The sequence below is a fragment of the Micromonospora sp. LZ34 genome (genome assembly GCF_052981855.1).
In genome coordinates, this window is record NZ_JBRIQN010000009.1 from 1 (window position 1) to 57,671 (window position 57,671).

A 57,671-nucleotide genomic window follows, 5' to 3' on the forward strand; every position below is an offset into this window, starting at 1 on the left:
CTTACGCGGCAGGCACTTCGCCGTCTCTACCGAGCCTTCTCAACCCTCAAGATCACGGACACCGTGAAAGACCGAGGCTAGGGCCCATGATGGTCCAGTGATGCACGAGTTGAGCCGGCTGGGCGAGCGGCCCTTCGAGGACCTATGCCGGGCACTGGCGGTCCATGTCCTCGGAGTCGGTATTCAGGCGTTCGGTGACGGTCCCGATGGAGGGCGCGAGGCGACCTTCGAGGGGCCACTCTCCTACGTCGGGGCTGACGGTCCGTGGGACGGCTACGGGGTGCTGCAGGCGAAATATCGCCGTGTCGGGCTCGGCAGCAAGGACGCCGATTGGCTCTGCCAGCAGATCACACGTGAGCTCAATGCCTGGCTCGATCCCAGCCGCCAACGGGTGAGTGCGGGTCGGCACCCGGAGTATCTGATCATCGCCACGAACGTGCGACTGTCCAGTTCGCCTTCCACTGGTGGCATCGACCGGGTACGTGTGCTGCTGCGCGGCTACGCCGATCGGCTCGGCCTCAAGGACGTCGCCCTGTGGGAGGCCAACACGCTGTCGATGTACCTCGACGCCTATCCCGGGGTACGGCAGAGCTTCTCCCACCTCATCTCGCCAGCAGACGTGCTTGCCAGAACCTTCACCACGTTGGGCCGCATCGATGACGCACTCCGCCCGCTCACCATTCAGGTCGGCCAGGGAACGCCGGGCAACGAGCGGGCGTTCCGAGCGGCCTACCAGGCAGCCGACGGCCAGCGAGTTCTCGGAGAGCCCACCAGTGAGGTCTACGACGACGGTCCTGGCTGGGTGCAACATTTCCGCGGCAGCTCCGGTCAGCCCGAGGCGGTAATCTGCGCTCGGGCCGGGCACGACCCAGTCGCCATGGACGCCGCCATCTGGGATGCGCTGCGGGCGGCCAGTCCGGGACAGCTCACCGACGTCGGCTACCCTGTTCGGTCCGCGTCGCCGGCGTTCATCGACGGCACTACTCGCAGGGTCACCCTTGACGGGGGCCTGTGGGGGCCGGGCGAACTCGTGCGCCGCGACGACGGTTCGTGGCGGTGGCAACCACAGCTACGCTTCAGCTTCGAGACGCGCGAGCAGGACCGGTGGACCTCCACCGCCAACCGCATGGACCTGCGGCTACGGTGCGCTGCACGACTGCTCTGGCAGCACACCGAACGGGCCATCGGCACGGCGGGCCGTAAGCGACTGCATGGCGCCCTGACCGCCGGTCCGCTACCCGAGCTCGCGGCAGCCTTGGCCCGGCGCATGGGCCTGTCCACCGAAATTGGAAGCTGGGAACGCACCCCGTCCGACGAGGGCTACAACGACCAGCGCTTCGCCAGCTACCGCCTCCGCCTCGCCGGCGAGTCCGAACGCACAGCCCTGGCCCTGTGGGCACGGTTCCAGCTGCCCGACGGCCTGCAGCCCACCATCGTCGCCCTCGTTGATCTACGGATCGACGTCACCGCCTTCCCGTCATCAGGCAGGACACCAAGCGACGCGGTCCCCCGCCTGAGTCTCAACGATCTACACCGCTTCTTCACGGCAGCCTGGACCACAGCACATCATGACCTTCCGCTCGCCGTGACCGCGAAGCCGCAGGACCAGGCTCCGGCCGGACCAGCCATCACCGAACTGCACCTACAAGCCGAGCACGCCAACACGCCGACTCACGGCCACATCCGCGACCTGCAGGAACTGATCGACCTGACCACGCTCGGCGAACCCACCCGAGACTCGCTTCCCCGCATGTCGATCGCCGTCACCTCTGCGCCAGTGCCGCCGATGCAGGTCGACGACCTCGTCAGCGACGCGCTGCGGCACATGGCCGCAGGCTTCGGCTTCCTGGAACCCGAGGATGACGCCTGAACCCTTGAAGACCTCCACGACCGCCGAAGGCTGCCCTGGGCAAAAATAGCTGGCAGGCTATGCGTATGCCGGCACGCGATGTGATCATGTGGGCGCTTGATGAGGTCATAACCGACGAGGATCAGCGGCGTGCCTCGACCCGGGTAACGGACGTGTTCTACCGGCACAGCCGGCCGAAACCCGGTGCCCTCATGCTGGGCATCGGCTTCGCCGGTGACGACACCGACGAGGCCGGCGCTGTGGTACTCATCGGCCTCGCCCGTCGCTCACAGCAGGTAGCGACTGGCAAGGACCGCACCTCGATCACGCCGGTGTTCCGCCTTCCCGAACCAGTGCCGGTCAAGCGCCTGCAGGCGGCGCTACCGCCAGACGTGAAGCGACGCCTCGACCTGCGGAGCCGGCTGCCCCATCCCCTCGATCCGGCACGGCTGCCTCCGCAAGCCGGTGCCGCCGTGGTCGCCGCGCTGCACCACCTCTCACCCGCAGCCGGGCAGTGGATCACGGCGCTGCATGAGGCCGACGAGCCGCTGACCGGGCCGCACGCTGCTCGGTTGCGTGAAGAGCGTGACGCCGTCTCACTGGCGATCGACATCTCCGGCGTGCCGGCGCCCGACGACCTGCTGTACACCCCGGGCGACGGGCTCAACCCCGGCGAGGCGTTCGGCGCCACGTTCAACCCGCTGTACCTCACGGGCAACCCGTTGTCGGTGGCCGACAACGAGGACTACCTGCTCGCCGAGGACCTGCGCCGCTTCGACCCCCACGGTCAACTACAGATGCGAAGCTCCAGCATCGCCCGATTCACCGACGACCAGTTCGCGCTGACCATCACCAACGTCAACCGCAAACCCCTGGAGAAAGCCCTGGGCGTCGACCTCATCTACTACGACGAGCTCGCACACATCTTCACACTCTGCAGTACAAACGCATGCCCCTGCGCGCCACCGGCCGAGACACAGGCACGGAGCGGTGGGCGTACACCGGCCAGGCGGAGCTCGAGGAACAACTGCAGCGGATGGACATCGGCTTGAACGAGCCGGTCAACTCCCGGGACTGGCGCATGGTGCCCAGCCCGTTCTGGTTCAAGTTCGTCCGCGACCGGGACTTCACCCCCGGCGACCCATTCGTACTCAAGGGCATGTACGTACCCGCCGACTACCTTCAACGCGCCATCGCGGATGGGAGCCTACGTACCGGTTCTCGCACCGGGTTTGAGGTCACCTACGGCAACACCCGATACCTTCCCCGAGATGTCTTCGTCGCACTAGTCCGCCGCGGGTTCGCTGGCACCACCAGGGCAGGAAGCGAGGCCGTACTGGAGGTCGCCGCCCAGCGATCCCAGACGCGGGAAGTCGTTCTGGCCATGAAGACGCGGCGCGGCGAAGACGAGCGCCCGAACCGCGCCTACCACGCCACGGAAGCACTCTTCTGATCCGGCACGGTGCTTCCCCGAAATCGGCTATGCGCCTGCTCAACCAGGTCCATAACCACCTACGCGCAGTGAAGGCTCCCCAATAGACGTCGGACCTGACCTGGCTCACAATGGAGAATCTTGATTGCTGTCAGGCGCATTGACCTGCGGGTTCTCGGCGCCGAACGAGGAAATCTACGCACTAAATCGATTGGCTGGCGCCGGTTATGGAAAAGCGGGAGCGAGGACGAGCTTCGGCGGCGCAAACGAACGTAGCTGAGGCGCAACAGGGCTGGGTAGGCAGGTGGATGATCGTAGCGCACCGACGTGGATCGTTGCGAGTGTGGCGGTGACGGCTATGTCGGCGCTCCGATCAGCTGGGGCACCGGCGTGCCGCTCTGCTCGTCCTGATGTGGGTCCGTGGTGACGGCTTCGATCAACGGTAGCCACCGCGACGGGTCGCGTCGGAGAGGTTCGCCGCGCCAGTTGGGTACGTCGGCGGCGACGGTGACGAGGAGGTCCTCCCGTGCCCTGGACGCCATGACATGAAGGACTGCGAGTTCGTCGCGGATCTGGTTCGGGTCGTTGGATTTGATGGCGGCGTAGTGGGGCATGAACGCCTCCTCCAGTCCCACGATGATGACCTTCATGAACTGCTGGCCCTTGCCTGAGTGGCCGCTGAGCAGGTGCAGTCCGGCGCCGGTGGGCAGGTCCGGGTCGCCGGCGACGCGGATGGCGGCAAGTGAGTCGGTCAGCGGGGTCTCGTCGGTGCGTTCGTGTAGGGCCACGCAGGCGGAGGTGATGTCGTCGCGTAGGTCCAGGTCGTCGGGGTCGACGGCTTCGTGGCAGCGGCGCTGCAGCTCGTCGATGCGGGATTGGTCGGTATCTGCGGCGGCGATGGCGGCCGGGGCGTGGGTGCGCAGTAGCTCGACAACGCGGGCGGAGTACATCGGGTCGTCCCAGATCTCGGCCGCGATCCCGGCGGTGCGGACAGCCTGGTCGACGTAGGCGCGGCGTGTGCCGGCGCGGGCCATCACTCCGATGCTTGCCGTCGGGTCCTCGGCCAGCCAGGTCTGGACCTGGTTGATCACCGCGTTGGCCTCGGCGTACACGTCGGGTGACCGAAGGATCGCGACCCGCCCGCGGCCCTGCCACTTGTCGGGCTCGGCGCACTCCAGCGGCTGCCCGCCGAGTTCCGTCGCGAGAGAGCTGACGGCGCGCAGGACGGCGGGTGATGAGCGGTGCGAGCAGTCCAGCCGTACAACGGTTGGGTTACGGGCGCGGATCTGGGCGAACACCCAGTCGGGGTCGGCCCCGGCGAATCGGAAGATGCCCTGCGCTTGGTCGCCGCCGAAGACTATCTTGCCGCGGCCGAGTTCATGGACCATGAGGTACTGCAAGGGGTTCAGGTCCTGTGCTTCGTCGACGAGCACTGCGGTGTACCGGGCCCGGTACAGGTCGAGAATGGCTGGCAGCGCCAGCAGCCGGACGCCATAGCGCAGTACGTCGTCAAAGTCGAGTCGGCCCTCGGCGTCCAGGCGCTCCTGGTAGGCCATCGCCGCCGGCAGCCCGCAGGCGCCCAACCGGGCATGGACCTCCTCGTCGGTGATGAGGGCGCGCTTGGCGGCCACCAACGCGGCCGTGAGCACGTCCACCTTGACGCCATGCACGCGGGCGGTGGTGCGGCACAGCTCTTTCAGCCATCCGTCTTGCGGGGCGAGGAGCAGCGGGTTCCCGCCGATGGTGGTGCCGTGGTTGCGGAACAGCCGGTGGGCGAACGAGTGGAACGTGACCACGTCGACGTGGCGGCGCGCAGCCACCGGACCGAGGTGCGTGCGGATCCGGCTGTCCAGGTTCGTCCGCGCCCGTTTGGCGAACGTCAGCACAAGGATCTGATGGGGTTGGCGCACCTCGCCGGTGCGGACCATCTCGGCGGCGTGCTGGGCCAGGCGTTCGGTTTTGCCGCAGCCCGGCGCGGCGAGCAGTAGCACCTCGCCCACCGGCAGGCGAACCTCGTCCGCGTCGTCGGATTCCCGAGGGCGGGGTGTCGCGGTCATAGTGCCCGTAGCCTTTTCATCAGGTCGACGATCACTGGGATGGCCGCTGCATCCGCGGCGGTGATCTGGGTGGCGAGCGCGGCGGCGACCTTGATCTTTCCCTGGCGGCACCACTTGGCCAGCGACTGCTCGGTAATGTCCTTCTCGTCGGAAACCCGGCACGCGCCCACGATTGCCCGCCGGTCATACATCCCCGACGCCTCCAGCGCGTCGAGGACGCGCGGAGCACCCAGGCCGCGGACGTACTCGTCCTCCAGGTCGGTCCGGCTGATCAGGACGTTGTGCTTATCAAGGTCGGCGACGGCGCAGCCGAGCACGCCAGCGACGATCGCGGCCTCGGCTTCGTCGACGAGGGTGAGCATGGCGATGTTGAACCCGGCCGGACCGAACAGCCTGAGCGGGGGACCGAAGTTGGTGGCGCCGTTGACGACGACCACGCTGATGCCCGCCTGATCCAGGTCCAGGGCGGAAGCACGAGCGAGGGCGTGCAGGAGGACTCGATCGGAGATGCCCTCCACCGCCACAAGCGCGCGGGCGGTCAGCGGTTCCAGCGTGGTGTCCAGCCACGAGTGCTGGCGGAACTTCCAGTCCTCGTCAAGGTTGAGGGGCACTTGGCGGATCGTGCCGTCCGGGGCGAAGGCGACGATCTCAGACGGCCGGAACGCGGCGAGCACTTGTGGAGACTGGGTGGCCAGGATCGCCTGCGGCACCTCGGCCAGGACCGCGCCGATACGGGCCTGAGCACGCGGGTGCAGGTGAACTTCGGGCTCGTCGACCGCCACGATCCGCGCGGCGCGACGGTGGACCTGGTGCAGCGCGATCGTGGTCAGTGCGCGGAGGCCGTCGGACTGCTGGTGCAGCCGGACGGGGCCACGATCGGTGCGGATGTGGATGTCCACATCGCCGAGCAGCGCTTCGCCGTCGACGTCGCGCAACTGCACGGACATGTCGTCGCGGTCGACCTGGCGGGGGTACACGGCCGACAGTGCGGTCGCGATGCTCTCCCGCAAGGTGACCAGTGCGCTGGCTTTGTCCAGGACCGTCTGGTACTGCCCCAGCGCGGTCCGCAGGTCGGCCGCTTCGCTGCCGAGATCCACCTCGGCGAGCAGCGCCCGGGCGGTGCCGGTACGCCCGCCACCGAGTTCGCGGTTGGCGGACCGGTCGGCGGGCAAGTAGCTCCAGCCGATCGCGGAAAGCTGGTTGGGGCGGACCGGCCGGGCCACGGCCACCTTGACGAACTCCCGCTGGACCGTCTTCAGCTCGGGATCGATCTGGTCGAGGGTGACGGTGAGCCGGATTGTCAGCTGCATCTGCGGCCCCGCCGGGGTCGTCAGCACCTCGACGTCGTCGGCGAACCATCCCTTGTCCTCGTTGTCGAGACCGGTCAGTGTCGCCTCGACGACCAGCGGCGCAGCCTGGTCCCGAAGCATGTCCGGCCCGAACCAAGCGTGCAGCTGGCTCGTTGAAGCCTTCAGCAGCGCGTTCAGGGCTCGTATGACGGTGGTCTTGCCTACGGCGTTCGTACCCACGAGCACGAGATGACGCCGGACCTCGAAGTCGAGGTCCGGAACTCGGGCATGGTTGACGATGCGCACCCGCGAGAGTCTCACGGGATCCCCCCTGTGTGTCGAAGCCGGCGCCAGCATCGGTGGCCCGATCGCTACTGAGCCGCACCCATCGATCGCAGCCGTCATCCCTGCCGTCAGGCCACGGGCGAGGTCACCGGCCTGCAGAAGCCTGCGGCAGCCGGCGCCTCAGCTATCACACCGGACCGTACCAAGGGTATCGAGGTCTGCCCGGACGGCACGCCGGCCATCGCCGAGTTCGTGATCGACGTGGTCGTGCCGCCGTTCCGATGTTGTACGGGCTCCACCCGGGGCACGGACCTGCGCACGCGACCGGGATCGACGCCAGCGTGGACCCGTTCCTCGATCAAGGGGCTCCCGCCCGAGACGCGCTGATGATCTGACTCAGGTGGCTGCTGGCCAAGGTGCACGGCGGCGCGGCAATCGCCGGGCCTGGCTCCACCGACGAGCCGGTACAGGCCAACCCCAACCGGGGGCGGTGATAGAGCCGGTCGGAACTGCGCCGTCGATGACCAGCGGATGGTTGCGGAGCACATGCTCACGCGGTGCGCGCTCCGCTGCCGTGGCCAGCGGACTGTAGTATCAGTGCATGCGCACTCAAAGTGCGCACCAATGCGGAAAATCTGTGTCCGAGGGGGGACTTGAACCCCCACGCCCTATACGGGCACTAGCACCTCAAGCTAGCGCGTCTGCCATTCCGCCACCCGGACTTGCATCGTCCAGCCTACCGCGCCGGCCGGGGTGAGCCCGTCACCCGTTCGGCCGCCCGGCGGGCCGCACGGGGAGTTACTGTACACGGCCGGGGTGGATCATGCACATCGGCTTACGCCCCTCCGGCCGGAGCCCTCCGCGCCCAGCTCAGCCGGCCTCCGCGGGCACCGGAAAGGGGTGGGCCCACGCGCCCGGGTAGCGTCCGGCCGCCGTCTACCGGCAGCATGGCCACGTGTCCCATCCCGCTTCCCTGGCCGTCGTCCAGCAGAGGGCCCTCGCGTTGCGCGCCGCGGGCGATCTCACCGCCGCCCGCCGGATGCTCACCGACGCCATCGGGTCCGCCCGGCCGGCGTACGGCGAAGACCACCCGGACGTGCTCAACACGGCGCACCTGCTGGCTCGGCTGCACCGGGAGGCGGACGACCCGGGTGCCGCCCGCCGGGTGCTCGAGGAGGCGTTCGCCGCGGGCGAGCGCCGCTGGTCGCACGCCGAGCCGCTGATGCTGGCGCTGTCGTTCGAGCTGGCCGGGGTAGCGGACGAACTGGGCAATCGGCACGAAGCCCGCCGTAACTACCTCCGCGTCGCCACCGCCGGGCCCGCCGTGCTCGGTGCCGACCACCCGGCCGTACGCACCGCCCGGCAGTACCTCGGCGACGCCGCTCCCGCCCCTCAGCCCCCCGCCCCCGCCGCCGGCCAGACCGGCCCGGGCGGCCGGCCCGGCCCGGCGGCGCTCACCGAGCCGACCGTGTCGCTGACCACCATTCCCGCCACCGACCAGCCGTACGGCGGCTCGACGGCCGCCGCACGCCCGCCGCAGGCGCCCGCCGCGCACCCGGCGTCCGCCCCGGTGCCGCCGGTGCCCCCTCCGCCTCCGGTTGCGCCCCGAGCCACGGTCACGCCGCCTCCGCCGCCGACGCGCTCCGCCCCGGTCGTCCCGCTCCCGCCGCTCGCCGCCACGCCCCCGGCACCGCCCGCCGCCGGCCCGGCTATCCCGACTCCGCCGCGCCCGGCCCCGCCCGCGCCGCCGGCGCACCACCAGGCCGGCGCGCAGTCGGCACCGGCCCACGCCACACCCCCGCCGCCCCCGCCCCACCTGTCCCGCCCGGCGCCGCCGGCTCCGCCGGGCCCATCGCAGGCCCCGCCGGTGCCTCCGACCGGCCAGACCGGCGGTACGGCGGCACCGGTTCCGCCGAACCCACCTGTACCGCCTCCACCGCCGTTGCCGGATACCCTCGCTGCGTCGTCGCCGGTCCCGCCGGCACGCGCCAGCGCCGCGATGCCGGTCCCCCCTCCGCCGCCGACCGCGCCGGCACCGCGGACGCCTCCCCCGCCGGCGCGCACCGCCGCGGCTCACGCACCGACCGCACCGGCGGCTCCGCCCGTCCCGCCGCCGCCGCGCATCCCCGCGCCCCCGGCTCCACCCGTCTCGGCGGCCAGCGCGGGCACCACCGCGCCGATGACGGTCGGCGGGGCCGGACCACAGCAGCTTCCGCGGCCGCCCGCCCCTCCGCAGCGTTCCGACGGCCCGGCCGTGCCGGCCCCGCGGCAGTCGCCGTGGGCCCCGGCGCAACCGCCCACCGACGCCGCCAGGCAAGTTCCGGCCCGACCGCTCGCCGCCCCGCAGGTCCCGGCTCAGCAGTTCACCGGTCCGGCCCGGCCGGTCCCGGCACCGCCGCCGGCGGACCAGGCTCGCCAGGTCTGGGCACCGCCCGCCGCGCCGCGGTCCACCGGTCCGGCAACGCCGGTCCCGGCACCACCCGCGACGCCGCACTCCGCCCCTGCGGCACCGCCGGTTTCGGCGCCGCCTGCCACGCCGCAGTCCAGCGAACCCGTCCGGCCGGTCTCGGTGCCGCCCGCGGCCGCCGGCCCGCCGGCCCCGGCCGGTTCGCCGGTGGTCACCGCTCGGCCCGAGCCGGTAGGGCCGCCACGGCAGCGGACAGCCGAGGAGCCTGCTCCGTCCGCCCCGGCACGGCAACTGCCGGAACCGCCCCCGATCCCCGCACCGGGGTGGGACAAGCCGACCGTGCAGGTCCAGCAGATCGGACCGCTGCTGGCCGAGGAGGTGGCCCGGGTCGGCACGCCACCCGTGGCGACCCGGCCGCAGACGCCGAGTGTTCCGCCCACACGGCCGGTCAGCCCACCGCCGTCGGCCGCGCCGGTGAGCGCGGCCTCGGCGGCCCCGGTCAGTGCGCCGCCCGCCCACCCGGTCAGTGCGCCGCCCGCTCATCCGGTCAGTGCGCCGCCGACCGCGCCGGTCGGCTCGCCAGCGATGAGCACTCCCCCGGCACCGCCGGTCAGCGCACCCCCGGCACCCCCGCACCCGGTCAGCGGACCACCGATCAGCGCGCCGCCGACCGCGCCGGCCATCCCGCCACCGGTCCACCCGCACCCGGTCAGCGGCCCGCCGATCAGCGCGCCCCCCGGGCCGGGACAGCCGGTCCTCCCGCCGCAGGCGCACCCGGTCGTCCCGCCGCCGGCACACCCGGTCAGCGGGCCACCGAACCCGGCGTACCCGGCCAACCCGCCGGCCCCAGCGCAGCCGGTCAGCACGCCGCCGGCGCCCCGGTACCCGGTCAGTGGCGTGCCGCTGGTGCCGCCACCGGTCAGCGGAGCGCCGTCCCCGGCGTACCCGGTCCCACCGCAGCCGGTCAGCGCACCGCCCGGGCCTCCGCACCCGGTGAGCGGGCCGCCCGTGGCGCCGCCGCCGGTCAGCGCGCCGCCGGTGCCACCGTGGGGGATGACCGCGCCGCCGTGGGGCAGCATGGCGCCGCCGCAGCCGCTGGCCGCTCCGGTCGCGGACCCGGAGCCCGAGCCGGACGAGTCGACGGACGACGACGAGGACGGGGACGAACCGGCCTACGTGGACCTCGACCTGGACCAGCCGCGGCTCGAACCGGCCCCGGAACCGGCACCCTCGCCCGACTCCGCCGGCACGGCCGCGCCGCCGGTGTCGGCGTACCCGCACCAGCAGGCGTACCCGCCGACCCAGCTGCCGGCGTACTCCCTAGAGGAGCCGGAGTCGGGCGGCCGCAGCCGGACGGCGGTGATCGTCGCGGTGGTCGCCGCGGTGCTGGCGGTGGCGGCGGTCGCCGGGGTGGGCGCGCTGGTGCTCGGCCGGGACGCCGCGCCACCGGCCGGTCCGGCCTCGCCGGCGCCGACCGCGGCAACCGCGACCGGCCCGCCGCCGACCGACCTGAAGCTGCGCGACGATTCGGCCACCATCACCCTGACCTGGACGGACCCGTCCAGGGGCGCGGCGCCGTTCATGGTGGCCGGCGGCCGGGTCGGGCAGTCGCTGGGCGTGATGGCCAGGGTGGACCCGGGGCAGACCAGCTACACGGTCAACGGGTTGAACTCCCGGGTGGACTACTGCTTCACCGTGCTGGCGGTCTACTCCACCGATTCGTTCGCCACCTCTGGGCAGGTCTGCACGGACCGGGAGGGCGGCGCCGCGCCGCGCTGACCGTCCACACGGCCCGCGAGCACGCTGGGTGTCCACAGCGGGACGGTGCGGGTTCCCCCGTCCTCGACCGGGCCATATGATGGCACCCGGCTCAGGGGGAGGGGTCGCCGACAGGCGCGCCACCTGCCAGGACGACAGGGGAGGCACCGGGCTGTGGCCACCATCGACGCCGCCGTGCCCGCCGGGACCGACGCGGCCCGCCCCCGCTCGCGTTTCCGGGGCGGGCTGGTCACGATCGCGACGGTGGCCGCGCTGCTCGCCGCCATGGGGTTGACCGTGCTCGGCCTGGGCACCGCCGACAATGCGGTGGCCAGCTACGACGCGAGTTCCTGGCTGTGGAGCGCCGCGCGCGGCGAGATGGCCCGGGTCAACGGGGTCACCGCCCGGGTGGACACCCGGGTGGAGGTCCCCGGCACCCGACGGCACCCGATGCAGGTCGCCCAGACCGACCGGCTGCTGATCCTGCGCGACCTGAACACCGGCCAGGTCAGCTCGCTGGACCTGGCCACCCTGCAGATCACCGCGACCACCCGCACCACCCCCGGCCTGGGCGTCAACGTCGCGTTGCACGAGGACGCGGCGTTCGTCGTCGACGCGGTGCAGGGCGTGGTCCGCCAGCTCGACCCGCGTTCACTGGCCCCGGTCGGCGAGCCGGTGCGCTACCCGCCGGGCATCACCGGCGGGTCGTTCGACGGCGAGGGCCGGCTCTGGATCGCGGTGCCGAGCGAGGGCACCGTCTCGGCGATCACCGCCGCGACGCTGCCGTCCGCGCCGGCCTCGGCCGCACCGGCCGGCGCCGGGCTGAGCCCGAAGCAGGTGGAGACGTACGACGTCGCGGAGGCAAGCCACGAGCTGGTCGTCTCCACCCTGGACGACGGCGTGGCGGTGCTCGACCGGACGGCGGGGATGCTGGTGCGGGTGCAGCGCGGTGAGGTCCGGAAGGTCCCGCTGACGATGACCGCCCCCGGCGCGCTGCCGGCGCGCACCAGCGGGCCGGTCGTGCCAGTGACCGTGGCCGACGAGCGGAAGGTGCACGCGGTCAGCGCCGGTGGCGAGGTGAAGGCGTTCACCGTGCCCGGCACCGGCGACCGGCTCAGCCCCGCGGTGGCCTGGGCCGGCCGGTTCTACTGCGCCGACGAGGCGACCGGCACGGTCTACGCGTTCGACGCCGGCGGCCAGCTGGTCGACACCATCCAGGGGAAGGCGACCGGCCCGCTGGAGCTGGAGGTCCGCGAGAACCACCTGTTCATCAACGCCCCCGACTCGGCGACCGCCCGGGTGGTGAACGACAAGCACCAGGTCCGCGAGGTCGACAAGTACGCCAACGACGTGCTCGGCGGCGACCCGCCGCCGGCTCCCCCGCCGCCGCCCCCGCCGAAGAAGCCCAAGGTGGGCAAGCCGAGCGCGCCGCGCAGCGTCACCGCCGCCGCCGGCAACGCGCAGGCCCGGGTGAGCTGGCGGCCGGCCGCGGCCAACGGCGCGCAGATCATCCGGTACGTGGTGGAGGGCGCCGGCCAGCGGCACGAGGTGGGCGCCAACCAGCGGGCCGTGGAGATCAAGGGCCTGACCAACGGCGAGACGTACCGGTTCTCGGTGCACGCGGTGAACGCCAAGGGCGCCGGTCCGGCGCGGACCAGCAACCCGGTCATCCCGACCGCGGCGGTGCCGGATCCACCGGCCGGTGTCACCGCGCAGGAGCGGCCGGACGGCACGGTGCTGGTGCGCTGGCCGGCGGCGAACGGGCAGGGCAACACCATCGCGAAGTACGTGGTGACCGCCACCTCGGCGGGCGCCAACGCCCCGGCCGGCGAGTCGCGCAGGACCGAGCTGGTGGTGCCGGCCGGTGAGCTGGAGTACGGCACGCAGTACGCGTTCACCGTGGTGGCGGTCAACGACAAGGGCGCCGGTTCGGCGGCGTCGCCGGTGAGCAACACGGTGGTGCCGTTCGCGGCGCCGGGACAGCCGGTCGGGCTGCGGGCCACCACGGTCGCCGACCGGCCGGGCACGGTCGCGGTGCAGTGGTCGCCGGCCGAGGCGAACGGCCGGCCGGTGACGAAGTACCTGGTCGACGTCGGCGGGCGCGCAAGCGAGGTGACCGACACCCGGACGACGGTGAGCGGCCTCGGCAACGGGCAGAACGTCACGGTCAAGGTGAAGGCGGTCAACGAGGCCGGCCCCGGCCCGGAGGCGACCGCCACCGCGCGGACGGTGGCCGAGCCGCGGGTCACCGTGACCGGCTCGTCGGCGACCGCCACCGCGGCGACGGTGACGTTCACCGTCGACGCCGGCGGCGGCCAGGCGTCCTGCTCGCTGAGCGCGCCCGGCGAGCCGGCGAAGACCGGCGCCTGCTCCAGCATCACGATGAGCGGCCTGACCCCGGGCACGAAGTACACCTTCACGGTGACCGCGAGCAACGCCGCCGGCAAGGGCACCGCCACCCGCGCGCAGACCACCGACGCCCTGTACGGGATCGCCACCTGCAACAACGGTCCGGACGGCGAGCAGCGGACGTACTGCGACAAGGACGTCAGCGGCCGCAACGGCAACGAGATCTTCTCGGTCACCCGGCAGGACAACGACCGCCAGGTCGGTTGGGCGAAGCCCGGGACCCGGCTGAAGGCGTACTGCAAGAAGTCCGGCGCGCACGTCGACTCGTGGATCTACAACAACCAGAAGGCGAGCACCTGGTGGGTGCAGGTGGAGTACAGCGGGAAGAACTACATCCCCTGGGCCTGGCTCAACCTGGAGGGCGGCGACGCCATCAACGTCCTGCCCACCTGCTGACCCACCCAGGCAAGGAGCCCACCGACCGTGAACACCCACGAGCCGCTCACCCAGCCGGAGGTGCAGGGCTTCGCCGCTCTCGCCGCGCGGCTGGCCGAGAACGTCAACTCGGTCGTGCTGGGCAAGCCGCAGGTGGTCCGGCTGGCGCTGACCGCGCTCTTCGCCCAGGGGCACGTGCTGCTGGAGGACGTGCCCGGCGTCGGCAAGACCACCCTGGCCCGGGCCATCGCCGCGACCGTCAAGGGGCAGTGGCGGCGGATCCAGTTCACCCCGGACCTGCTCCCCTCGGACGTGTCCGGGGTGACCATCTTCAACCAGGCCACCCGGGGCTTCGAGTTCCACCCGGGCCCGGTGTTCGCCAACATCGTCATCGCCGACGAGATCAACCGGGCCTCGCCGAAGACCCAGTCCGCGCTGCTGGAGGTGATGGAGGAGCGCACCGTCACCGTCGACGGCGTCCGGCACCCGGTGCCGCAGCCGTTCCTGGTGGTGGCGACCCAGAACCCGGTCGAGATGGACGGCACCTACCGGCTGCCGGAGGCCCAGCTGGACCGCTTCCTGGTGAAGCTCTCCGTCGGCTATCCCGATGAGGCGGTGGAGGTCGAGGTGCTGCGCGGGGCCACGGTCCGCTCCCCCGAGGCGCTCACCGCGATCACCGACACGGCGACCGTCGGGGAGATGGTCCGGATGGCCCGCCGGGTGCACATCGCCGAGCCGCTCTACGCGTACGCGGTCCGGCTGGCCGCCGCCACCCGTACCCACCCGCAGGTGCGGGTCGGGGTCAGTCCCCGGGGAGTGATCGCGCTGACCCGGGCCGCCTGCGCGTACGCGCTGATCGACGGGCGGGGCTGGATCATGCCGGAGGACCTGAAGGCGCTGGCCGAGCCGGTCTTCGCGCACCGGCTGCTGCTCAGCCCGGACGCGCAGGTGCGCGGGGTGACCGCAGCCGAGGTGCTGCGCCAGGCTGTCGCCTCGGTGCCGGTGCCGCTGCCGTCCGGCCAGCCGGCCCCGGTGCAGGGCTGACCGGCAGGTCGGCGTGGGGATCACCGCCCGCGGGGTCGGGCTGCTCGTCGCCGCCGTCGTGCTGCTCGGGGCGGGCTTCCGCTTCGCGTACCCGGAGTTGACGCTGCTGGGCGCGGCGGCCGCCGGCGCGGTCGGCTACGCCGTGCTGACCGCGGCCTGGCGGCCCCGCCTTCAGGTGGATCGCAGCGCCGACCCGGACCGGGTGGCCCGGGGCGAGCCGGCGAGCATGACGGTGACCGTCCGCAACACCGGCCGGCTGCGGGCGGCGAGCCTGGTGGCCGAGGACCGGTGCGGGGACCGCGCGGTGCCGGTGCCGCTGCTGCGGCTGCGACCCGGCCGGGACACCACAGTCCGCTACGACGTGCCCACCCGGCGCCGGGGCGTGGTGCCGGTCGGGCCGCTGCGGGTGACCCGGCGCGACCCGCTCGGGCTGGTGTTGGTGGCCCGCCCGTACGGCGGGACCGTCCCGGTCTGGGTGCACCCGCGGATCCACCCGCTGAGCGCGGTGCCGACCGGGGCCGGGCGCAGCCTGGACGGCCGGGTGGACGCGGTTCCGCATGGTTCGATCACCTTCGACTCGCTGCGGGAGTACGTGGTCGGCGACGAGCTGCGCCGGGTGCACTGGCGCACCAGCGCCCGGGTGGGCGAGCTGATGGTCCGGGAGAACGTGGACACCAGCCTGCCCCGGCTCGTGGTGCTGCTGGACAACCGGGCCACCGCCCATCCCGACCGGGCGGACGGCGTGGCCGAGAGCTTCGAGTCCGGCTGCGAGGCGGCGGCGTCGATCGTGACCGCCGCGTTCCGGGAGGACCTGCCGGTGGTGCTGCTGTTCGTCGCCCCGGAGTCGCCCGCCCCCGGCGGCGGATTCGCCGGCGGCGGGCCGCTGGACCGGCTCGCCGCGGCGCAGCTGACCACCGCCGACGACGCGCTGCGCGCCGCCACGAACCGGCTGCGGCAGGACCGGCTCGGCGACACGCTGGTCTTCCTCACCGGCCCCGGCGGCCGGGACGACCTGGGGCACGTCGGCGCGCTGCGCGGCGCGTACCCCTCGGTGGTGGTGGGGGTCTTCGGGGCGGCGGAGCCGACGCCGGCGGGCGCGGCCGGCCTGGTGGTCGTGGACGCGGCCGACGGGGCCGCGTTCGCCGCCGAGTGGGACGGGGTGCGCCGGTGGTGACCGTGACCGGCCCGCCCGCGGCCGATGCGACCACCGGCGGGCCGCCGCAGCCCCCGGGCCCGGACGGGCGCCTGGCGGCGCGCGTCAGCCCGCTGCTGCGGGCGGTGCCGGTGCCGCTGGCCCTGGTCACGATGATCGGGCTGGCCGGCGCGGTGCTCGGCCGGGTCTACGCCGGAGGGCTGCTGACCGGGCTGGTGCTCGGCACCGCCGTCGGGTCGGTGCTGGTCAGCGTCGCGGCCCGCCGGCTGCCGTCGTGGCTGGTCGCGCCGCTCTCGGTGCTGGCGATGGCCGGGTGGACGGCCTGGTCCCTGCGGCTGACCGCGCCGCGGGCCGAGCTGCCCGGCGGGTTCGTCGAGGTGGCGGTGGACGCCGCCCGCAACGGCATCCCCCGGCTGCTGACCGCGATGATCCCGGTCGAGCCGACCCCGGACACCGTGCTGGTGCCGCTGGTCGCCGCCTGGCTGGCCGGGCTCGCCGGCGCGGAGGTGGCGCTGCGGGCCGGTCGGGTGCTGCTCGGTTACCTGCCGCCCCTGCTGCTCTACGCGGGCGCGCTCTACGTGGTCGGCCCGAACGCCGACCCGGCGATCCGGCCGACACTGGCGCTGGTGGCCGCCGCGGTGCTCGGCCTCGCCGTGTCCGCGCACGGCACCCCGGCCGGCGCGGACCCGGCGGCCGGGATCGCGCCGGCGGTCCGCACCGCCGTCCGGGCCCGGCTGGCCGCCGCGTCCGCCGCCGGGGTGGCGGTCGTGGTCGGGCTCGCCGCGCTGGTCGGCCCGCTGGTCGCCGCCCGGGTCGAGGACCGGCCGGTGGACCCGCGCCGCTACGTGGAACCGCCGCAGGTGGAGACGCTGGACGAGAATCCGCTGATCCGCATCTCCGGCTGGGCGCTGAACCCGGAGCAGAAGCTGCTCGACGTGCGCACCGACCGGCCGGGTGCGCCGGAAGCCGCGCCGACCGGGGATCCGGCGGGCAGCGCACCCGGCACGCCGGCGGGAGAGAGCCCCGTGCGGATCCGGCTGGCCGTGCTCAGCGACTACGACGGGGTCACCTGGCGGGTCGGCGCGACCTACCGCAACGCGGGCCGGATCCTGCCGGCGGCGGCGCCGGCCCCGGACAGCACCGTCGAGACGGTACGGCAGGAGATCACCGTCGCCGACCTGACCGGGCGGCTGCTGCCCGCCGTCGCCACCCCGCGCGAGGTCACCGGGGCGCGGGTGGCGTACGACCCGGCGACCGGGACGCTGATCCGGCCGGAGGGGCTCAGCCCGGGGCTGCGCTACACGGTGACCTCGCAGCGGGAGGAGCCCGACCTGAACCTGCTCGCCACCGCGAACGTGCCGGCCGGCGATCAGGTGGCCCGGGTGCTGCGGGTCGCCGACGGGGTGCCCGAGCCGGTGCGCCGCCTCGCCACCCAGCTGGCCGAGGAGAACGGCGCGCCGTACGCGCGGGCCGCCGCCGTGGAACAGTTCCTCGCCGAGCACTACCGGCTGGTGGCGGACGCGCCCAGCGGGCACGCGTACCCGAATGTGAACTTCTTCCTCTTCGGACCGCGCAACGGTGGCGGGCAGCGCGGCACGTCCGAGCAGTTCGCCGCGGCGTTCGCGGTACTGGGCCGGCTGACCGGGCTGCCCACCCGGGTGGTCGTCGGCTTCGAGTCCACCGGCGACGGCCCGGTGCACGCCGCCGACGCGTACGCCTGGCCGGAGGTGCTCTTCGAGGGGCTGGGCTGGGTGCCCTTCGACCCGCTGCCCCGCCCCGACCAGGAACCCCGGCCGGTCGAGGAGGACTTCCGCCCGACGCCGGACGACCCGCCACCGTCGGAGGCGCCGGAGCCGACCCTGGAGCCGACCGCTGAGCCGGCGCCGGAGGCCGCGCCGGGCCCACCGGTGCCCGGCGGTGGCGTACCGACGCCGGTGCTGGTCGGCGGCGGGGCCGGCGGTGCCGTGCTGCTGGTCGTGGCGCTGCTGCTCACCCTGCTGTTGATGCGGCGGGCGCTGACCCGGGCCCGGCTTGAGCGGGGCGACCCCGGCCAGCGCATCGCCGGCGCCTGGCGGGAGCTGACCGACGCGCTGCGGCTGGCCGGGCATCCGGTCGGTGGTGACCTGGCCGCCACCGAGGTGGCCGCCCGCGCCCGCCGCGCCCTCGCCGACGCGGCCGGCCGACGGGCGGGTGTCCCGGCGGGCGCTGTCGCGGACACCGCCGAGGGCGGGAGCGGCGGCGGACCGGCCGGGACGGTGGGCACCCAGGTGGAGCCGCGGGTTGGGCAGGTGGACGAGTTGGCCGACCTGCTCAACCAGGTCGCCTTCGCCCCCGGTACCGCCACCCCCGAGCAGGCCGACCGGGCGGCCGCGGTGGTCGGCGACTACGTCGGCGCGCTCCGGGCGGCGCGTCCCTGGTGGCGCCGGCTCCTCTGGTCCGTCCACCCCGGTCCGCTGCGCCGCCGGTCGGAATGACGTGGTGACCGCCGTTCGTGGCCGGGCCCGGGCGTCCGGCGGCAGGGCACTACCCTCGCCGGCATGAGCGCACGCGTCGGTCCGGTCCGGGCGCCCCTGTGGCGTGACCGCAACTTCGGCACGTACTGGATCGCGCAGTCGCTCTCCGCCGCCGGCGACGCGTTCGCCTACCTGGCGGTGCCGCTGCTGGTGCTGCACGCGACCGGGTCGGTCGCCCAGATGGGCCTGCTCACGGCGGTGGCCGGGGCCGCCTCCGTCGGCGCGGGGGTCTTCGGCGGTGTGCTGGTCGACCGGTACGACCGGCGCACCCTGATGATCGCCGCCGACCTGGCCCGGTTGGTGCTCTACAGCCTCATCCCGCTCGCCTGGCTCGCCGGCCCGCAGGTCTGGCTGCTTTTCGTCGTGCTGCCGATCTGCGAAGCGGCCGGGATGGTGTTCCAGGTCGCCGCGGTGACCGCGGTGCGCAACCTCGTCGACCGCGACCGGATCACCGAGGCCAACGGGCGTCTGCAGGCGACGTACGCGCTGGCGGCCGTGGCCGGGCCGCTGCTCGCTGGCGTGGTGTCCGCCCGGTTCGGCCCCACCGCGGCCATCGCGATCAACGCGGCCAGCTTCGCGCTGTCGGCCGCCGGCCTCTGGCTGGTCCGGCTCCGGCGGCCCGTGGAGGATTCCGCCGAGCCGGTGGTCCGGGAGAAGCCCCTGGCCGAGTTCCTGGCCGGCGCACGGTTCCTCTGGCGTCAGCCCGTGCTCCGCTCGCTGACCGTGCTGCTGTCCATCTTCATCTTCCTGACGTACGGCTTCACCGACGTGCTCGTTTACCACGTCAAGCACGACCTCGGCGGCTCCGACCGCACGGTGGGCACGGTGCTCGGGCTGGCGGCGCTGGGCACGATCGCCGGGGCGCTGCTGGCGGCGCCGCTGCGCCGCCGGCGTGGCTTCGGTGTCACCTGGGTCGGCGCGCTCTCGACCTGCGGCCTGGCCATCGCGGGCATCGGGGTCGTCGGGAACGTCGCGGCCGTCACCGTGCTCACCGCGGTGTACCTGTGCGGCGTCAGTGTGGGCGGGATCTGCTCGATGTCGCTGCGTCAGGAGATCACGCCGGACCACCTGCTGGGCCGGGTCACGTCGGCGTTCTGGAGCACGCACTACTCCCTCGGGCCGGCCGGCGCCGCGGTGCTGACCTGGGCCGCCGGCCGGTACAGCGTCACCGCGGTCGCCCTGGTCGCGGGCGCGGGGTGCCTTCTGGTCGCGATCAGCGGGCTGTTCACGCCGATCCGCCGGGCCGGCTCGGAGCCGGCCGTCCACCGGTCGAACCTCGCGCCGGCCGTGTCCAGCGAGGCAGCCTGACACCCGGCACTCGCGTCTACGCCCACCGACGCCATCTCCAGGACCAGGGATTTCCCACGCCGGTGGAGCGGGTCCCGGCAGACTGGCAGCAGCAGATCCACCGCTGGAATCGCAGATCACGATCCCCGGCGAGTCAGTGCGAACAGGTTCTGATGGAGGCCATGCGGATGCAGGAGGACGAAGCGGGTACGCACGATTCCGGGCCGCCGCGGGACGAGTACGATTTCGTCATCGTCGGATCAGGCGCGGGCGGCGGTCCACTTGCGGCGAACCTGGCGCTGGCCGGGCACTCCGTGCTGGTGCTCGAAGCAGGGGACGACCACGCCTGCCCGTACTACTCGATCCCGCTCATGCATCTGTATGCCGGCGAGGACGCCAACATGCGTTGGGATTTTTTCGTGCGGCACTGGGACGAGCGGGCGATACAGGTCAAGGACTCCAAGTTCGTCGCTGAGCGGGACGGAGTTCTCTACCCGCGTGGCAGCACCCTCGGCGGGAGCACCGCGGTCAGTGCCACGATAACGATCTACCCGCATCCCAGCGCCTGGGACCGGTTGGCCGACCTGACCGGCGACCCCTCGTGGGGTTCGGCTCCGATGCGCAAGCTCTTCCACCGCCTGGAATCCTGGCAGGGCGTCGACGCGCTGCCTCTGCCCGGTGACGACGAAGCAGCGCGCGACCGCAAGGCCGCGCACGGCGCGGAGGGATGGCTCGCCACCACCAGAGCCCACCCGCAGATCGGCGGTCGGGAACCAATGTTCCTGGACATCATCAATGCGATGGAACAGGCCAGCAGGCACCGCTTCGGCATCCCGCAGGAGATCCCGCTGCCGCGTGATCCCAACGCACTCGACACACCGGCTGACTACCAGGGCATGGCGTTCATTCCCGTGTCAGTGCGCGACGGTCACCGTAACGGCAGCCGGGAACGGTTGCAGGATGTGCGGCGCCGGGCGTCGAACAAGCTCGACATACGACTCAACACACTCGCCACCAAGGTCGTGTTCAACGGGGATCGCGCAGTCGGGGTGGAATACCTCGAGGGCGCACGGCTGTACGCCGCAGCACCGGTCATTTCGAACGCCGACGACCCTGGGCGACATGACGGCGAGGTCCCTGCTGATCCGCAGCCATCGGTGGTGTATGCCCGGAAGGAAGTCATCCTCGCAGGCGGTGCGTACAACACCCCGCAGCTTTTGAAACTGTCTGGCATTGGGCCCCGGGCGGAGCTGGAACAGCACGGCATCGCGGTGCGGGTCGATGCGCCCGGGGTCGGCGCGAACCTGCACGATCGCTACGAGGTAACGGTGACCTGGGAGCTGGACCGGAACTACCCGATCTTTGACGGCTCGGAGATGGACGTGCCCAGCGACCTCACGGGGGCCGGCGACGCGCTGTTCTCGGAGTGGCGAGACAAGGCGAACGGGCCGTACGCCACCAACGGCACACTCGCCGCGATCATCGCGAAGTCCAGTGTCGCCAAGCAGGAATCGGACCTCATCGTCTTCTCAATACCGATCGACTTCCACGGGTACTACCCCGGATACTCACGCAAGGGCATGGAGTTCCACAACCGGCTCTCGATGCTGGTTCTCAAGGCGCACACCAACAACCGGGCCGGCACCGTGAGCCTGCGATCAAGCGACCCGCGCGAGGTGCCGGACATCCGCTTCCGCTACTTCGAGGAAGGCACCGCCGGACACGAGGAGGACCTCGAGGGTGTCGTGGAAGGCATCGAGATCGCCCGAGAGGTGGTCGACCACCTGCAGTTGGCCGGGGTGGCCCGCGAGATGGTGCCCGGAATTGCGGTCACCGACCGGGCCGCGCTGAAGGATTTCGTGCGTCAGCAGGCCTGGGGACACCACGCCTGCGGCACAGCGAAGATCGGGCGGCCTGACGACCCGAACGCGGTGCTCGACGGCGACTTCAGGGTACGCGGGGTGCAGGGCCTGCGGGTCGTCGACGCCTCGGTCTTCCCAGACATCCCAGGGTTCTTCATCGCATCGGCGGTCTACATGATCAGCGAGAAGGCCAGCGACGTCATCGCCGCAGAGCATCAGGACGACGACAACAGCAGTCCGGCTATGACCCAGGCCTCGGCAAAGTCGTCAGGTGCTGCCGAGTAGGGCCAAGCCCTGGGCACCACTGCCCTCGGACGGATCACGAGCGCTCGGCGGCGCGGGTCGGCTGACTTCCACCGACCGCGGCCGGCCAGGCAGCGTGACTCGCGGTGCCGCCGCCAGCCGGCGTCGATCCCTTCGACTCGAACGTCGACGGACCGGCCCGACTTGGCTCATTTAGTGCGTGCCGTGGATGGCGTCGGCGGCGGTGTTTGTGTGCTGATGTTACGCATTAGCCCGGCGGAGGCGTTCGGCTGCCTGCGCCCGCAGCGCATCGGCGCCCGCCGGGGTGCCACCGCACAGTGCCATCTCCCGGGCGTTGTACGCAGCCATCCACAAGCTGGCCGCCCATGCGATCTCCAGCTCCACGGCCGTGAAAAGGCGCCGTCGAATGTCTTGATAAGCCACCAGGAACGCCTCGGAGCTTTCGATCGGCGCCAGCGTGGGCGGCCCGGAACTGGCGAACGACCCGCTCGCCGCTCCCACAAGCGCTGCCTCCGGCTGCCACGCCAGGCTGTCCCAGTCGTGCACCGCCCGCACCTGCCAGCCCTGCCACCGCAGGTTCTGCGCCTCGAAGTCGGCGTGGCCGAGCACGCACGGCAAGCCGGCGGCCAGCAGCCGCTCCCGGGCCCGCTCAGCCGTCTCGACAATGTGCTCGGACACGACACTCTGGTCCCGGCTGTCGAGAAAGTCGATCGCCGGCCACACCCCAGAATCGGTGTGGTCCCAGCGCACCCAGGGCGGATTCGGCAGCGGCGGCGCGACGGGCACGCCGGCAAGTTCGGCCATCAGCCGGGCGAACACCTCCGCGCAGCGCATAGCAATGTCCGGGCAGTCCCCGTGCAACACCTCGCCGCCGGGCCGGAGTTCCTCGGCGTGCACGACCAGTGCACCGACACCGACCACCGGCGTGAGCGGCCGGGCACACGGAAACCCGCGCTCGGCCAGCCGGGCCTGCGCCGCGACACACGACGAGGCCCGGCCGTCGTCGGCGCGCGCCTTGACCACGACGTCCCTGCCACCGGCCAACCGCAGACCGAACACCATCGAGACCTGTCGCGACTGGAACAGCACGCCGGCGGGTTCGCCGCCCAGATGGTCAAGACACCAGGCCGGCAACCAGTCCGGCAGCTCGTCGAACGGCACACTCAGGACTGTGCCATAGTCACCGAACGCACCGGAGGCGAGATCGTCTGCTGGACGATCACCGGACCTCCGTGACGATCCGCCCTGCCCACACATCGCCCGATGCAGTGCCGCAGTCCTCACCGACCCGCACCTGTAGCAGCTTCAGTAACTCAACGACCTGGATTAGTGCGCAGTTTCTGCTCTCGCGAACCGGAAACATGCAGGTCACAGCCTCAAGCCGGCGCAGAGCCCCGAAATGGTGAGCCAAGTCGGGTCAGCGGTGCTGTCGGCAGCGTGACTCGCGGTGCCGCCGCCAGCGGCGTCGATCCCTTCGACTCGAACGTCGACGGACCCGGGAACGGCCGGGGCGGGACCTCCCTGCCCCGGCCGTAACCCCCAGGTCGGTTCACCCGTCCCGTCAGCGCAGCCTGTACGCCGTGGGAAGGGTTTGCCTGACCGTGTTGCCTCCGCTGTCGGTCGCGCTGATCCGCAGCCCGACACCGGCAGCGGCCTGATCCCGGTTCGGATGCTTGATCTCCGCGGTGAAGGTGTTCTTCGCCGCGGCACGGGTGATCGCCGGCTGCCAGGTCTTACCGCTGTCGAAGCTGGCCTCGACCTGCAACGAGGTCACCGAGGGCGGGGTGGTGAGCCGCTCCTGGTAGTAGCCGACGACCGTGATCCGGTGGGCGACCCCGGCCCGGGCCGTGTTGTCCAGGGCCAGGCCGAGGTCGTACTTCAGGAAGATCAGCGGCTCGGGCCGGCAGGCGGCCGTGTTGTTGCCGACCACGTCGCCCATGCACGGCTGCAACTCCGAGGCGTCCCCTTCGGTGGGTTTGTCGGAGGTGTACTCCCACACCGTCGTGACTCCGTTGGTCTCCGCCTCGAACGTGTACCGGGCCGATTCCGCCGGCAGATCGTAGGCGACGATGTCCCCGCCGACGGAGCAGCCGAGGGCGAACACCGCTGCGGTGACCAGCGCGGCGATCGTACCCTTCCGGTGCCGCGACGACGGCACGCTCGTGTTCATCGCGTTAGTCTCCTTAGCTGTCTCGACCGTCATCGCCGACCCCCGACGAGATCCGCCGTGGCGCCGGAGTTGCCGCCGATCCCCCAGGTGAGCCGTTCGAAGCGACGTTCGACCTCGTCGCCGGACTCGGTGAGCAACCGGAAGGTGCAGGCGGGCGGCTCGCAGGCGTCGCTTCCGAAGAAGTACTCCGCGATACCCGTGTTGTTGACGAGCCCGATCATCGCCTGGCGGCCGCCGCCGCTGCCGGTCAGGTAGAGGGTCGGGTAGAAGGTGTCACCCTGCCGGCAGCCCGAGCACAGATACCCGGTCTGGACCGTGAAGCCGGACTTCGTCCGCACCTGCGGCACGGCCCCCGGCACGGTCGGTCCGGTGTTCCAGTGAAGTGTGTTCCGGCCGGTCAGAGCGACGTCCTGCATCTCGCCGCGGCTCTGGCCGAGCACCGAGGCTCCGGCGTAGTCGGCCCAGACCGTGAAGAACCGGTTGATGGCGTCGCCCTGCCGCTTGACGAAGGTGGTCAGGGTCCGCTGCGTGGCCGTGCGCGGCATGTCCAGGGACAACGCGTCCGCACCGGACCGGGGCTGCTGCTGCCAGGTGATGCTGCTGATCTCTCCCGGACGGTCGGCGTGGAGGTGGTGGTCGACCCGGTCGAAGTCCCTGGTCCTGGTCCGGTACGGCAGGTTCGACGGGATCTGACCGGCGGCGCCGAACGAGGCGTTGTAGACCGTCGGTGCGGCGCTGCCACCCAGGAGGATCCTGACGTGCCGTGAGTCGGCCTGGAGCCGCTTGATGAGCCGGTCCGCCGCGTCGTACGACACGCTCACGATCGGCAGCGCGGCGTACGGTTGGACCGCGGGGCAGCTCTGCGCCCCGTCGGTGCACGTGGTGGTTTGCGTCGGGAAGGTGCCCAGCGAGGTGAGGCCCCTCGCCGCGACGAGCACGCCGACGGCACCCGCGGCGGCGGCGGCTGCCACCCGTTCGTCCCGCAACCGCACGAAGTCGCAGGTGTTCGTGCAGATGTCGGTCGGCGTCAACAGCACCAGCTTGCCCCGGGCGTCGACCCTGGCGAGGTCGGCGGCGGACCCGGTGCCCGCGTGGACCACCGGCACGAGCCCGCGGGTCGCCAGCCGAGGAACCGGGACGACGATGTCACGGTTGAGGCTCGTCTCGTTCTCCTGCCAGGTCTGCTGGCCGGCAGGCATCGAGACGTCCGGGGTGTGGTAGCGGCTGGACAGGCTGAAGGTGGAACCGCCACCGATGACGTTCATGGTGACCACCGGAGTCGCCAGCACGCTGTAGGTGTTGTGGCTGAGGGTGCCGGTGCGCACCTTGCCGGTCGGCAGCGCCCACCAGTTCGGCTCGTCGGCGCCGTACTGGGCCGTCAGCTCCCCCGTCACCCCCCACGCGCCGGTCGCGGAGAGCCGCTCGAAGTTGGTCAACGCGTCGTAGGTCTCGGTGGCCGCCGGAGCCTGCACCTTCAGCGGCTTGAGCCTGCGCAGGTCCAACGTGACCGTGGTGGCCTTGGTGAGGTTCACCTCCGCCACCATCGGTACGGCGACGTGCCACTCGCCGGCGGCGTCCTGCCACTCGACGACGACCGCGGCCGCGAAGGTGCCGCCGAAGAGCGGCGCGGTCATCGTGTCCGCACCGTCCATGGCGACCGGGCCGTCGTGCAGAAGCACCTTGTCGTCGACCGGCAGGAAAATGGCGTCGCCGTACCGGACGGTGGTGGCGTCCTTCGGGTGGACGACGTTCACCGTCAGGCCGAAGCGCTGGGGCTCGAGGAAGGCGTTGACCCGTGAGGCCGCCCGCAGCGCGCCCGTCGAGTCGCGGGCGTTCACCAGGCCGGTGTAGCGGCCGAAGGCCCCGTCGGTGCCGAGCACCGTGCCGTCGACCGTCACCGATACCTCGGTCGACCCGTTGGCGGGCACGGTCACCTCGTCGGTGCTGAGGGTGAACAGGCCGGCCGGGGCGGGCTTGTCGCCGGAGGCGATCGACGTCGTGAGGTGCAACGTGATCGCCTCGTCGGTGTGGTTGGTGTAGGTGACCGTCTTCGTCAGCGGCGAGTGCGGGTACGCCAGCCGGCCGAAGCTCAGGCTCCCGCCCGCGATGATCGTCGGGTCGACCGCGGTGGCGACGTTCACCCGGCCCACGCCCTGGGCGTAGAGGTCGTGCCCGAGATCGGTGGCGGTGCCCATCAGCAGCGCCTTGATCTCCTGGCCGGTCAGGTCCGGGTGCTGCTGGGCGATGATGGTCGCGGCGCCGGCCACGTGCGGCGTGGCCATCGAGGTGCCGCTGGCGCTGGTGTAGTGCTCGTCCACCGCCGTACCCATCGACGTGCCGGCCGCCCGGGCCGCGACGATGTCGACACCCGGAGCCGCGATGTCCGGCTTGGCGGCGCCATCCCCGACCCGCGGCCCGCGGCTGGAGAAGTCGGCCATCTCGTCGTCCTTGTCGACCGCCGCCACCGTCAGCGCCTCGTCGGCGGCGCCGGGAGCGCCGACCGTCCCGCTCTGCGGACCGCTGTTGCCGGCGGCGACCACGAACAGCGTCCCGGTGGCGCGGCTGAGCTCGTTGAGCGACTGGCTCATCGGATCGGTCCCGTCGGTGGCACTCCCACCGATGCTCATGTTCACGACCTTGGCCCCGGAGTGGGCGGCCCACTCCATGCCGGCGATGATCGCGTCGAGCTCGCAGGATCCGCCGTCGTTGCAGATCTTCCCGACCCGCAGTTGGGCGCCGGGCGCGACGCCCTTACGCAACCCGTTGGACGCGGCTCCGGTGCCGAGGATCGTGGCTGCCACGTGGGTGCCGTGCCCGTGCCCGTCCCGCGGGCCGTTGGCGTTGCCACTGAAGTCGACCTGCTCGACCACCTTTCCGGCCACGTCCGGGTGGTCGGGGTCGATTCCGGTGTCCAGGACCGCCACGGACACGCCGTTGCCGTCGTACCCGCGGTCCCAGGCGACGGGCGCGCCGATCTGCGGTACGGAGGAGTCCAGGCTGATCCGGGCCAGCTCGTTGAGCCACACCTTCCTGACCCCGGCCAGGGACCCGGCGGACCGGGCGGCGGCCGCGTCGGAGGCTGTCTTGCCCCGCACGTCCTGCCACCACTGGCCGTCGCCGGCGATGGTCAGCGAGCGTCCGCTGATGCTCGGTAGTGTCTTGCCGACGGTCGTTCCGGCGGCCTTCGGCGCCTTGTCCGCCATGGCCTTCTCGGCGTAGGTGACGAGCACCGGCACCTCGCCGACCGTGCCGGACGCGGCGAGCATCGCCAGCTTGGTCAGGTCGAACAGCCCCCAGTCGAGCAGTCCGTTGCCGAGCAGCGACAGGGCGTCGTTCGGTACGACGTGTACCTGGCCCATGCGGGTGATGGTGTGGAACACGACGGCGGATCCGTCGGGCCGCGCCGCGCTCTCGGTGTCGCGGACGACCGGCTTACCGTCGGCGTTGACACCGACGTGCACCTTGTCGCCGGTGATCAGCGTCAGCGGGAGGGTTGCGCCGGACGCGGCGACGGCCCGCAGCAGGTCGTCGTTGGCGTGGACGGTCACGTTCCGTTTCTGTGGGACATCGGGTAGCGGCGCCTGTCGGGTCGGCTCGGTCGCGTGTGCCGCCGTGGTCGACACGACCATCGCGAAGATGGTCAAGCCTGCGGTCATCGCGCCCAAGCGTCGCCCGAGACGCTTCGTTGCCGGGCTTCGCCTCATCTCTCGGTCTCCTGCCATATTTACGACTACGGATATGCCGGGGTACGGCGTGTGGGGCGCCGGTCGTCCGAACGCCCTGTGCCTGCGAAGGCTTTTGGCCTTCGCACGCCGGAATGGATTTGGGCGGCGCGGGGGCGGACCCGCCGCTCGCCAGCGGCGATCACGGTCTGACCATGGGCCTCCTCGCTAGAGCGGTTCGTACTCGCCGGCAACGTCGGCACCGCCGGTAGCGGTCGGGGCGTCTGCCGAGGTGGCTGGGGGTCCTGCCGGTGCCGGTTCGTCCTTCGCACCGTGCGCCGGCGCGGTCGGGTCACCTGCCGGCTCGGACGTCGGCGGTTCTGCGGGCAGCATGGTGACAAGTGTGAATTCGTGCCCGGTCCCGGCTCGATTGGTCAGATGCGGGATTTAAACCGGTCGCTCGCTCACGCGCTATTTATTCGCGCCCGGAGATGGCGGTTGAATTTATTCGTCGGCCGCCGGCGGTCGCCCCTGCTCGCCGGCGAGGCCCAACTCCACGACTCTGATCGCGAGCGCGGTCCGCGACGTCACGCGCAGCTTGCGCATGGCCGACTTCAGCTGGCTGGCCACGGTCTGCGTCGACACCACCAGTGCGTCGGCGATCTGTCGGTTCGTCCGGCCGCCGACCAGCAGCCGGGCCACCTCCAGCTCGCGCGGGGAGAGTTGGTTGCCGTAGCTGGGCCGACCACGGCCCCGCGCCGCCCCGGTGTGGCACCCGCGCTCGTGCAGTGAGCGCGCCACCCGGTCGGCGTCGTTGTGAGCGCCAAGGTCCGACAACGCCCGCGACACCTGGGACAGTATCGGCAGGCCGGCCTCGTGTTGGCCGGCGGCGAGCAGGCAGCGGGCGTGGCGCTCTTGGGCGAGCAGGGCGTCGTACGGGCGGGGCAGCGCCTGCCACGCGGTGGCCGCCCGGGCGAACAACGCTGCGGCGCGAGCGAGCTGACCGTCGGCTTCGGCCAGGATCGCGCGGCACACCACCAGGGACGCCTGCGGCGCCGGCGCGTCCTTGTCGCCCAGGGCCCGTTCGAACGCGGTCACCAGGTCGGCGGCGCGGTCACGCTGGCCGGCGGCCACCAGGGCCGCGACGCGTACCGGGGCGACCTCCGTGGCCCGGGGCCAGATGCCACTGTGGACGGCGATGTCGGCCGGCTCGTCGGTGAGGCGGAGCGCCTCGTCGACGTTGCCGTCGCGCAGGCACAGCTGCGCCAGCGCCGCCGCCGCCTCGACGCGTTGCTGGTCGTCGCGCCCGGCAAGGCGCAGACGCTCCTCCGCTCGCTGCCGGTCTCCGGCGGCGGCCTGGATCAGGCCCGCCACGAGGGCGGCCTCGGCCCGGTCCTTCAGCCACACCCCGTCGTCGTCGTCCACCAACTCCGCGACCCGCTCCGCGAGCCCCGCCCAGGCGCCGCTGAACCAGTCCAGGTGGGCCTGCGTCGAGGCGATGCTGCCGACGTTGCCCAGGAGATCGTGCTTCTCGACGAGCGCCAGGGCCTTGGCCAGCCGTGTCCGGGCTTCGTCGTACCGTCCCCACCGCATCGCCGCTTCGCCGACGTTCGTCTGGCCTATCGCGACGAGCGCCGCCTCCCGCGGACTCGTGGGGTCGTCCGGGATCTGCCGGGCCTGTGCCCACCCGGCCTCTTCGCCGAGCATGATCAGCGCGAAGGCGCGTTCGAGGAAGAGCCGCAGGCGCTCGTGGGGCGCGATCGACGGCGCCACCGCGGGCGCCTCGCGCAGCCACCGCAGATGCTCCGCGGCCGGCCGCGCGTCCGCGAGAGGTATGGCGAGGAAGATCCGCGCTCGCGCCGCTTCCAGCGAGTCCGGCGCGAGGTGGGCCACCGCCTCGGCTATCTCGGTCCGGCCCGTCTCCATGGCTCCCGCCACCATGAGCACCCGGCCGAGCTGGAAGCGGACCAGTGCCTCCTGTTCCGGCGTCAGAGCCTGGGCGTGGAGGGCCCTTCGCAACGATTCGATGATCTTCGAGTACGGGTCGGACCCGGGCAACGACTGAAAGTGGATCTTCGTCACCAGTCGTAAAAGTGGCTGCATCGGCAGCGCGACGGTGGTGACCAGGTTGTGCAGCAGCAGGGCCGAGGTGGCCACGTCGCCGGACTGGGTGGAGAGATCGGCCGCCCGCTCGGTGTAGCGGCAGGCGGCGTCGACGTCGCCGGCCTCCCGGAAGTGCCGGGCCAGCTGTGCCACCGGCGGCAGCGCCGAGTTCTCCAAGGCCCGACCGGCGCGCAGATGCATGACGCGCCGCTCCTGGAGAGGGATGGCCTCGTACACGGCCCGGCACGCCAGGGAATGCCGGAACGACCACTGGCCGCGCTCGTCCTCACGCAGCAGGCCGCAACTGACCGCGTCGGCCAACTGGGCGATGGCCCGCTCCTCGGGCAGACCGGTCACCGCGTTGAGGATCGGGCAGTCGGCCGGTTCGGCGAGCACCACGGCGGCGTACAGGACTGTCCGCGTGTCGGGCCCGAGCCGCCCGACGCGTTCCAGCACGGCATCGCGGATCGTGGGTGGCACTTCGATGTGGTCCAACCGGCGGCGCGCCCACGCCCCGTCCTGGCGGATCAGGTCGGCCCGGTCGTGCATCAGTCGCACCGACTCCTCCACCGCCAGCGGTATGCCTTCCGTTCGTGAGTGCAGGAAGGCCGCGAACTCGGCGGAGACATGCTCGTCGGCGAGCATCGAGGAGACGAATGTGGCGGTCTCGCCGATCCCCAGCGGCTTCAGGGTCAGCCTGACCAGGTGCGCGTCGGCGGGCAGTCGGGAGGAGAGCCGCAACAGCAGCGAGTCCGGTGGCAGCTCCTCCGGCCGATACGTCACCACCACGCTCACCGGCTGGGGTCGGCGGGAGACCAGGAAGAGCAGGAACTCCAGGGTCGCCTCGTCCGCCCAGTGCACGTCCTCGAGCGCGAGTACCGCCACGTCCAGCCTGCTGAGCAACTCGACGAAGGCCCGGAACAGCCGGTGCCGGGCGGCCGTCGCGTCCTCCAGCGGCTCCGGCGCCGGCGGTAGGTTGGCCGCCCACTCGGGAAACAACGGCCGGAGTGCGCCGCCCAGGCCGCTGAGCCGCAGCCCGGACACGTTGCCGACGCCATCGCGGACCGCGTCCACAACGGCGCCGAGAGTGTACGGCTCGCGCAACGGCGGACAGGCGCCGACCAGGGCCCGACGTCCACGTTCGGACGGGGACGCCAGGAACTCCCGCAACAGCCGGGTCTTGCCGATGCCCGCCTCACCGTCGAGCAGGACCACGGCTGGCGGTTGCCCGAGCGCCTGGCCGAGCACGGCGAGTTCCCGGTCCCGTCCGACGAACCGTGGCACGGAAAGCACGGGAAGTTGACCGGCATCGGTGTTGGCCCGTCTAACCAACGCCCGCCCCCTCCCGGTCGATGGTCTGGCCGATTCTCACCTGCCAGCCGGGTTGATGTCCACCAATTTGTATTCATTCCAAATAGCGGGACTGCCCGGATGTGGTGCACCAGGAGATACGCGCGGCGCGCGGTCGACTCGGCCGCCCATGCTGCCCGGATACGACGCGCACAAAGTCCGAGTGACGTGTATAAAGCTCGACTGACGCGCATATAGGTCGACTTTGGCCACGCCACGGCGCACGGGGGCCGAGCATCCTTCGTGGCCGTTTTTTACCAACGCGATAGGGCACCCGCTGTTGATCGTCGGGAGCTCTGGACCGGACAAGGGGCTCCCGGGCCGCGCTGAAGACCGCCTCCGCCCATCGTCTCGCCGACGCCGCGCCCGCAGGGCAACCGCGCGCCTGGCTCAACCCGCCGGCGCCACCAAGGGACCAGCAACGCCGCCGTTGGGGTGCTGCACCCGACGTTGCCTCAACGGTGCTGTCGAATGCGATCCCAGGTGCTCGGTGGTTCGAGCCGTACGCCGGTGCGGAGCACGGTGGTGACCGGGTCGCCCTCCCCCGCAACCGCGGTGACCCGGCCGTGTTCGACCCCGGCCGACAGTTGTTCCGGTACGGCCGGGATGTCGACGTCCAGCCGTACCGGAATGCCGGGCCAGCCCACCACCGCCAGGTCCGCCGAGGCGTTGATCGTCGTGCCGGTGCCGAGCGGTCCGCGCACGGTGGCGACCTCTTCGCCGGCCCGGACGACCGGGCGCACCGCGATCGCGGCGGCGGCGGTGCGGACCAGCGGCCGGGTCGCCCGGAACACCCGGTCCAGCTGCACGGGAGTGTTGGCGCCCGGCTGCCCCAGCACGGCACCCACGATGGTGATCTTCCGGCCGCCGACCTTGACCACGGCGGCGAAGACCAGGCATCCGCCGGCCTCGTCGGTGGAGCCGGTCTTGATCCCCACCACGCCGTCCTTGCCGACCAGGGAGTTGTAGTTGCGCACGGTGCCGGCGACCGGCAGGGTGGCCTGCTTCTGCGCCACGATCTCGGCGAACGCCGGCAGTTCCATCGCCTTGCGAGCCAGGATCACCTGGTCGACGGCGGTGCTCACGGTGTCCGGGGCGAGGCCGGCCGGATCGGTGTAGTGGGTGTCGGTCATCCCGAGCGCGGCGGCGGTGTCGTTCATCTTGTCGACGAACGCCGCCACGCTGCCGGCGTCCCAGGCGGCCAGGATCCGCGCCATGTTGTTCGCCGACGGGAGCAGCACCGCCTGGAGCGCCTGGCGTTCGGTGAAGACCGCGCCCGCGACGACCGGCACCAGGGACTCGCCGCGCGCCAGCTCCCTCGGGTACGCGGCGGCCTGCGCCGCGCTGACGGTGAGCTCCGGTCCCTGCTCGCCCCGCTTCAACGGGTGCTCGGTCAGGATGACGTACGCGGTCATCACCTTGGCCACGCTCGCGATCGGCACCGGCCGGCTTCCGCCCGACGTGCCGAGCGAGCCCAGCCCGTCGACCGAGAGGGCGGCCTGCCCGCTCTTCGGCCAGGGCATCTTCGGGGCCGTGCCGGGGATGACCGTGGACGCGGGCAGGGTCCGGGTGACGGTCGACGCGGGCAGCGGGTGGCGCAACGGCTCGACCGCGACCAGTGCGGTACCGGCCAGCACCAGGGTCAGCAGGCCACTGATCAGCAACCGGCCGCGTCCGCGACGCCGGGCCGGCGGTCGTGGCGAAACCGGTTCGATCACCTGGGTCCGCGCGGGGTCGTGCATCCTGATATCTCCCGTCTGGCGCGCCGGCCGCGCTGCGGCGTCTGCGGTGCGCTTGTTCCTGCTGATGGGTTGACGACTGGTTGAGGGACGCGTCGCCGTCGCATCGGCGGCCGGCCCGGGCTCAGGTGAGGGTGGCCACCACGTACGCGGTGGCCTCGGCGATGAGGGCCTGATCGTATTCGGCGTCCCTGGTGGCCTTGCTGGACATGACCGCGACGACGAGCGGCGCGGAATCCGGGGGCCACACCACAGCGATGTCGTTGACCGTGCCGTAGTCACCGGTCCCGGTCTTGTCGGCCACGGTCCATCCCCGCGGCACACCGGCCCGGACGCGGCGGGCGCCGGCGCCGGTGGCGTTGCGTTCCAGCAGGCCCCGGAGGAACGCGCGCTTCTCGGCGGGCAGGGCGTCCCCCAGCACGATCTTCTGGTAGTCGCCGCCGATCGCCCGGGGCGACGTCGTGTCGCGGGGGTCGCCCGGGACGGCCGTCACGATCGCCGGCTCCATCCGGTCCATCCGGGTGACCGGGTCGCCGAGGCCGCGCAAGTACGCCGTCAGCCGGGTCGGGCCGCCGAGATCGCGGAGCAGGAGGTTGCCGGCCGTGCCGTCGCTGTGGCGGACCGCGGCGTCACACAGCTGACGGATCGTCATCCCCCTGGCCACGTGCCGCCTGGTGATGACGGAACTCTTCATGAGATCGCGCCCGGCATACTTGACGATCGTGTCCAGGTGCGACAGCGGGTTGTGATGCAGCACGGCCGCTGCGGCCAGTCCCTTGAAGGTCGAGCAGAAGGCGAACCGTTCGTCCGCCCGGTGCGCCACGGCCCTGCCGGTGCCGGTGGCGAGGGCGTACACCCCGAGGCGCGCGTCGTACCTGCGCTCCAGTTCGACCAGGCGCTCGTGCCGCTCGGCCGCGGCGTCGGCCGCGGGACCGGCCGCGGAGGGAGCGGTCGCCGCGGGAGCGGCAGCGGCGGGGCCGGAGGCAGGCGTCGTGTCGTCGGCACACCCGGCCAAGGGCAGTAGCGCCGCCACCCCCAGGAAGGTGCGGCGGGTGGTGGGTCGTGCTGACACGCCAGGAGTCACTGGCCGAAGCGGGCGCCCGCACGGCTGGGTTGAGGTTCGCATCGCTGGTTACACGCGTGACCCACTCGGCGCGGTTGCATCAGCGCAGACCGGTCCCGGCTCTTACTTTTAACAAAGTTAATTGATAACCTCCCGTCCATCGACGAAGAGGAATGCCATGGGACTTCGACGCACGATGCCCACGCTGGTGGCCGGCGCGGCGCTGGTCGCCAGCATCGCGGCGCTGCCGACGGTGCACGGCTTCGCGGCGACCACGGGTGGCCCGAACACCACCTTGGCCGCCTGCGCCGCGCCGGCCTGGGCGGAGGGCACCAGTTACCCCGCCGGCAGCCGGGTCACCTACGCCGGCCGGTTGTACCAGGCGCTGGTGACCCACACCCCGCCGCCGGGCGCCGGTTGGAACCCGCCGCCACACCGTCGCTCTGGACCGATCTCGGGGCGTGCGACGGCACACCGTCGCCCACGCCCACCGGCACGTCGTCTCCCACGCCGACGCCCAGCGGGACGACCACCCCGCCCGGCTCCGGGACCTGTGCCGGCAAGCCGAAGCCGACCGGCAAGGTGCTCCAGGGCTACTGGGAGAACTGGGACGGCGCGGCGAACGGCGTCCACCCGCCGCTGGGCTGGATCCCGATCACCGACCCGCGCATCCCCGCGCACGGCTACAACGTGATCAACGCGGCGTTCCCGGTGATCCGCGCCGACGGCACGGTGCTGTGGGAGGACGGCATGGACGCCACGGTCCGGGTGCCGACCCCCGCCGAGATGTGCCGGGCCAAGGCCGCCGGGCTGACCATCCTGATGTCGATCGGCGGCGCCACCGCCGGGATCGACCTCAGCTCGGCGGCGGTCGCCGACCGCTTCGTCGCGACCATCGTGCCGATCCTCAAGCGGTACAACTTCGACGGCATCGACATCGACATCGAAACCGGCCTCACCGGCAGCGGGAACATCTCCCAGCTCTCCACGTCGCAGGCGAACCTGATCCGGATCATCGACGGGGTGCTCGCGCAGATGCCCCCGGCCTTCGGCCTCACCATGGCGCCGGAGACCGCGTACGTCACCGGGGGCAGCGTCACCTACGGGTCGATCTGGGGCGCGTACCTGCCGATCATCAAGCGGTACGCCGACAACGGCCGGCTCTGGTGGCTGAACATGCAGTACTACAACGGCAGCATGTACGGCTGCTCCGGCGACTCCTACCCGGCCGGCACCGTGCAGGGCTTCACCGCGCAGACCGACTGCCTCAACGCCGGGCTGGTCATCCAGGGCACCACCATCCGCGTCCCGTACGACAAGCAGGTGCCCGGCCTGCCGGCGCAGCCCGGCGCCGGTGGCGGCCACATGGCCCCAGCGACGGTGGCCCAGGCCTGGAACACCTACCGCGGCGGCCTGAAGGGGCTGATGACCTGGTCACTGAACTGGGACGGGTCGAAGGGCTGGACCTTCGGCGACAACGTCAAGGCCCTCCAGGGCCGCTGAACCACGCCCGGGCGGATGCCGGCACCTTCGCGGAATCCGGCATCCGCCCGGGGCAACCTAGGCCTTCCCCGTCGAGCTGGCGTCCCGGCGCGAGGCGCCGTGGGCGGGCTCGCCCACCGATCTTCTCGCCGGCGCCGTCGCGCGGACGTCGTCCCACGTCCACACCGAGCGAAGCCCGATCGCGTCGTGTCCCGACAGTTTGCGCGTCGTCGCCAGGTACCGTGCGGCGAGTTGGCCGAGGGCCTTGCGTTCCTCCCGGAACTCGTCCCGCGTCCAGCGGCGGGACATGGCACATTCCCAGAGTCGGTCGACCTCCCGGTCGAGGCTGGGCACCAGAGCGGTGCCGGCCGGCGAACCGACCAGCAGCACGGCGTACATCGCGCTGTTCCAGGCGATCGTCGCCTCCCGGTAGTGCTCCATCGCGGCCGACGCCTCGTCGCCCCGCTTGTCCTCCAGGTAGGCGAGGTTCATCAGGCGCCGGACCAGGGACTGGAGCGCCGACAGCAGGTCGATCGCTGCCTTCAGCTCCGCGTCCCGTCGCCACCGGGTCCGTTCGTGCCGGACGGTCGCCAGAGCCACGAGGAGCCCACCGGCAATGGCGAGCACGCCCCCCACGAGTGAGCCGAGGACAGCCTCCATGGCGTCCAGTGTGGGGCCGCGACACAAGGCGAGCGACGACGTCCTCAGGCGCGCAGGCGGCGGACGAGTTTGCGCAGGCCGGCCTGCCAGCCGTCGGGATCCTCGGCGCGGCGGCGGGCGTACCCGGCGACCTCGGGGTGCGGCAGGATGAGGAAGCGCTCCTCGGCCAGCCCGGCGATCACCGCGTCGGCGACCTGGTCGGGGGTGAGGATCGCGCCGGACGCGGCGATCACCCGCGCGCCGAGGTGGCCCGCGGCCAGCCCGTCGGCGAGCATCGGGGTGTCCACTCCCTGCGGGCAGAGCGCGCTGACCCGCAGGCCCTGGTCCCGGTAGGTGACCGCGAGCCACTCGGCGAAGCCGACCGCGGCGTGCTTGGTGGCGGTGTACGGGGCGTCGCCGACCGCGGTCAGCACCCCCGCCGCCGAACAGGTGGCGAGCAGGTAGCCGCCACCGCGGGCCAGCATCCCGGGCAGCACCGCCCGGGCGGCGTAGACGTGGGCGAGCACGTTCACCCGCCAGGCGCGGTCCCAGTCGGCGTCGGGCAGTTCCACTCCGCCGCCGGTGGCCACGCCCGCGTTGGCGCAGAACAGGTCGATCCGGCCGTACCGCCGCTCGGTGTCGACGACCAGCGCGCGGACCTGCTCCTCGTCGGTGACATCGAGGGCGGCAGGGTGGGCGACCGGCCCGATGCCGGCGGCGACCGCGTCGGCCGCGTCGGCGTCGAGGTCGGCCACCACCACGGCGGCGGCGCCCTCGGCGGCGAACCGGCGGGCCAGCGCGGAGCCGATCCCGCCGGCCCCACCGGTGATCACGGCGATCCGATCGGTCAGGTTCACCTCAGCCCTCCCGCCCGCCGGCCGCCGCGACCGGGGCGGGGCCGAGCCGGTCGATCAGGCCGGCCAGCGCGGCCGCGCCGCCGGCGGTCAGCTCGGGCGTGGGCAGCAGCGCCAGCACCGGCACGTCCACCCCGGCATCGGCGTAGCGGGCGACCTGGTCGCGGCAGCGCTCCGGTGAACCGTGCAGCACCAGCGCGTCGACCACCTCGTCGGGCACCGCGGCGCCGGCGCCGCGCCGGTCGCCGGCCGCCCAGGCCCGCCACATCGGCCCGAGCACCTCCTCCCGGCCCAGCCAGCGGTGGAACTCGGCGTACGCCGGGACGGTGAGGTAGCTGGTGATCAGCCGGCGGCCCAGCGCGCGGGCGTGCGTGGCGTCCTCGGTGGGGCAGACGAAGATCCGGGTGACCACCTCGAACCCGGGCCGCCGCTCGCCGACCTCGGTGAGCGCCCGGGGCACGTCGTCGGCGGCCAGCCAGTTGAGGATGACGCCGTCGGCCTCGGCGGCGGCCAGCCGCAGCATGCCGGGGCGCAGCGCGGCGAGCAGGACCGGTGGCGGTACGGCCGGCGGCCGCTCCAGGGCGAACCGGCGGACGGTGAAGGTGTCGAACGCCGCGTCCACGGTCTCCCCGCCCAGCGCGGCCCGCAGGAAGCGCAGCACGTCCCGGGTCCGCCGGAACGGTTCGGTGAACGGGACGGCGTTCCAGTCCCCCACCACCACCGGCGAGGAGGCGCCGATGCCGAGCGCGAACCGGCCGGGCGCGGCCTCGGCGAGCGCGGCGGCGCTCATCGCGAGCAGCCCGGGGCCCCGGGTGAACACCGGGGTGATCGCGGTGCCCAGGCGCAGCCGGGGCTGCCAGGCGGCGCCGAGCGCCAGCGGGGTGAACGCGTCGGCGCCGTTGACCTCCGACGACCAGACGTCGGTGAACCCGGCCCGGTCGAGGGCGGCGTAGACCGCGGCGTGGTCGGCGAGCGGGATCCCGCCCAGCGGCACCGTCATTCCCCATCGATTCGTCACCGGTCGATCGTGCCCGCTCGCCGCGGCCCGGATCAAGATTCCGCCGGCTGGTTTCCCGGTTGCCGGGCGGCCGGGCGGGCGGCGGTGCTACGACTTCGGGATAGGCGTGTGCGACACCGGGGCAGGCTGACCGTGGCCGGCCTCGGGAACGGGCGCCTGCTCCCCTCAACCAGGGCCACCAGCCGGGCGACCTTCCTCGAACTCTTCTTCGGCCTGGTCTACGTCTTCGCGCTCACCTCCATCTCGGCCCGGGCGTTCGAGGACCTGGCGCCGGAGCCCGGCGGCGCCGACGGCTGGGGCGCGGTCACCGGCGGAGCCAAGCCGCTGCTGCTGCTGCTCGCACTCTTGTCGGCCTGGCAGGGCACCGCCTGGATGACCAGCCGGTACGACCCGCACCACTTCTGGTTGCAGGCCATCGTCATCACCGCGCTGGTGGCCAGCATGGTGATGGGGTGGCGGTCCTCCGGGCGTACGGCGAATCCGGGCTGATGTTCGCCGTGGCGTACGTGGTCGCGCAGCTCTCCCGCCCGCTGATCCTGCTGCTCGCCCTGGGCCGGCACCCGTACCGCTGTTGAAGGTGCGGATGCTACTCGTGCTCAGCACCACCGGCACGCTCTGGATCATCGGGGCGCTGCTGCCGGCCAACCCGCGGGTGCTGCTCTGGACCGCCGCGCTGGCCGTCCAGTACCTCGCCGGCCGGTTCGGCTGGCCGATGCCTCGGCTGGGCCGCTCCGCAGCCTCCATGTGGGACATCACCGGTGAGCACCTGGCCGAGCGGTACCAGCAGTTCTTCCTCATCGCGCTCGGCGAGACGATCCTGGTGGCCGGTTTCCCTATAGCGAGGGCCCGTACGGCGGCCGCTATGCGATCGCCTTCTGGCTGGCACTGGCCACCTCGATCGTGCTCTGGCGGATTTACGTGCAGCGCGCCGGCCAGATCCTCGCCGAAGCCGTCACCCGGGCCCGGCAGCCGGTGGCACTCTGCCGGTCCGCGGCCGACACCCATCTGTTGATGGTGATCGGGCTGACCGCCACGGCGATCGGCTACGAGCTGGTGAGCGAGCATCCGCTGGACCGCCCCGAGCCGGCCTAGCTGGCAGTGGTGGTCGGCGGGCCGGCGCTCTTCCTCGCCGGCCGCGCCCGGCTCGAATACGAGGTCTTCGGCCGGGTGTCGCCGTCGCGCTGGATCGTGGCCCTCCTGCTGCTGGGGCCGATCCCGTTCCTGGCACATGTGGTGTCGCTGGCGGCGGCAGCCACAGCGGCGGTGCTGCTGGCGGCGGTCGCGGTGGCCGACGCCCGTTCGGGCACGGGGCGGCCCGCAGGAGGCGGCCGCCGCCCTTCTGGGCATCCAGCCTAGTCGATGCATTCCGGCCCCAACGTGCTGATGCGGTGGCCATTAACGTTCGCCGAATTAGGCCGGGTTGGGGAAATGTCGTACGGGTGGTGTTGGCTTCGGTTTGTGCCTCGCCGTCGGGATCCTGCCGCGCCGCGGGTCGTGCATCGCACGGCCCGGGTGGGGTTGCGGGTGACGGCGGGGCAGCGGCGGCGGTGTTTCGGTCTGTTGCGCTCGGCGGGTGACGTGTGGGCGTGTGTGTTGAAGGTCAACGCGTGGCGGCGCCGCCACCACGGCGCTCCTCTGGTCAATTACCAAGAGTTGTGTCGGGAGTTGGCGGCGTCGGGGCCGGGCACGTTCGCCGAACTGGACACCACGGGTGCCCGGTCGGTGCTGCGCCGGTTTTCCGACGCGTGGTTCGCGGCGGCGAAACGCCGTAAGGCGGGTGAGGTGTCGGCCCGGTTTCCGCGGCGGCGGCGGGGGCTGCTGCCGGTGCGTTGGTATCACGGCAAGTTTACCGTCGACGGGCGCCGGGTGCGGATCCCGACCGCGAAGGGCACCCCGCCGTTGTGGGTGCGGCTGGCGCGGGATGTGCCGTATGCGCTGGAGCAGGTTCGGTCGATCACCCTGTTGTGCGAGGGTGGGCGGCTGTTTCTCGACGTCACCGCCGAAGTCCCCGTCGTCACCTATCCGCCGGGTGAGGAGCCGGATCCGGGCCGGGTGGCCGGGGTGGACATGGGAATCATTCACCCCTACGCGGTGGCCGGCCCCGACGGTGAAGCGTTGTTGGTGTCGGGGCGGGCGATCCGCGCTGAGCACCGCATGCACCTGGCCGATACCAAGGCCCGCCGCCGGGCGGGGGCCCGCCGGGCCCCGAAACCGGGTCAGCGGGGGTCACGCCGGTGGCGCAAATGTCGGCGTCGGGCGCGGCTGGTGGAGGGTCGGCATCGGCGGCGGGTCCGCCAGGCCCAGCACGAGGCCGCCCGGGCAGTCATCACCTGGGCCCAGCAGCAGCGGGTGGGGGTGTTGCACGTCGGTGACCCGCGCGGGGTGCTCGACCTACCGGCAGGGCGGCGGCACAACCTGCGGCTGCGGCAGTGGCAGATCGGCCGCCTCCTGCAGGTCCTCACCGACAAGGCCGTTCTCGCCGGCATCACCATCCGCCTCGTCGACGAACGGGGCACCTCCTCGACCTGCCCCGCCTGCCACCGGCGGGTACCCAAACCTCGTGGGCGGACGCTGACCTGCCCGCACTGCCACTTCTCCGGGCACCGCGACCTGGTCGCGGCCGCCAGCATCGCCACCCGCACCCCGGGCGGCGGACCCACCACCCCGACAGCCATCGTGCTGCCACGGGTGGTCACGCACCGTCGAGCCGGCCGGCACCTACCCGGCGCCGGCCAGTCCCGACGTGACCCCCGCCGCCCACCCCGGACGGCGCGAGGATCAGTTGGCCAGCGGAGGCCCGCCCCACCACGCGGTGGGGAGTCGCTCGCCCGAAAGGCGAGGATCCACAACACCGCCGGACACCCGGTGAAAGTTAGTGAACACCGCACTACTCTCCACGCGTGACCTTCTCCATCGTCGCCCGCTCCGCCGACGGCCGCCTGCACGGCGTGGCCGTGGCCAGCAAGTTCCTCGCCGCCGGGGCGCTCGTCCCGGCCGCCGAGGCCGAGGTCGGCGCGCTCGCCACCCAGGCGAACGTCAACCTCGCCTACCGACCGCAGGGGCTGACCATGCTGCGGACCGGGGTGGCCGCCGCCGACGTAGTGGCCGGGCTGGTCGCCGCCGACCCGGACCGGGCCCATCGCCAGCTCGGCGTAGTCGCCGCCACCGGGCCGGGCGCGACCTTCACCGGCGAGCAGTGCCACGACTGGGCGGGCGGCCAGGCCGGCGACGGCTGGGCGGCGCAGGGCAACATCCTGGCCGGCCCGCAGGTGATCGACGCGGTGCGGGACGCCTGGCTGGGCGGGGGCGCGCTGCCGTTCCCGGACCGGCTGCTCGCCGCGCTGCGCGCGGGCGACCAGGCCGGCGGTGACCGGCGGGGGCGGCAGAGCGCCGGGCTGCTGGTGGTCGAGCGCGGCGGCGGGTACGGCGGCACCAGCGACGTGCTGGTCGACCTGCGGGTGGACGACCACGCCGACCCGGTGACCGAGCTGGGCCGGCTGCTCGCGGTGCACACCATGCTGTTCAGCCGGCCCGACCCGGCCACCCTGCTCGACCTGACCGGCGCGATCGCCGCGGAGGTCGGCGCGCTGCTGACCGCGCTCGGCCACCCGGTCGATCCGGCCGACCCGGAGGCGGCGCTCTTCTCCTGGGCCGGCATGGAGAACCTGGAGGAGCGGCTGGTGCCGGGGCGGATCGACCCGCTGGTGCTGGACCACCTGCGCAAGGCGGTGCCGCAGGTGCCGGCTCCCCGGACCGGCACCTGAAGTCCAGAGGTTCAGGGTTCGAGTCCCTGGCGGCCCACTCCATGACGTGATCTCGCTGCTGACTTGCGCTTCTGCGGTTCGCGTGACCGGAGGGCGCGTCCAGTAGGTGGCGGTGCGCGAACCACAGGGACGGCCGCATGCTGGGGTACGCCGCCGCTCGGTGGATACGGACCCGGCGAGGTTCCGCGCTCTGTCTGCGTGTTACTTGCGGCTATCCGGCGCGAGCCGACGCGGCGGTATTTGCTGGACTGCGACAACGCGTTCGGGCGTGCCGGCTCAGGCTGATGGCGGGTCGGCAATGATGCGCGCGAGAGTGCGTCGGCCCATCCGACTCATGGTGGCGTTGGTCTGGTGGTAGTACCAAACCACCCCCATTGCCTGCTGGAAGGCCCACGCTTTGCCACGCTCCCATTCGAGATCGTCGCAGCCGAGTTGCTGCCGAAATGCCTGACGTGGCTCGCGTTCCAGCAGGTGCCAGGCACTTACGAGGTCAAGGGCAGGGTCGGCAGGCCCCAGTCCGCCCACGTCGAGAACCCCGGCCAGCCGCCCGTCGGAGACGAGGACGTTTCCCGGAATGAGATCACCATGGTTCATCCCGTCCGGGGCCTCGCCCCGCGGCAGTTCTCTCATGACCTCCCAGATCCGGCGGAGCAGCGGGACGTCCAGCAGCGTCTCGCTGTGCCCGAAGCAGGTCTCCATCCACCCGTCGTGCGCTGGTAGCTCGCCACCGCGACCCTGGCCTGTGAACGTGCGTCCCCGTGCGTCGATGGCTCGCACGCCACTGACGAACTCGGCCAGATCGTGCGCGAACGCGAACGAGTCACCGGGGTCCTGGTCGGTGGCTACGACACCGGGTACCCACGTCTGTACCGACCATGGAAGCGGGTAGCCGACGCCGGGCTCACCGATGGCGACCGGCTCGGGGGTGGGAAATCGAGTACGACCCATCAGTTCTCGGGCCGCTTCCGCTTCGCGTTCCAGCCAGCCCTGCGCCGCGTCGACCTCACAAGGCTGAAGGGGGAACCGGGCCGTGAACCGTTCCCCGATACGGAAGATGGCATTGACCGTTCCCTGCGAAGCGACGCGCCCGACAGGCAGGCTCCGCCACTCGGGGAACTGCGCGTCCACCAGCTCACGCACCGCGTTGAGTGAGACTGTGAGCTGGCCATCGTGCATCGGCACATCCGGCGATAGGGGTGCGCGGTGGGTAGAGGCTGGCACGACAATCATCCTTAGTCAGGTGTTCTGGGCGGCGACTGTGGCTCGAGGGTGGCCGGTGGCAGGGCTTGACGCCAGGTGGCGGGCAAGAGCGATCGCGGCGAGGAGCGCCAGGACCGCGCATACGCCCAGCCACCCGAAGTGGGCGTAGGCGCGGGCTCCGAGCCAGGAGCCGAGGCTGCCGCCGAGGTAGGCGCAGGTCATGTAGGCGGTGTTGAGTCTGCTCCGGGCTTCGGACCGCAGGGCGTAGATGCGTACCTGGTTGGCGACCATGCCGGACTGCATTCCGACGTCGAGCAGCAACGTGCCGAGCGCCAGTGCCGCGAGGCCCCCCGCCCCGCCGAGACTGGCGAACGCGAGGACGGCGGCCGAGGCGATGATCCCGAGCAGGCAGGCCAGGTTCACCGCGTCGCTGCCCCGACGGTCCACCTGCCGTCCGGCGACCGGGGCGCACAGCATTGTCGCCGCGTTGACCAGTGCGAGCGTTCCGACCGTCGGTGCGCCCAAGTCGTATGTGGGGCCGGTGAGCAGCAGCGCGACGGCGGTCCAGACCGCGGAGAAACCGGCGAAGACCGTCGCCTGGTAGAAGCAGGATCGGCGCAGGTCGGCCTCGGTGCGCAGCAGGCGCAGCGACTCGGCCAGCAGCGCCGGGTATCGGTGCCCGGACGGCGGTCGCGTTGTCGGCAGTACGCGGGCCATGACCACCGCGATGAACAGCACGGATACCGCCGCCGTCAGGTAGGGGGCCCGCCATCCGAACCAGTCGCCGATGGTGCCCGCGACGGTGCGGGACAGCAGCATGCCACCGATGGAGCCGCTCAGCAGGGTGCCGCTGACCACGCCGCGCTGGTCGTCGGCAACGAGGCCGGCTGCCATCGGGCCGATGATCGGCGCGACCACGGTCGTGACCCCGACCAGGGCGCTCGCGCCGACGAGCGGCGGCAGCGCGGGCGCGACGCTCGCGGCGAGCAGCCCCAGCCCGGTGAGGCCGAGCAGGGTGACGATCAGCGGGCGGTGCGGAAGCCGGTCGCCGAGCGGCACCAACAGGAAGATCCCGGCGGCGTAACCGAACTGCACCGCGCTCACCACCAGGGCGGCCGAGTCAGCGCTGACGTGCAGGCTGGCGGCGACCAGCGGGCTGATCGTCTGGGGGAAGTAGATGTTTCCGACGGCAACCCCGCAGGTGAGGGCGAGGAGCACCAGCAGCCTGCGACTCATTTGCGAACCGCCCGTCCGAAAGCGTCGATCACGTCAGTCCACCGGCCCGCCGGCGACGTAGATGACCTGGCCGGAGACGAACCCGGCTTCGGGGCTGACCAGGTACGACGCGGTGTGCGCGATGTCCTCGGGCTGGCCGACCCGGCGCACCGGGATGGTCTGCGCCACGATCCGCTGGTGCTCCTCGAAGCTGCGGCCCCGCCGCTGGGCCCCGACCCTGGTCATGTCACTGACCACGAAGCCCGGCCCGATGGCGTTCGCCGTCACGCCGTGCTGCCCGAGCCGCAGCGCGAGCGATTTGGTGAAGCCGATCAGACCGGCCTTCGCGGCGGCGTAGTCAACGCGGCCGGAATCGCCGAGCGCGGAGATGCTCGACATGTTGACGATCCGTCCCCAGCCGGCCGCCATCATGTAGGGGGTCACGGCCCGAGTGAGGAAGAACGCCCCGCGCAGGCTGACCCCGGTGACCGCGTCCCACTGCTGGGTGCTCGTCTCCTCGACGCCGGCGTTGGGGCCGCCGATGCCGGCGTTGTTGATCAGCACCGTCGGTGGTCCCAACTCGGCGGCGATCCGAGCGACAGCGGCGGTCACCGCCGACTCGTCGTTGACGTCGGCGGCGAACGCCGCCGCCGTTCCGCCGTCGCGGGTGATGGCATCCACGGTGCCGGCGCAGTCTTCCTCGACCAGGTCGACCACGGCGACCGCGAGGCCATCGCGCGCCAAACGCCTGGCCACTCCGGCGCCGATTCCGCGTGCCGCGCCCGTGACGATCGCCGTGCGCCGAATGGCCTGGTCTGTCATGTTGATCTGTGTCATGCCGGAAAGTCCACGGCACCCCGGCGACGATCGCCAAACGATGTAGCATGCAGCTAAATGATCAGCTTCATGCTCGGCGTCGAAGACCTCGCGGACACCCGCTTCGCGATCTCGCCGATCCACGAGGCCGTGCTCAGCCTGCGAGTATTGCGCGAGCCTGGCCTGCACGCGCTGCACCTGCCCTGGCGCAGGTCGGTTCTCGGCAGACTCGACGCGCCCGGTGCCGACCTGCTGATGTCCCTGGTCGGGCCAGACCGCTGCGTTCCGGACTTCCTCACGCCCCGGCCGGCGAGCTTCGCCGCGACCTTCGAGGACGAACTGGCCGCCGTACGCCGAACACCTCCGGACGTCGTACGCCGCGATGTGCTGGCCGTGTACCCACGTGGCGCGCTACCGACCGTCTTTCAGGAAATCACCGCGAACGAGGATGAGCCGGTGCTCGCACTCCGCGACGCCATCTGCGACCGCCTGCACCGCTATTGGCAAGCAGCGATCAAGCCGACTTGGCCGCAGATGCGACTCGTCCTGGAAGCGGACACGACCTACCGCGCCCGACAACTGGCCGTAGGAGGCGCACGCCTGCTCTTCGCCGACATGCACCCGAATCTGCGCTGGCAGGACGGCGTCCTGCACATCGACAAGATGATCGGCAGGCACCACGTCGCGGCAGCCGGCCGAGGACTGCTGCTGGTGCCATCCATCTTCTCCCACAGGCCCGCCCCGCCAGTCAGCCCGGACGAGCCACCAATGCTGGCATACCCCTGCCGTGGAGTAGCAACGCTCTGGGCGCCGACACCGACCGCCGACGCGACCGCCGTCACATCGCTCCTCGGCGCGCCCAGAGCGCGACTGCTCCACCTCCTTGCCGAACCGCTACCGACCGTGGAGATCGCCCGCCGGCTCACAGTCACACCCAGCGCCGTGTCACAGCACCTACAGGTCCTCCACGCGACAGGCCTGATCACTCGCGCCCGCGACGGACGGCACGTGCTGTACCGGCGCAGCCCTCTTGGCGATCAGGTCGTCGGCCAGTCGGCGGAGCAGTGATCCCAGTGGACCAAGGCGCTGCCCTTTCGGTGATCATGTCCACCAGTCACGTCAGACCACTCGCCTACGCACCACGGAAACCGCTACAACAGGCCCCTGAGCTGCGGGAACCCGGTTCGGGTTCTGCCGCATTGAGTCCACTTCCACGGCCAACGTGATGTGCATGCCCGCCGGCGGCTGAACCGGCTGCTTTACGAGGAAGGCCGGTTCAAGGGCAGGGCCGCCGGTCAGCCGCCGAAGGACAGCCAGCGGAAGTCGGCGGCCTCGACGGCGGCCCGCTCCCGATCGGTGAGGTCGGCGCGGCCGGTCGCCTTACGGATCAGCGTGAGCCGGTCCCAGCCCAGCTCCGCCGGGACCGGGCGGCCGCCGGTGAGCAGATCGGCGACCACCTCCCCCGCGGTCAGGGTGAGCCACGGCTGCCGGCCCAGCGCCGCCGCCAGGTCCAGGCCGTGCACCGCGACCTCCACCACCCGGGTACGCAGGAACTCGCCCAGCTCCATCGCGTCGCCGTGCCGGGTGCGCACCACCCGGCCGGGCGGCGCGGCGTCGACCGCGCCGAGGGTGGCTCGCCAGGACCGGTCGACGTCCGCGACCAGGGCCGCGCCGTCGAGTTCCCGGGCCTCCCGACGGCCGGCGTCGATCCGGTCGGCGTCCACCGCCGGGGCGAACTTGGCCGCACCGTAGTAGCCGGCCGCGTCCACCTCGGCGCGGGCCGGAGCCGGCGCGGCGAGCATGTCGACCAGCCGCCCAACGCCGGTACGCACGTGCGCGAGCAGCTCCCGCACGCTCCACGGCCGGCAGTCTGTGGGCCGGTCGAGATCCGCCTCGTCGAGCTCGCGCAGCACCTCGACCAGCCGGGCGCACTCGTCGCGGAACGCGCTGCGTACCGTCTCCACCTGTCCTCCCCCGTCGGTGCGTGCCGCCCGTACCTTTCCACACGGTCCTCGGGCCGGCTCGCCGGGCCCGACCGGCACCGGCCGTTTCGGCGCCCGCCAGGCGGGTACGCGCGACCGGGCCGAACGAGAGGAGCATCAGGGATGGCCGGGATCATGATGCGCAGTACCGCGTTCAACGACCAGGACCGGCTGCCGGACCGCTTCGCCCACGACGGCGACAACGTCTCGCCGCCGCTGCAGTGGGCGCAGGTGCCGGAGTCCGCGGTCGAACTGGTCCTCTTCGTCGAGGACCCGGACGCCGGGAAGACGCCGTTCCTGCACTGGCTGGTCACCGGGATCTCGCGAAACTCGGACGGCTCGCCGGAGGGCGGCGTGCCGCTGGGCGGCCGGGAGTGGCCCAACGGCTTCGGCGAGACGGGCTGGGGTGGCCCGCAGCCGCCGCGGGGCGACGACCCGCACCGCTACTTCTTCCGCCTGTACGCGTTGGAGCGGCCGTTGGAACTGCCCGACGCGCCGCAGGTGCCCGACGTCTACCGGGCGCTCACCGACAAGGAGTTCGCCAGCGGCACGATGGTCGGCACCTACTCCCGCTGAGCGTCAGCCCGGGCGGCGCGGCACCAGCCGGTGCACGGCGGTGAGCACCAGCGCCATCACCAGGCCCATCGTCCCGGCGACGCCGGCCGCGGTGCCGGCGTAGCCGACGAACAGTGGCCGCCGGGACAGCTCGTCGGGCGGGGTTTCGCGCAGGTCGACCAGCCAGGACAGGGCGAGCGCGCAGGCCACCACCGCGACCGCGCCGCCGATGCCGAGCACCGCCGCGGCCACCCGGTGCGCGTCGGCCGACTCCACCTGCGCCTGCTCCCGCTGGCTGACCAGGAGCAGCAGCCCGGCCAGCGCCGACCAGACGCCGACCACCAGGAACGCCGCCAGCGCGTCGCTGGGGCGGTGCCAGCCGGCGGAGAGGGTGGCCACCCCGGCGACCGCGGCGTAGCCGGCGGCGAGGAACGCGCCGACCGCCCGGACCCTGCGGGGCAGCACGAGCACCAGCGCCACCGCCACCGAGGCAGCGACCGTGGCGTGCCCGCTGGGCAGGCTGTTGCCGGCGTACGCCCGTTCCGGGTCGATGCCGTAGTCGGGCCGGTCCAGGCCGTGCTTGAGCAGCTGGGTGGTCACGTTGGCGCCGACGATCAGCAGGGTGGCCGTGACGGCCAGGGCGATCCGGCCCCGGATCAGCGCGATGAAGCCGATCACGGCGGTGGTCACCACCAGGGACACCACCGACATGGCGTTGAGGATCCGGTCCACCGGCTCGTCGATGCGATCCTGGCCGATCCGGTTGCCGGTCAGCGCGACCGTGTCGACCCACTGGCCCACGCCGGTGTGCACCGCGATCCGCCACACGACGAGGAAGGCGGCCGCCTGGACGATGGCCAGTACGACCAACCAGACCGCCGTCCATCCCCTTGCCGTCGTGCGCACCCGCACACGGTAGCCGGACCCCTGCCGCGGTCCGGCGACAGCCCGCACGCCGACACCCGATCGATCAACCACACCGCGACGGGTACCCGGTGGACGGTTGTGACAACCGCACTAGGTTGGGGCCGACGGGAGGAGGTGACGGGTGGCCAGCGGACCGGAGCACACCACGCCGCCCGGGGAGCGGTCGGAGGCGAGGGCGGGGCGGCCCGAAACGCTCGCCGATCTGCTCGGCGGCCGCCGCGGCGCGGTCGACGCGACGCTGCCGCCGGTCGCGTTCGCCGCCGGTTGGCTGCTCGGCGGGCACTCGCTCTGGGCCGGGATCGGCGCGGCTGTGGTCACCGGCACGGCGGTCGCCGGCTGGCGGTTGCGCCGCGGCGACCGGCCGCGCTCGGTGCTGGTCGGGCTGCTCGCCGTCTGCGTGGCCGCGCTGATCGCCCTGCGTACCGGCCGGGCCGAGGATTTCTTCCTGCTCCAACTGCTGTCGAACGCGGCGAGCGCGCTGGCCTGGGCGGTGAGTATCGCGGTGCGCTGGCCGCTGCTCGGGGTGGTGGTCGGGGTGGCGCTGCGCCAGCGCGGCCGGTGGCGGCGGGACCCGGCGCTGCTGCGCGGGTACGGGCGGGGCAGCTGGGTCTGGGCGGCGAGCTACGTGCTTCGGGTGGCGGTGTTCCTGCCGCTCTACCTGGCTGGGCAGGTGCTCGCGTTGACCGTGGCCCGGGTGGCGCTGAGCTGGCCGCTGGTGGCCGTCTCGCTGGCGGTGAGCTGGGTGGTGGTGCGCCGGTCGCTGCCGGAGGGGCATCCGGGGCTGCGTCACCCGGTGGACCGGGCCGACGAACTGGCTGGGGCACCGGAGAAATGAGGGAGAGGCCGCCACGGGGGGAGCGGCCTCTCCGGTGAGGTACGTTACTCCGTCCCGGTCTCGCGCGTGATCCCGTGACGGCCTCTTTTTCCGGCCTTTTTCGGTGTCCGCGACTGCCCGGGCGGTGGGGTGGGCCGGCCGACCCGCTGCGTCGGCCGGATGGCCGGCCCACCCCGGCCTGACCGTGGGCGTCAGGCCGCCTGCCGACCGGGTGTCCACGTTCTCCTGCCACCCGATCGGCCTCCGGGTGGGCGGTCGGGCCGCCCACCCGGAGCGCCGGTTCAGCCAGTCGGGAAAAGGTGTCCGTAGTCGGCGTACGCCATGGCGACGTCGGCCTGGGCCCAGAACCGGTGGTAGTTGAAGGTCGGCTCGGCACCGCCGTTGAGGTACGCCTGGACCTTGGGCCAGGCCGGGTCGTTCTTGTAGAAGGAACGGATGTCGACGAAGCTCTTGCCCGCAGCGATGGCGTCGCCGTTGGGCATCGTGCCGGTCCAGCCGGGCGGGACGTAGAGGCCCTGGCCGGTGCTGGCGTCGTAGACGTCGTCGAAGCGCCGGTAGTCGCCTCGCTTCTCGGTGGTCGAGACGCCCTGCGCGTCGCTGGCCGCGTGCAGGGCGTCGAGCAGGCCCTTGGCGGTGTTCTTCGCCGCGGTGTCGCCCGACTTCGCCGCGTACGCGATCAGCGTGCGGGCGTAGGCGGCGGCGACGCCGACGTCCTGGCCCTTGGTGGTGACCTGGACGTGCAGGTTGGTGTTGGGCTGCGGGTTGGTGGGGTTCCAGGTGGTCGGCTGGCCGCTCCAGGTCATGTCCGAGGGGATCGACCAGTTGGCGCCGAGCGTGGTGTTGGCGATCGCCCACGGCACCCACTTGTCCAGCAGGGCCTTGGCCTTCGCGTTTCCGGTCTGCAGGTAGAGCTCGGCGATCCGCTGCATCGACCAGGCCTGCATGCCGAACCACTGGTTGGACGGTGGGTCGTTGTAGACCGGGTCGACGTCGTAGAACATGCCGTAGAAGGTGGAGGTGCCGGCCGGCGGCTGGCCGTAGTGCCCGCCCCAGCTGTTGGTCGCGCCGCCGGCGATGCCGCCCTCGGCGGACTGGAGCCAGGTGTAGAACTCCAGCTGCCGCTCGAAGCTCTTGGTCCAGTCGGCCACCGCGGTGGGCGACTTCGGCTTCAGCTCGGCCACGTTGGTCAGCGCCCAGGCCGCGAACGGGTTCTGGTAGCCGAAGTGGTTGTGGCTGGAGCCGATCCGCCAGGACCAGTTCTGGCTGGTCTCGTACGCGCCGCCCCAGGCGTAGTACCAGGACATCAGGTAGTGCGCGGAGTCCTTGCCGGTGCCGGCCGGGCAGGCGGTGGCCCCGACGCAGTTGCCGATCTTCTTGAAGTACTTGTCGAACATGGCGTAGCGCAGGTAGTCACCCATCTTGGCGGCCTTAACCACGGTGGCCGCCACGTCGGCCTCCTTGCCCTGCTCCCTGGCCCAGGTCAGCGCCCAGTACGCGGCCTGCACGGCACGCGCGTCGGCGTCCGGGGCGTTGGTGTACTTCCACTGCTTCGCCGGCGCGTTCGACTCGGTGATGAACAGGTCGAGGTAGCCGTACCGCCCGCCGTGGGCGAAGGTGTCGCAGGACGGCTGCGGTACGGTCTCCCACACCGACTCCTGGGTGCCGCGCTGGAAGGTGTTGATGTACGCCGGGCGGCTGGTGCCGTCGCCGCACCGGCCGTAGCCGTAGGTGTTGTCCACGTCGAGCAGCCAGTGCATGCCGTAGATGTCGCCGGTGCCGTAGGTGGACTGGAGTTCGCTGCGGAGCGGGTCCTGGCCGACCGGCACCGACGGCTCCAGTCGCGACGGGTACTGGCTGGGCAGGTCGTGCTCGGCGGCGTACTGCGGGGTGCCCGCCGCGCCGGCGGTCGGCTGGTCGGCGTGCGACGGGATGATGTACTTCTCCATCACCGTCCACGCGTTGTTGAACGGCGCCCAGTTCTGGGTGACCCGGCCGTACTGGGCCTCCAGCCACAACCAGAAGCTAAACGCCTCGGAGGTGGTCTCGTGGCCGTGGTCGGGCGCCTCGACGATCAGCGTCTCGATGGAGTGGTACGGCACGCCCTCCGGGCTGAAGTACCCGGAGTTCTTGATCTTGCCGTACTGCGCCAGGAAGCGCTCGACGTACTCGTTGTCGCCGCCGCCCGGGGTGTCGTTGTCGATCTCGGTGGCGGTGATGGCGAGCGGGGCGTACCCGGTGGCCGAGGCGGTGACGGTGGCGGTGCCGCCGGCGGTGTCGGCGTCCTCCGCCGCCGCGACGGTGATGGTCACCCCGGTGTTCCAGTTGGTCGGGGTCAGCGTCGCGGTGGCCGGCGAGACGGTGATGTCCGCGTCCCCGGTGCGGGCGAGGGTCACCGGGGCGTTGCCCGGCGGGGCCGCGCTGAGCTTGAGGTTGACCGTGGAGCTGCCGCCCTCGGCCACGCTCACCGAGGAGGGGGTGGCCACCAGCACCGGTCCGCTGGCCGGGGTCACCGTGAAGGAGCGTTCCGCGGTGGCGGTCAGGTTCGCGTTGTCGTACGCCCTGGCCTGCACGGTGTAGTCGCCGGCCGGCAGGTCCTCGAGGGTGTAGCCGTACGGGGCGGTGGTGTCGGTGTTGACCAGCAGGCCGTTGCGGTAGAACTCGACCTTGCTGATGGTGCCGTCGGGGTCGCTGGCGGTGGCGGTCAGCGGCACGTCGGCGGGCGCCTCGAACGGGCCGGCGGGCACGCTGAGCCCGACCGTCGGCGGTTGCTGCGGCGTCCCGCCGCAGGTGACGCCGTTGACCGAGAACGAGGTCGGCTTGGGGTTGCTGCCGCTGTACGAGCCGTTGAAGCCGATGCTGGTGCTGGCGCCGGTGCCCAGGTTGCCGTTCCACGCCTCGTTGGTGGCGGTGACCTCGTTGCCGGTCTGGCTCCACCGGGCCGACCAGCCCTGGGTGACCCGCTGGTCGCCGGGGAAGGCGAACCGCAGGGTCCAGCCGTTGATCGGGTCGCCGAGGTTGCGGATGGTGACGTTGGCCGTGAAGCCGGTGTTCCAGTCGTTGGTCGCGTAGACCACGTCGCAGGCCGCGGCGGCCTGCGCCGCGCCGGCCGGCAGGGTGACCCCGCCGACGGCCAGCGCGGTGACCGCGACCATCGCCAATCGGCGACGTCGTAGCTCTCTCATGTGCGCGGTGTCTCCTCGGACCAGGCCGGGGGCGGAACCCCGGCGGGGCGCCCGCCCCGGTGGTGGGGGCGCGAGGCGCCAGGGGATGGTGGTGGCCCCGGCCCGGGCGGGGGTGCGGCGGGGCGGCGCCCGTACGGGGCGGCGTTCACCGGCTGGGTCGGGTGCCGTGCCGGACCTGCCGGATGCCCTCGGCGACCCGCGCTCTCGCGAGCTGGCTCCGCGACGCGGTCGATCGACAGTGTGCCATGGAAGCGCTCCCACAACAAGTGAGAGCCTCGGTGAGCAGTCAGATGTTTCGATCTCGTTTAGGGGCTTTCACAAAGCCGTGACGGGCGTTACAGTCGCAAGCATCGTCGATGGGAGCGCTTCCATCGACAAGGTTCCACCAAGAAGATCAACCCGAGGCGAGTCTGCGGACTGACCCCGGGGATCAGCCCGAAGGCTGACGGCGGGCCAGCCCGGACGCCGCCGCCAGCCATCACCCCGCCAAGTGGAGGGAGGTGGATCCGCAAGCCACTCGCGTGGCCCGGCTCCCGCGCGACACGCACGACAGGACGCCAATTCCGTCCGTGCGTGTTACTGCACCGGTGGGGACGGGGGTTGCCCTCCCCCGTCCCCACACTAAACCTCCGTTCACGACGGGAAAAGAGGCCGACCGGACCGGCCGCGACGCCAGCACCAGCCGCCTCGCCCGCGGTCCGCCCACCCCCGTCGGTTCCCACCCCGGCACCCTCGACCCCCGCCGGTGCCCCCGGCCGGCGCGTTGTTGCGCGCCCCGGTCCGGACCGCCGCGGCACACCCACCGGCGCCCGCCGCACCGCCCCGCCCCGCCACCCCCGTCGCCGCCACGGCCCGGGACCCCGTCCCGCCCGGCCGGCGGATGACCGGCTGGCAGCGCCTGACTATGCTGGGAGCGCTCCCGGCTCCCGGCGGCGGCCACGCACCTCACGAGGAGAATCATGTCGACACTCACCCGGCGGCACCTGCTCGGCCGCGCCGCGCTCTCCGCCACCACCGCCGGCACCGGGCTGGGCGCCACCACGACCGCCGCCGCCGGCGGCTGCGACGACCCGGCCGACGGTGACCCGCACCCGGAAACCCGCACCGCCGACGCGCCCGCCGGACCGCTGCGCTTCCCGCCGGACTTCGGCTGGGGCGCGGCCACCTCGGCGTACCAGATCGAGGGCGCGGCCAAGGAGGACGGCCGCGGCGAGTCGGTGTGGGACACCTTCAGCCGCACCCCCGGCCGGGTCCGCAACGGCGACACCGGCGACGTGGCCGCCGACCACTACCACCGCTGGCGCGACGACCTCGACCTGATGCGTGACCTGGGGCTGCGCAGCTACCGGTTCTCCATCTCCTGGCCGCGCATCCAGGCCGACGGCACCGGCGCGCCGAACCAGCGAGGGCTCGACTTCTACCGCCGGCTCGTCGACGGGCTGCACGAGCGGGGCATCGCACCGATGGCCACGCTGTTCCACTGGGACCTGCCGCAGGCCCTCCAGGACGCCGGCGGCTGGGAGAACCGAGACGTCGCCCACCGGTTCGCCGACTACGCCGACGCGGTCTTCCGCGCCCTCGGCGACCGGGTGCCGGTGTGGCTGACCGTCAACGAGCCGAAGACCGTGGTGCAGAACGGCTACCTGTCGGGGCACCACGCCCCGGGCCGGCAGGACCCGGCCGCCGCGTACCTGGTGGCCCACCACCTCCAGCTCGCGCACGGCCTCGCCGTCCGGGCGCTGCGCGCGGTCGGCGGCGCCGGCCGGATCGGCCCCGCGTTCAACCTGCACCCGTGCTACCCGGCCGACGACACGCCGGCCGCGGCCGCCGCCACCCGGCTCTACGACGGCTACGAGAACCGGCTCTACCTCGACTCCGTCCTGCGCGGCAGCTACCCCGAGGACGTCCTGGCCGACCTCGGCCCGGACAGCCGGATGGTGCGCGGCATCCGCGACGGCGACCTGGCCGTCATCTCCGCCCCGGTCGACCTGCTCGCCGTGCAGTACTACACCCCGATCTACGTCACCGCCGACGGCGGCACCGTCCGCCGGTGGCCCACCTCCGAGGCCGACTGGCAGCAGATCTACCCGGACGGCATGTACGACATCCTGACCCGGGTCACCCGCGACTACGGCCCGATCCCGCTCACCGTCACCGAGAACGGCCTGCCCACGCCGGACGTGCTCGGCGCCGAGGGCACCGTCGACGACGCCGGGCGGATCGACTTCCTCCGCGACCACCTGGCCGCCGCGCACCGGGCGATCACCGCCGGGGTGCCGCTGGAGAGCTTCCACGTCTGGTCGCTGCTGGACAACTTCGAGTGGGCCGAGGGTTACGACCAGCGCTGGGGTCTGGTCTACGTGGACTACCCGACGCAGCGCCGGGTGCCCAAGCGCAGCGCCCACTGGTACCGCACGGTGATCGCCGAGAACGGTCTCTGACCGTCGCGACCACCCACCCGGCCCCGGTCGGCGGGGGCCGGGTGGGATCCGGGGGCGCGCGCCGCCGGACCCGGCACGGGGTCCGGTGGCGCGCGGCCCGCCCGGTCAGCGGGGCAGCGCCTGCTGCAACTCCGCCCGCAGCGCCGGGGTGAGCATCTCCCCCGCCTGCTTGGCCAGCCGCGCCATCTCGTACCCGACCACGCCGATGTCGGCGTCCGCGCCGGCCAGCGTGGCCAGGATGGAGCCGTCGCGCACCTGCATGACCAGGAAGTAGCCGCGTCCCATCTCGACCACCGTCTGCTTGACCACGTCCCCGTCGAACATCTGGGCCGCCCCCGCGGTGATGCTCATCAGGCCCGAGGTGACCGCGGCCAGCTTGTCGGCGTGGTCCCGGGGCAGGTGGTCGGAGATGGCGATCAGAAGCCCGTCGGAGGAGACCACCACCGCGTGCGCCACCCCCGGCACCCGCTCCGCGAACGCGCTGACCAGCCAGCTCAGGTCACGGGCCTCCTGGCTCAACGTCGTCGTCACTGTCGTCCCCCTTCGGTGGGTACGCCGCCGCGCGGCATCGGTATCTCTGTGGTTTCCTCGGCCTCGGCCCGGCGCACGCCGCTGTAGAGCCGCGACAGCATGCCGCCCACCGCCTCCGGGTCCGGGTCGTGCCGGGTGACCGGCTGCTCCGGCCGGGCCGATCGGGTGACCGTCGACAGCTGCGCCATCGGCACCCGCACCGGCAGGCCCCGCGAGTTGGTGCCGCCGGTCACCGGGACGGCCGGCGGGACGGGATCGCCCTCCCCGACCGCGACGGGCGCCGGCCCCTGGCGGGACCACCAGCCGCGCCCGGCCGGCTCGGCCGTCGCCGGGGCGAGCAGGTCCTCGGCCCGCACGGGCATCGGACGGGTCGACCGGGGCACGGCCGGATCGGGGCGCCGCCCGGCCACCGGCAGCTCGACCGGACGGGCCCGGTTCGCGGGGCCGGCCACGGCGGTGAGCAGCCGGGGCCCCATCGGCGGGTCCAGCTCCGGACCCGGATCGGGAGCCAGCAGCCGGCCCGGCAACCGGATCCGGGCGGTCAGCCCGTCCGCGTCGCCGTGCAGCCGCACCTCGACGCCGTGCCGGGCGGCCAGGTGGCTGACCACGAACAGCCCCATCCGCTCGACGGTGGCGACGTCCGCCGCCGGCGGCCGGGCCAGCACGGCGTTCGCCTCGGCGAGCGCGGTGGGGCTCATACCGAGGCCCTCGTCGGCGATCTCGATCAGCGCGCCGGTCCCCTCTGGCGAGGCGGTGATCCGGACGGCGGTGTCCGGCCGGGAGAAGGCGGTGGCGTTCTCCAGCAGCTCGGCGAGCAGGTGCACCAGCTCGCCGATGGCGTGCCCGACGACGTGCAGGTGGGCCACCGCCTCGTGTCGTACCCGCTGGTAATGTTCGATCTCGGCGCTGGCGGCCAGCAGCACCACGCCGAGGCGGACCGGCCGGTTCCACCTCCGGGTCGACTCGGTGCCGGCCAGCACCAGCAGGCTCTCGTCGTTGCGCCGCATCCGGGCGGCCAGGTGGTCGAGCTTGAACAGGTTCTCCAGCTGGACCGGGTCGTCCTCCTCCCGTTCCAGGTCGTCGAGGAGCTCCAGCTGCCGTTCGACCAGGACCTGGCTGCGCCGGGCGAGGTTGACGAACATCGCGTTGACGTTGCGTCGCGTGGTGGCCTGCTCGACGGCGACGCTGACCGCGCTGCGGTGCACCGCGACGAACGCCTCGGCCAGCTCGCCGATCTCGTCGAGCGAGCGGACCACGGCCGGCGCGACCTCGATGGCTGGCACACCCCCGGTGACCGCCCGCAGCCGGTCGAGGGCGTCGGGAAGCTCCACCTGGGCGATCCGCAGCGCCTGGCTGCGCAGCAGCCGCATCGACCGGGCGACCGAGCGTCCGACCAGGACGGAGATGAGCAGCGCGAACAACAGCACCGTGACGATCGCGCCGGCCACCAGCAGGGTGGTGCGCAGCTGACCGGCGCTGGCGTCGTCGGCCTGCCGCACCGCGTCGTCCACCACCGACACCTCGAACTGTCGCAGCAGGTCCTGCCGGTCCTCGCTGGCCGCCCACCACTCCGGGGCGGGCAGCGCCTCCGGCTCCCCGCCGCTGGGCAGGCTGCGCTCCTCGAGCCGGGTGGCGGCGAGGAACGCCGGGTCCACCGAGGTCTGGTCGTAGCGGCGGATCTGCTCGGCGGTGGCGGCGACCCGGAACGCGCCGAGCGCGGTCAACTGCTGAGCCCGCAGATCACTCAGCGCGACCTGGTCCTCCACGTCGTACCGGCCGGCCCGGGCGGCCTCGTAGAGCTGGGCGCGCACCCGCGAGGAGAGCTCCTTGACCCGGGCGAGCTGCACGTAACGCAGCACCGCGTCGCTGAGCGCCGGATGCTCCTCGCCGGGCGAGGGCTCGGCGAGCAGGTTGAGCAGCACGTCGATGGCCCGGTGGTAGTTGCTCAGGATGGTGTCGCTGCCCAGCACCGCCGGCGGCACCGCGGCTCTGATGTAGACCACCTGGTCGTACGCCTCGAGCGCCTCCGAGTAGGTGACCCGCCAGGACGCGTCGGCGTCGGTCAGCGGTTCGGCCGCCCGGCGCAGCTCCCGCATCGCCTCGTCGGAGGCGTTCTCCAGCGGCTTGAGCGCCTCGATGGTGACGTCCCGGTCGCCCCC

39 protein-coding genes, 1 tRNA gene and 3 pseudogenes (1 of these 43 running past the window's edge) are annotated in these 57,671 nt (G+C 72.4%); 22 read left to right on the forward strand and 21 right to left on the reverse strand.

All coding sequences use genetic code 11. The features are described 5' to 3' along the window. The first annotated feature begins 97 nt into the window (after positions 1 to 97). The 3 genes from ACVCAH_RS12350 (at position 98) to ACVCAH_RS12360 (ending at position 3,302) form a co-directional block, all read left to right on the forward strand. Entirely contained in the window at positions 98 to 1,870 is a 1,773-nt protein-coding gene (locus ACVCAH_RS12350; RefSeq protein WP_447136233.1) for a hypothetical protein, read from the forward strand. Positions 1,871 to 1,935: 65 nt separating this feature from the next. Next, the gene (locus ACVCAH_RS12355; protein ID WP_447136234.1) at positions 1,936 to 2,901 is read left to right on the forward strand and encodes a hypothetical protein; all 966 of its coding nucleotides are present in this window, start codon (positions 1,936 to 1,938) and stop codon (positions 2,899 to 2,901) included. Then, positions 2,886 to 3,302 carry a hypothetical protein gene (locus ACVCAH_RS12360; protein WP_447136235.1) on the forward strand — a complete coding sequence of 139 codons (417 nt, stop codon included), beginning with the start codon at positions 2,886 to 2,888 and terminating at the stop codon, positions 3,300 to 3,302. The genes ACVCAH_RS12355 and ACVCAH_RS12360 overlap by 16 nt, the downstream gene beginning before the upstream one ends. Positions 3,303 to 3,637: 335 nt before the next feature. On the opposite strand, the gene ACVCAH_RS12365 is transcribed toward ACVCAH_RS12360, so the two are convergent. The 3 genes from ACVCAH_RS12365 to ACVCAH_RS12375 all read right to left on the reverse strand — a co-directional run bounded on the left by ACVCAH_RS12365 (position 3,638) and on the right by ACVCAH_RS12375 (position 7,634). After that, positions 3,638 to 5,338 carry a UvrD-helicase domain-containing protein gene (locus ACVCAH_RS12365; protein ID WP_447136383.1) on the reverse strand — a complete coding sequence of 567 codons (1,701 nt, stop codon included), beginning with the start codon at positions 5,336 to 5,338 and terminating at the stop codon, positions 3,638 to 3,640. Then, positions 5,335 to 6,933, reverse strand: coding sequence for an ATP-dependent nuclease (locus tag ACVCAH_RS12370; protein WP_447136236.1), 1,599 nt, complete (start codon positions 6,931 to 6,933; stop codon positions 5,335 to 5,337). Before ACVCAH_RS12370 ends, ACVCAH_RS12365 begins: the two co-directional genes overlap by 4 nt. 617 nt (positions 6,934 to 7,550) lie before the next feature. After that, positions 7,551 to 7,634: transfer RNA gene (locus ACVCAH_RS12375), tRNA-Leu, on the reverse strand. A 233-nt stretch (positions 7,635 to 7,867) separates the two neighbouring features. Here ACVCAH_RS12375 and ACVCAH_RS12380 point away from each other — a divergent pair. From ACVCAH_RS12380 to ACVCAH_RS12410, 7 genes are all read left to right on the forward strand, one after another. Then, positions 7,868 to 11,098: a tetratricopeptide repeat protein gene (locus ACVCAH_RS12380; protein WP_447136237.1), complete on the forward strand. Its 3,231-nt coding sequence runs from the start codon at positions 7,868 to 7,870 to the stop codon at positions 11,096 to 11,098. 153 nt (positions 11,099 to 11,251) lie between these two features. Beyond that, on the forward strand, positions 11,252 to 13,882 hold the full coding sequence (locus ACVCAH_RS12385) for a fibronectin type III domain-containing protein (RefSeq protein ID WP_447136238.1): 2,631 nt from the start codon (positions 11,252 to 11,254) through the stop codon (positions 13,880 to 13,882). 27 nt (positions 13,883 to 13,909) lie between these two features. Beyond that, positions 13,910 to 14,905 (forward strand): AAA family ATPase, encoded by a 996-nt coding sequence (locus tag ACVCAH_RS12390; protein WP_447136239.1) that lies wholly within the window; start codon positions 13,910 to 13,912, stop codon positions 14,903 to 14,905. Between the two features lie 13 nt (positions 14,906 to 14,918). Beyond that, complete coding sequence (locus ACVCAH_RS12395) at positions 14,919 to 16,079, forward strand: DUF58 domain-containing protein (protein WP_447136240.1); 1,161 nt, start codon at positions 14,919 to 14,921, stop codon at positions 16,077 to 16,079. Then, positions 16,055 to 18,532 (forward strand): DUF3488 and transglutaminase-like domain-containing protein, encoded by a 2,478-nt coding sequence (locus tag ACVCAH_RS12400; RefSeq protein WP_447136241.1) that lies wholly within the window; start codon positions 16,055 to 16,057, stop codon positions 18,530 to 18,532. The genes ACVCAH_RS12395 and ACVCAH_RS12400 overlap by 25 nt, the downstream gene beginning before the upstream one ends. A gap of 63 nt (positions 18,533 to 18,595) precedes the next feature. Then, the gene (locus ACVCAH_RS12405) at positions 18,596 to 19,879 is read left to right on the forward strand and encodes an MFS transporter (RefSeq protein WP_447136242.1); all 1,284 of its coding nucleotides are present in this window, start codon (positions 18,596 to 18,598) and stop codon (positions 19,877 to 19,879) included. Positions 19,880 to 20,040: 161 nt separating this feature from the next. Beyond that, on the forward strand, positions 20,041 to 22,005 hold the full coding sequence (locus ACVCAH_RS12410; RefSeq protein ID WP_447136243.1) for a GMC family oxidoreductase: 1,965 nt from the start codon (positions 20,041 to 20,043) through the stop codon (positions 22,003 to 22,005). Positions 22,006 to 22,224: 219 nt separating this feature from the next. On the opposite strand, the gene ACVCAH_RS12415 is transcribed toward ACVCAH_RS12410, so the two are convergent. From ACVCAH_RS12415 to ACVCAH_RS12430, 4 genes are all read right to left on the reverse strand, one after another. Then, positions 22,225 to 23,145, reverse strand: a complete 921-nt coding sequence (locus tag ACVCAH_RS12415; RefSeq protein ID WP_447136244.1) for a phosphotransferase — start codon at positions 23,143 to 23,145, stop codon at positions 22,225 to 22,227. 400 nt (positions 23,146 to 23,545) lie between these two features. Then, complete coding sequence (locus tag ACVCAH_RS12420; RefSeq protein WP_447136245.1) at positions 23,546 to 24,154, reverse strand: hypothetical protein; 609 nt, start codon at positions 24,152 to 24,154, stop codon at positions 23,546 to 23,548. Positions 24,155 to 24,183: 29 nt separating this feature from the next. Then, entirely contained in the window at positions 24,184 to 27,702 is a 3,519-nt protein-coding gene (locus ACVCAH_RS12425) for a S8 family peptidase (RefSeq protein WP_447136246.1), read from the reverse strand. A 618-nt stretch (positions 27,703 to 28,320) separates the two neighbouring features. After that, positions 28,321 to 31,203: a helix-turn-helix transcriptional regulator gene (locus ACVCAH_RS12430; protein WP_447136247.1), complete on the reverse strand. Its 2,883-nt coding sequence runs from the start codon at positions 31,201 to 31,203 to the stop codon at positions 28,321 to 28,323. A gap of 380 nt (positions 31,204 to 31,583) precedes the next feature. Here ACVCAH_RS12430 and ACVCAH_RS12435 point away from each other — a divergent pair. After that, positions 31,584 to 31,679: pseudogene (locus tag ACVCAH_RS12435) on the forward strand (HD domain-containing protein); the annotation flags it as partial. Between the two features lie 45 nt (positions 31,680 to 31,724). Here ACVCAH_RS12435 and ACVCAH_RS12440 read toward each other — a convergent pair. The 3 genes from ACVCAH_RS12440 to ACVCAH_RS12450 all read right to left on the reverse strand — a co-directional run bounded on the left by ACVCAH_RS12440 (position 31,725) and on the right by ACVCAH_RS12450 (position 34,404). Continuing rightward, positions 31,725 to 32,933, reverse strand: a complete 1,209-nt coding sequence (locus tag ACVCAH_RS12440; protein ID WP_447136248.1) for a D-alanyl-D-alanine carboxypeptidase family protein — start codon at positions 32,931 to 32,933, stop codon at positions 31,725 to 31,727. A gap of 199 nt (positions 32,934 to 33,132) precedes the next feature. After that, positions 33,133 to 34,080, reverse strand: a complete 948-nt coding sequence (gene bla, locus ACVCAH_RS12445) for a class A beta-lactamase (protein WP_447136249.1) — start codon at positions 34,078 to 34,080, stop codon at positions 33,133 to 33,135. 129 nt (positions 34,081 to 34,209) lie between these two features. Next, positions 34,210 to 34,404, reverse strand: a complete 195-nt coding sequence (locus ACVCAH_RS12450; RefSeq protein WP_447136400.1) for a hypothetical protein — start codon at positions 34,402 to 34,404, stop codon at positions 34,210 to 34,212. Here ACVCAH_RS12450 and ACVCAH_RS12455 point away from each other — a divergent pair. Continuing rightward, a pseudogene (locus tag ACVCAH_RS12455) lies at positions 34,325 to 35,574 on the forward strand (glycosyl hydrolase family 18 protein). The gene ACVCAH_RS12450 and the pseudogene ACVCAH_RS12455 sit on opposite strands and share 80 nt — an antisense overlap. 57 nt (positions 35,575 to 35,631) lie before the next feature. Here the strand turns inward: ACVCAH_RS12455 and ACVCAH_RS12460 are convergent. From ACVCAH_RS12460 to ACVCAH_RS12470, 3 genes are read right to left on the reverse strand one after another with little or no spacing between them, the layout of a single operon-like run. Further along, positions 35,632 to 36,213, reverse strand: coding sequence for a hypothetical protein (locus ACVCAH_RS12460; protein ID WP_447136250.1), 582 nt, complete (start codon positions 36,211 to 36,213; stop codon positions 35,632 to 35,634). A 44-nt stretch (positions 36,214 to 36,257) separates the two neighbouring features. Further along, positions 36,258 to 37,049, reverse strand: coding sequence for an SDR family oxidoreductase (locus ACVCAH_RS12465; protein WP_447136251.1), 792 nt, complete (start codon positions 37,047 to 37,049; stop codon positions 36,258 to 36,260). Between the two features lies 1 nt (position 37,050). Then, positions 37,051 to 38,046, reverse strand: a complete 996-nt coding sequence (locus ACVCAH_RS12470) for an LLM class F420-dependent oxidoreductase (protein WP_447136384.1) — start codon at positions 38,044 to 38,046, stop codon at positions 37,051 to 37,053. 150 nt (positions 38,047 to 38,196) lie between these two features. Here ACVCAH_RS12470 and ACVCAH_RS12475 point away from each other — a divergent pair, with 150 nt between their 5' ends. From ACVCAH_RS12475 to ACVCAH_RS12500, 6 genes and pseudogenes are all read left to right on the forward strand, one after another. Beyond that, the gene (locus ACVCAH_RS12475; protein WP_447136252.1) at positions 38,197 to 38,553 is read left to right on the forward strand and encodes a low temperature requirement protein A; all 357 of its coding nucleotides are present in this window, start codon (positions 38,197 to 38,199) and stop codon (positions 38,551 to 38,553) included. Then, entirely contained in the window at positions 38,517 to 38,639 is a 123-nt protein-coding gene (locus tag ACVCAH_RS12480) for a hypothetical protein (RefSeq protein ID WP_447136253.1), read from the forward strand. The genes ACVCAH_RS12475 and ACVCAH_RS12480 overlap by 37 nt, the downstream gene beginning before the upstream one ends. Before the next feature lie 8 nt (positions 38,640 to 38,647). Further along, positions 38,648 to 39,156, forward strand: a pseudogene (locus tag ACVCAH_RS12485) (low temperature requirement protein A). Positions 39,157 to 39,165: 9 nt separating this feature from the next. Beyond that, positions 39,166 to 39,420, forward strand: a complete 255-nt coding sequence (locus ACVCAH_RS12490; RefSeq protein WP_447136254.1) for a hypothetical protein — start codon at positions 39,166 to 39,168, stop codon at positions 39,418 to 39,420. A 72-nt stretch (positions 39,421 to 39,492) separates the two neighbouring features. Continuing rightward, entirely contained in the window at positions 39,493 to 40,968 is a 1,476-nt protein-coding gene (locus ACVCAH_RS12495; protein ID WP_447136385.1) for an RNA-guided endonuclease InsQ/TnpB family protein, read from the forward strand. After that, positions 40,965 to 41,828 (forward strand): DUF1028 domain-containing protein, encoded by an 864-nt coding sequence (locus tag ACVCAH_RS12500; protein ID WP_447136255.1) that lies wholly within the window; start codon positions 40,965 to 40,967, stop codon positions 41,826 to 41,828. The genes ACVCAH_RS12495 and ACVCAH_RS12500 overlap by 4 nt, the downstream gene beginning before the upstream one ends. A gap of 276 nt (positions 41,829 to 42,104) precedes the next feature. Here the strand turns inward: ACVCAH_RS12500 and ACVCAH_RS12505 are convergent, their stop codons facing one another. The 3 genes from ACVCAH_RS12505 to ACVCAH_RS12515 form a co-directional block, all read right to left on the reverse strand. Continuing rightward, positions 42,105 to 42,968 carry an aminoglycoside phosphotransferase family protein gene (locus tag ACVCAH_RS12505; protein WP_447136256.1) on the reverse strand — a complete coding sequence of 288 codons (864 nt, stop codon included), beginning with the start codon at positions 42,966 to 42,968 and terminating at the stop codon, positions 42,105 to 42,107. A 96-nt stretch (positions 42,969 to 43,064) separates the two neighbouring features. Then, the gene (locus tag ACVCAH_RS12510) at positions 43,065 to 44,264 is read right to left on the reverse strand and encodes an MFS transporter (protein WP_447136257.1); all 1,200 of its coding nucleotides are present in this window, start codon (positions 44,262 to 44,264) and stop codon (positions 43,065 to 43,067) included. Between the two features lie 33 nt (positions 44,265 to 44,297). Then, entirely contained in the window at positions 44,298 to 45,065 is a 768-nt protein-coding gene (locus tag ACVCAH_RS12515; protein WP_447136386.1) for an SDR family NAD(P)-dependent oxidoreductase, read from the reverse strand. Positions 45,066 to 45,137: 72 nt separating this feature from the next. On the opposite strand from ACVCAH_RS12515, the gene ACVCAH_RS12520 reads away from it, so the two are divergent. Then, complete coding sequence (locus ACVCAH_RS12520; RefSeq protein ID WP_447136258.1) at positions 45,138 to 46,127, forward strand: MarR family transcriptional regulator; 990 nt, start codon at positions 45,138 to 45,140, stop codon at positions 46,125 to 46,127. Positions 46,128 to 46,354: 227 nt separating this feature from the next. Here ACVCAH_RS12520 and ACVCAH_RS12525 read toward each other — a convergent pair whose 3' ends face one another. Beyond that, on the reverse strand, positions 46,355 to 47,023 hold the full coding sequence (locus ACVCAH_RS12525) for a maleylpyruvate isomerase N-terminal domain-containing protein (protein ID WP_447136259.1): 669 nt from the start codon (positions 47,021 to 47,023) through the stop codon (positions 46,355 to 46,357). Between the two features lie 153 nt (positions 47,024 to 47,176). Between ACVCAH_RS12525 and ACVCAH_RS12530 the strand changes: the two genes are divergently transcribed. Next, a complete protein-coding gene (locus ACVCAH_RS12530; RefSeq protein WP_447136260.1) occupies positions 47,177 to 47,617 on the forward strand; it encodes a YbhB/YbcL family Raf kinase inhibitor-like protein in 441 nt (146 codons plus the stop codon). A gap of 3 nt (positions 47,618 to 47,620) precedes the next feature. Here ACVCAH_RS12530 and ACVCAH_RS12535 read toward each other — a convergent pair whose 3' ends face one another. Further along, the gene (locus ACVCAH_RS12535; protein WP_447136387.1) at positions 47,621 to 48,508 is read right to left on the reverse strand and encodes a phosphatase PAP2 family protein; all 888 of its coding nucleotides are present in this window, start codon (positions 48,506 to 48,508) and stop codon (positions 47,621 to 47,623) included. A 136-nt stretch (positions 48,509 to 48,644) separates the two neighbouring features. Here ACVCAH_RS12535 and ACVCAH_RS12540 point away from each other — a divergent pair, with 136 nt between their 5' ends. After that, complete coding sequence (locus ACVCAH_RS12540; RefSeq protein WP_447136261.1) at positions 48,645 to 49,358, forward strand: DUF3159 domain-containing protein; 714 nt, start codon at positions 48,645 to 48,647, stop codon at positions 49,356 to 49,358. A 281-nt stretch (positions 49,359 to 49,639) separates the two neighbouring features. On the opposite strand, the gene ACVCAH_RS12545 is transcribed toward ACVCAH_RS12540, so the two are convergent. Then, a complete protein-coding gene (locus ACVCAH_RS12545; RefSeq protein ID WP_447136262.1) occupies positions 49,640 to 52,540 on the reverse strand; it encodes a glycoside hydrolase family 48 protein in 2,901 nt (966 codons plus the stop codon). Between the two features lie 959 nt (positions 52,541 to 53,499). Here ACVCAH_RS12545 and ACVCAH_RS12550 point away from each other — a divergent pair. Then, positions 53,500 to 54,981 carry a GH1 family beta-glucosidase gene (locus ACVCAH_RS12550; protein WP_447136263.1) on the forward strand — a complete coding sequence of 494 codons (1,482 nt, stop codon included), beginning with the start codon at positions 53,500 to 53,502 and terminating at the stop codon, positions 54,979 to 54,981. Positions 54,982 to 55,086: 105 nt separating this feature from the next. Here the strand turns inward: ACVCAH_RS12550 and ACVCAH_RS12555 are convergent, their stop codons facing one another. Together ACVCAH_RS12555 and ACVCAH_RS12560 are read right to left on the reverse strand one after the other, a co-directional pair. Beyond that, a complete protein-coding gene (locus ACVCAH_RS12555; RefSeq protein ID WP_447136264.1) occupies positions 55,087 to 55,512 on the reverse strand; it encodes a roadblock/LC7 domain-containing protein in 426 nt (141 codons plus the stop codon). Next, positions 55,509 to 57,671 carry the 3' portion of a nitrate- and nitrite sensing domain-containing protein gene (locus tag ACVCAH_RS12560; RefSeq protein WP_447136265.1) on the reverse strand. It continues 336 nt past the right edge of the window, so 2,163 of the gene's 2,499 nt are visible here — the last part of the coding sequence; its start codon lies beyond the right edge, outside the window; the stop codon is at positions 55,509 to 55,511. Before ACVCAH_RS12560 ends, ACVCAH_RS12555 begins: the two co-directional genes overlap by 4 nt.

Coding starts and splice junctions, on each gene's coding strand:
- ACVCAH_RS12355 (WP_447136234.1), top strand. CDS start 1,936: ATGCCGGCACGCGATGTGATCATGTGGGCGCTTGATGAGGTCATAACC.
- ACVCAH_RS12360 (WP_447136235.1), top strand. CDS start 2,886: ATGGACATCGGCTTGAACGAGCCGGTCAACTCCCGGGACTGGCGCATG.
- ACVCAH_RS12365 (WP_447136383.1), bottom strand. CDS start 5,338: ATGACCGCGACACCCCGCCCTCGGGAATCCGACGACGCGGACGAGGTT.
- ACVCAH_RS12405 (WP_447136242.1), top strand. CDS start 18,596: ATGAGCGCACGCGTCGGTCCGGTCCGGGCGCCCCTGTGGCGTGACCGC.
- ACVCAH_RS12410 (WP_447136243.1), top strand. CDS start 20,041: ATGCGGATGCAGGAGGACGAAGCGGGTACGCACGATTCCGGGCCGCCG.
- ACVCAH_RS12420 (WP_447136245.1), bottom strand. CDS start 24,154: ATGAACACGAGCGTGCCGTCGTCGCGGCACCGGAAGGGTACGATCGCC.
- ACVCAH_RS12460 (WP_447136250.1), bottom strand. CDS start 36,213: ATGGAGGCTGTCCTCGGCTCACTCGTGGGGGGCGTGCTCGCCATTGCC.
- ACVCAH_RS12470 (WP_447136384.1), bottom strand. CDS start 38,046: ATGACGGTGCCGCTGGGCGGGATCCCGCTCGCCGACCACGCCGCGGTC.
- ACVCAH_RS12495 (WP_447136385.1), top strand. CDS start 39,493: ATGTCGTACGGGTGGTGTTGGCTTCGGTTTGTGCCTCGCCGTCGGGAT.
- ACVCAH_RS12510 (WP_447136257.1), bottom strand. CDS start 44,264: ATGAGTCGCAGGCTGCTGGTGCTCCTCGCCCTCACCTGCGGGGTTGCC.
- ACVCAH_RS12515 (WP_447136386.1), bottom strand. CDS start 45,065: ATGACAGACCAGGCCATTCGGCGCACGGCGATCGTCACGGGCGCGGCA.
- ACVCAH_RS12520 (WP_447136258.1), top strand. CDS start 45,138: ATGATCAGCTTCATGCTCGGCGTCGAAGACCTCGCGGACACCCGCTTC.
- ACVCAH_RS12530 (WP_447136260.1), top strand. CDS start 47,177: ATGATGCGCAGTACCGCGTTCAACGACCAGGACCGGCTGCCGGACCGC.
- ACVCAH_RS12545 (WP_447136262.1), bottom strand. CDS start 52,540: ATGAGAGAGCTACGACGTCGCCGATTGGCGATGGTCGCGGTCACCGCG.
- ACVCAH_RS12550 (WP_447136263.1), top strand. CDS start 53,500: ATGTCGACACTCACCCGGCGGCACCTGCTCGGCCGCGCCGCGCTCTCC.